General features: G+C 40.6%; 32 protein-coding genes, 1 tRNA gene, 6 rRNA genes, 1 other RNA gene and 1 other annotated feature (2 of these 41 cut by a window edge). Of the genes, 9 read left to right on the top strand and 31 right to left on the bottom strand.

Annotated features, from left to right (window positions below):
- A protein-coding gene (locus MHH95_RS04600; protein WP_340726590.1) for a DUF3888 domain-containing protein crosses the window boundary here: on the bottom strand, positions 1-110 show its 5' end (the start). It extends 688 nt beyond the left edge of the window; 110 of the gene's 798 nt are visible here — the first part of the coding sequence; the start codon lies at positions 108-110; the stop codon falls past the left edge of the window.
- Positions 111-297: 187 nt separating this feature from the next.
- On the opposite strand from MHH95_RS04600, the gene MHH95_RS04595 reads away from it, so the two are divergent.
- The gene (locus tag MHH95_RS04595; RefSeq protein WP_340726589.1) at positions 298-711 is read left to right on the top strand and encodes a DUF3888 domain-containing protein; all 414 of its coding nucleotides are present in this window, start codon (positions 298-300) and stop codon (positions 709-711) included.
- Between the two features lie 217 nt (positions 712-928).
- Here MHH95_RS04595 and rrf (MHH95_RS04590) read toward each other — a convergent pair.
- The 9 genes from rrf (MHH95_RS04590) to ffs all read right to left on the bottom strand — a co-directional run bounded on the left by rrf (MHH95_RS04590) (position 929) and on the right by ffs (position 9,859).
- Positions 929-1,044: ribosomal RNA gene (gene rrf, locus MHH95_RS04590) — 5S ribosomal RNA — on the bottom strand.
- Between the two features lie 82 nt (positions 1,045-1,126).
- A 23S ribosomal RNA gene (locus tag MHH95_RS04585) occupies positions 1,127-4,055 on the bottom strand.
- Between the two features lie 230 nt (positions 4,056-4,285).
- Positions 4,286-5,840, bottom strand: a 16S ribosomal RNA gene (locus MHH95_RS04580).
- Together the 16S, 23S and 5S rRNA genes form the textbook arrangement of a ribosomal RNA operon.
- Before the next feature lie 276 nt (positions 5,841-6,116).
- On the bottom strand, positions 6,117-6,386 hold the full coding sequence (locus tag MHH95_RS04575; RefSeq protein ID WP_191701841.1) for a pro-sigmaK processing inhibitor BofA family protein: 270 nt from the start codon (positions 6,384-6,386) through the stop codon (positions 6,117-6,119).
- A 64-nt stretch (positions 6,387-6,450) separates the two neighbouring features.
- Positions 6,451-6,666, bottom strand: a complete 216-nt coding sequence (locus MHH95_RS04570; RefSeq protein WP_191701842.1) for a YaaL family protein — start codon at positions 6,664-6,666, stop codon at positions 6,451-6,453.
- A 15-nt stretch (positions 6,667-6,681) separates the two neighbouring features.
- On the bottom strand, positions 6,682-7,278 hold the full coding sequence (recR, locus tag MHH95_RS04565; protein WP_191701843.1) for a recombination mediator RecR: 597 nt from the start codon (positions 7,276-7,278) through the stop codon (positions 6,682-6,684).
- Between the two features lie 68 nt (positions 7,279-7,346).
- Positions 7,347-7,661, bottom strand: coding sequence for a YbaB/EbfC family nucleoid-associated protein (locus MHH95_RS04560; RefSeq protein WP_191701844.1), 315 nt, complete (start codon positions 7,659-7,661; stop codon positions 7,347-7,349).
- Positions 7,662-7,687: 26 nt separating this feature from the next.
- On the bottom strand, positions 7,688-9,439 hold the full coding sequence (gene dnaX, locus MHH95_RS04555) for a DNA polymerase III subunit gamma/tau (RefSeq protein ID WP_340726588.1): 1,752 nt from the start codon (positions 9,437-9,439) through the stop codon (positions 7,688-7,690).
- Between the two features lie 152 nt (positions 9,440-9,591).
- Positions 9,592-9,859: signal recognition particle sRNA large type (gene ffs, locus MHH95_RS04550), an RNA gene on the bottom strand.
- A gap of 156 nt (positions 9,860-10,015) precedes the next feature.
- Here ffs and MHH95_RS04545 point away from each other — a divergent pair.
- The 4 genes from MHH95_RS04545 to MHH95_RS04530 all read left to right on the top strand — a co-directional run bounded on the left by MHH95_RS04545 (position 10,016) and on the right by MHH95_RS04530 (position 13,764).
- Positions 10,016-10,108 (top strand) — tRNA-Ser (locus tag MHH95_RS04545).
- Between the two features lie 192 nt (positions 10,109-10,300).
- Entirely contained in the window at positions 10,301-11,536 is a 1,236-nt protein-coding gene (locus MHH95_RS04540; RefSeq protein WP_340726587.1) for an ATP-binding protein, read from the top strand.
- On the top strand, positions 11,536-12,414 hold the full coding sequence (locus MHH95_RS04535; RefSeq protein ID WP_340726586.1) for a response regulator: 879 nt from the start codon (positions 11,536-11,538) through the stop codon (positions 12,412-12,414). The genes MHH95_RS04540 and MHH95_RS04535 overlap by 1 nt, the downstream gene beginning before the upstream one ends.
- Before the next feature lie 81 nt (positions 12,415-12,495).
- Positions 12,496-13,764, top strand: a complete 1,269-nt coding sequence (locus tag MHH95_RS04530; protein WP_340727305.1) for a cation:dicarboxylate symporter family transporter — start codon at positions 12,496-12,498, stop codon at positions 13,762-13,764.
- 46 nt (positions 13,765-13,810) lie between these two features.
- Here MHH95_RS04530 and MHH95_RS04525 read toward each other — a convergent pair whose 3' ends face one another.
- Positions 13,811-14,431, bottom strand: a complete 621-nt coding sequence (locus MHH95_RS04525; RefSeq protein WP_340726585.1) for an RraA family protein — start codon at positions 14,429-14,431, stop codon at positions 13,811-13,813.
- A 155-nt stretch (positions 14,432-14,586) separates the two neighbouring features.
- Here MHH95_RS04525 and MHH95_RS04520 point away from each other — a divergent pair, with 155 nt between their 5' ends.
- Positions 14,587-14,964, top strand: a complete 378-nt coding sequence (locus tag MHH95_RS04520; RefSeq protein ID WP_340726584.1) for a sodium:proton antiporter — start codon at positions 14,587-14,589, stop codon at positions 14,962-14,964.
- 45 nt (positions 14,965-15,009) lie between these two features.
- Here the strand turns inward: MHH95_RS04520 and MHH95_RS04515 are convergent, their stop codons facing one another.
- The 3 genes from MHH95_RS04515 to MHH95_RS04505 form a co-directional block, all read right to left on the bottom strand.
- The gene (locus MHH95_RS04515; RefSeq protein WP_191701850.1) at positions 15,010-15,678 is read right to left on the bottom strand and encodes a deoxynucleoside kinase; all 669 of its coding nucleotides are present in this window, start codon (positions 15,676-15,678) and stop codon (positions 15,010-15,012) included.
- Positions 15,675-16,313 carry a deoxynucleoside kinase gene (locus MHH95_RS04510; protein WP_340726583.1) on the bottom strand — a complete coding sequence of 213 codons (639 nt, stop codon included), beginning with the start codon at positions 16,311-16,313 and terminating at the stop codon, positions 15,675-15,677. Before MHH95_RS04510 ends, MHH95_RS04515 begins: the two co-directional genes overlap by 4 nt.
- A gap of 124 nt (positions 16,314-16,437) precedes the next feature.
- Positions 16,438-17,232 carry a hypothetical protein gene (locus tag MHH95_RS04505; RefSeq protein WP_340726582.1) on the bottom strand — a complete coding sequence of 265 codons (795 nt, stop codon included), beginning with the start codon at positions 17,230-17,232 and terminating at the stop codon, positions 16,438-16,440.
- Between the two features lie 103 nt (positions 17,233-17,335).
- Between MHH95_RS04505 and tadA the strand changes: the two genes are divergently transcribed.
- The gene (gene tadA, locus MHH95_RS04500) at positions 17,336-17,839 is read left to right on the top strand and encodes a tRNA adenosine(34) deaminase TadA (protein WP_340726581.1); all 504 of its coding nucleotides are present in this window, start codon (positions 17,336-17,338) and stop codon (positions 17,837-17,839) included.
- An 8-nt stretch (positions 17,840-17,847) separates the two neighbouring features.
- A complete protein-coding gene (locus tag MHH95_RS04495) occupies positions 17,848-18,546 on the top strand; it encodes a YwaF family protein (RefSeq protein ID WP_340726580.1) in 699 nt (232 codons plus the stop codon).
- Between the two features lie 30 nt (positions 18,547-18,576).
- Here the strand turns inward: MHH95_RS04495 and MHH95_RS04490 are convergent, their stop codons facing one another.
- From MHH95_RS04490 to serS, 9 genes are all read right to left on the bottom strand, one after another.
- The gene (locus tag MHH95_RS04490) at positions 18,577-19,704 is read right to left on the bottom strand and encodes a zinc-dependent alcohol dehydrogenase family protein (protein ID WP_340726579.1); all 1,128 of its coding nucleotides are present in this window, start codon (positions 19,702-19,704) and stop codon (positions 18,577-18,579) included.
- A gap of 13 nt (positions 19,705-19,717) precedes the next feature.
- Complete coding sequence (locus MHH95_RS04485; RefSeq protein ID WP_340726578.1) at positions 19,718-21,148, bottom strand: aldehyde dehydrogenase family protein; 1,431 nt, start codon at positions 21,146-21,148, stop codon at positions 19,718-19,720.
- A 60-nt stretch (positions 21,149-21,208) separates the two neighbouring features.
- Positions 21,209-22,042 carry an AhlS family quorum-quenching N-acyl homoserine lactonase gene (gene ahlS / locus MHH95_RS04480; RefSeq protein WP_340726577.1) on the bottom strand — a complete coding sequence of 278 codons (834 nt, stop codon included), beginning with the start codon at positions 22,040-22,042 and terminating at the stop codon, positions 21,209-21,211.
- Between the two features lie 216 nt (positions 22,043-22,258).
- The gene (locus tag MHH95_RS04475; protein ID WP_340726576.1) at positions 22,259-23,623 is read right to left on the bottom strand and encodes an MmgE/PrpD family protein; all 1,365 of its coding nucleotides are present in this window, start codon (positions 23,621-23,623) and stop codon (positions 22,259-22,261) included.
- Positions 23,610-24,734, bottom strand: a complete 1,125-nt coding sequence (locus MHH95_RS04470) for a CaiB/BaiF CoA transferase family protein (RefSeq protein ID WP_340727304.1) — start codon at positions 24,732-24,734, stop codon at positions 23,610-23,612. The genes MHH95_RS04475 and MHH95_RS04470 overlap by 14 nt, the downstream gene beginning before the upstream one ends.
- 30 nt (positions 24,735-24,764) lie before the next feature.
- Entirely contained in the window at positions 24,765-25,616 is an 852-nt protein-coding gene (locus MHH95_RS04465) for a hydroxymethylglutaryl-CoA lyase (protein WP_340726575.1), read from the bottom strand.
- Between the two features lie 10 nt (positions 25,617-25,626).
- Positions 25,627-26,793 carry an acyl-CoA dehydrogenase family protein gene (locus MHH95_RS04460; protein ID WP_340726574.1) on the bottom strand — a complete coding sequence of 389 codons (1,167 nt, stop codon included), beginning with the start codon at positions 26,791-26,793 and terminating at the stop codon, positions 25,627-25,629.
- Between the two features lie 11 nt (positions 26,794-26,804).
- A complete protein-coding gene (locus tag MHH95_RS04455; RefSeq protein WP_340726573.1) occupies positions 26,805-27,581 on the bottom strand; it encodes an enoyl-CoA hydratase/isomerase family protein in 777 nt (258 codons plus the stop codon).
- A gap of 362 nt (positions 27,582-27,943) precedes the next feature.
- Positions 27,944-29,236, bottom strand: a complete 1,293-nt coding sequence (gene serS / locus MHH95_RS04450) for a serine--tRNA ligase (RefSeq protein ID WP_340726572.1) — start codon at positions 29,234-29,236, stop codon at positions 27,944-27,946.
- A 95-nt stretch (positions 29,237-29,331) separates the two neighbouring features.
- Positions 29,332-29,551 (bottom strand) — a binding site (T-box leader).
- Between the two features lie 156 nt (positions 29,552-29,707).
- Between serS and pdxR the strand changes: the two genes are divergently transcribed.
- Positions 29,708-31,114, top strand: coding sequence for a MocR-like pyridoxine biosynthesis transcription factor PdxR (gene pdxR / locus MHH95_RS04445; RefSeq protein ID WP_340726571.1), 1,407 nt, complete (start codon positions 29,708-29,710; stop codon positions 31,112-31,114).
- A 40-nt stretch (positions 31,115-31,154) separates the two neighbouring features.
- Here pdxR and asnB read toward each other — a convergent pair whose 3' ends face one another.
- From asnB to gyrA, 8 genes are all read right to left on the bottom strand, one after another.
- On the bottom strand, positions 31,155-32,981 hold the full coding sequence (gene asnB, locus MHH95_RS04440; protein WP_340726570.1) for an asparagine synthase (glutamine-hydrolyzing): 1,827 nt from the start codon (positions 32,979-32,981) through the stop codon (positions 31,155-31,157).
- 129 nt (positions 32,982-33,110) lie between these two features.
- Complete coding sequence (locus tag MHH95_RS04435) at positions 33,111-34,451, bottom strand: D-alanyl-D-alanine carboxypeptidase family protein (protein ID WP_340726569.1); 1,341 nt, start codon at positions 34,449-34,451, stop codon at positions 33,111-33,113.
- A gap of 132 nt (positions 34,452-34,583) precedes the next feature.
- A complete protein-coding gene (gene guaB / locus MHH95_RS04430; protein WP_340726568.1) occupies positions 34,584-36,050 on the bottom strand; it encodes an IMP dehydrogenase in 1,467 nt (488 codons plus the stop codon).
- 360 nt (positions 36,051-36,410) lie between these two features.
- Positions 36,411-36,526: ribosomal RNA gene (gene rrf / locus MHH95_RS04425) — 5S ribosomal RNA — on the bottom strand.
- Positions 36,527-36,608: 82 nt separating this feature from the next.
- Positions 36,609-39,537: ribosomal RNA gene (locus MHH95_RS04420) — 23S ribosomal RNA — on the bottom strand.
- Between the two features lie 230 nt (positions 39,538-39,767).
- A 16S ribosomal RNA gene (locus tag MHH95_RS04415) occupies positions 39,768-41,322 on the bottom strand.
- Between the two features lie 447 nt (positions 41,323-41,769).
- Positions 41,770-42,864, bottom strand: a complete 1,095-nt coding sequence (locus MHH95_RS04410) for an HD-GYP domain-containing protein (protein WP_340726567.1) — start codon at positions 42,862-42,864, stop codon at positions 41,770-41,772.
- Positions 42,865-43,054: 190 nt separating this feature from the next.
- Positions 43,055-43,444 carry the end of a DNA gyrase subunit A gene (gyrA, locus tag MHH95_RS04405; RefSeq protein WP_340726566.1) on the bottom strand. 2,112 nt of this gene lie beyond the right edge of the window, so 390 of the gene's 2,502 nt are visible here — the last part of the coding sequence; the start codon falls outside the window, past its right edge; the stop codon is at positions 43,055-43,057.

Genomic DNA, 43,444 nt, shown 5'->3' with positions numbered 1-43,444 from the left:
TTTTCTGAGATTACTGTTAACTTCAAGGATTTTTCCGCAACCACCTGATCGTAATTAATGTGTAAACTAAGAAAAACAAAAGAAGATAAAATTACAAGCATATCCCGCATAGAACACTCCCTTAATATAGATTTAATTAATGAGTATTTTCCCCCGGAACCTTTAAATTATTCTTCCACTAAACTGTCCAGTAGTTGAAGAGACTTTAAAACCTTATGATATAAGCAGCACATACCTTATTCGAAAAAGGTGATAATACAATTAAATGATAAAGCTTTAAAGAGGTGTATTAAAAGAATGAAAAAGATGTTATCAGTTTTTATACTATTCCTGGCTCTTATTACTCCTTTTCAATCAACAACAGTTTCATCAAATAAACTAACTCATGATTCTGAAGAGCTTAAATTACAAGATATGCTTATGCTAATGCTTACTCCCTATATAGAAAAGGATTTGACTGAATATTATTATCCGGAGATTTCAAAGGCTTTTTCTCCTCATGTTACTCCATGGAAAATTGAATTAATTAAAACAAGAAGAAATCATTTTCGAGGCTTTCAAATGCAAATTACATTTGTTATTGAACCTACAGATGGCGGTCAGTATATTCCAGTAGGAAAGGATAGGATGACCTATGAAATATCTTCTGGACCTGAAGTTAAATTGATAAATCATACTCACCTAAAAACATATAAATATCCACCAGAATAAAAAAGTAAATTACCAGTTGTATTAAGTATAGTCTAAACCTTCCCGTTGTTTCGTCATTTCATAATACACCCAGACCTTCCATTTTTTATTTCCTCGGACAAAATTGAATGTAATAACATAAATCTTTTAAATACCCAACAACTACTTAAGTATCAATATTATAAAATAAATTTTTAAACAACAAAAAAACCACTGAAAATTCAGTGGTTTTGCGTGTGCGAAGCGACGTCCTACTCTCACAGGGGGAAGCCCCCAACTACCATCGGCGCTAAAGAGCTTAACTTCCGTGTTCGGTATGGGAACGGGTGTGACCTCTTTGCCATCATCACTTCACTATAGGGCTTCTTACGAAACCTGTAGAAAGAATCATTCTTTCAAAACTGGATAAACGTTTCATTGAGTTGTGCAATAAAATGTGGTTAAGTCCTCGACCGATTAGTATTCGTCAGCTACATGCGTCACCGCACTTCCACCTCGAACCTATCTACCTGATCGTCTTTCAGGGGTCTTACTTACTTGCGTAATGGGAAATCTCATCTTGAGGGGGGCTTCATGCTTAGATGCTTTCAGCACTTATCCCGTCCACACATAGCTACCCAGCGATGCCTTTGGCAAGACAACTGGTACACCAGCGGTGTGTCCATCCCGGTCCTCTCGTACTAAGGACAGCTCCTCTCAAATTTCCTACGCCCACGACGGATAGGGACCGAACTGTCTCACGACGTTCTGAACCCAGCTCGCGTACCGCTTTAATGGGCGAACAGCCCAACCCTTGGGACCGACTACAGCCCCAGGATGCGATGAGCCGACATCGAGGTGCCAAACCTCCCCGTCGATGTGGACTCTTGGGGGAGATAAGCCTGTTATCCCCGGGGTAGCTTTTATCCGTTGAGCGATGGCCCTTCCATGCGGAACCACCGGATCACTAAGCCCGTCTTTCGACCCTGCTCGACTTGTAGGTCTCGCAGTCAAGCTCCCTTATGCCTTTACACTCTTCGAATGATTTCCAACCATTCTGAGGGAACCTTTGGGCGCCTCCGTTACTCTTTAGGAGGCGACCGCCCCAGTCAAACTGTCCGCCTGACACTGTCTCCTACCCCGCTAAGGGGCATGGGTTAGAAGTTCAATACAACCAGGGTAGTATCCCACCGACGCCTCCTCCGAAGCTGGCGCTCCGGGATCTCTGGCTCCTACCTATCCTGTACAAGTTGTACCAAAATTCAATATCAGGCTACAGTAAAGCTCCACGGGGTCTTTCCGTCCTGTCGCGGGTAACCTGCATCTTCACAGGTACTATAATTTCACCGAGTCTCTCGTTGAGACAGTGCCCAGATCGTTACGCCTTTCGTGCGGGTCGGAACTTACCCGACAAGGAATTTCGCTACCTTAGGACCGTTATAGTTACGGCCGCCGTTTACTGGGGCTTCAATTCACAGCTTCGCTTGCGCTAACCGCTCCTCTTAACCTTCCAGCACCGGGCAGGCGTCAGCCCCTATACGTCACCTTACGGTTTTGCAGAGACCTGTGTTTTTGCTAAACAGTCGCCTGGGCCTATTCACTGCGGCTTCTCTAGGCTATGCACCCAAAGAAGCACCCCTTCTCCCGAAGTTACGGGGTCATTTTGCCGAGTTCCTTAACGAGAGTTCTCTCGCACACCTTAGGATTCTCTCCTCGACTACCTGTGTCGGTTTGCGGTACGGGCACCTCTCACCTCGATAGAGGCTTTTCTTGGCAGTGTGAAATCAGGAACTTCGCTCTAAAGAGCTCGTCATCACAGCTCAACGTTATAGTATGCGGATTTGCCTACATACACGCCTTACTGCTTGAACACGCGCAACCAACGGCGTGCTTACCCTATCCTACTGCGTCCCCCCATTTCTCAAACGGTGAGGAGGTGGTACAGGAATATCAACCTGTTGTCCATCGCCTACGCCTATCGGCCTCGGCTTAGGTCCCGACTAACCCTGAGCGGACGAGCCTTCCTCAGGAAACCTTAGTCATACGGTGCATGGGATTCTCACCCATGTTTCGCTACTCATACCGGCATTCTCACTTCTAATCGCTCCACCAGTCCTTCCGGTCTGACTTCAACGCTATTAGAACGCTCTCCTACCACGCATACTCAAAGTATGCATCCACAGCTTCGGTGAATCGTTTAGCCCCGATACATTTTCGGCGCAGCGTCACTCGACCAGTGAGCTATTACGCACTCTTTAAATGATGGCTGCTTCTAAGCCAACATCCTGGTTGTCTAAGCAACGCCACATCCTTTTCCACTTAACGATTACTTGGGGACCTTAGCTGGTGGTCTGGGCTGTTTCCCTCTTGACTACGGATCTTATCACTCGCAGTCTGACTCCCGTGTATAAATATCCGGCATTCGGAGTTTGTCTGAATTCGGTAAAGCGAGATGCCCCCCTAGTCCAAACAGTGCTCTACCTCCGGTATTCTCAATCACGAGGCTAGCCCTAAAGCTATTTCGGAGAGAACCAGCTATCTCCAGGTTCGATTGGAATTTCTCCGCTACCCACACCTCATCCCCGCACTTTTCAACGTGCGTGGGTTCGGGCCTCCAGTGAGTGTTACCTCACCTTCACCCTGGACATGGGTAGATCACCTGGTTTCGGGTCTACGACCACGTACTAATTCGCCCTATTCAGACTCGCTTTCGCTGCGGCTCCGTCTTCTCAACTTAACCTCGCACGTAATCGTAACTCGCCGGTTCATTCTACAAAAGGCACGCTATCACCCATTAACGGGCTCTAACTACTTGTAGGCACACGGTTTCAGGATCTATTTCACTCCCCTTCCGGGGTGCTTTTCACCTTTCCCTCACGGTACTGGTTCACTATCGGTCACTAGGTAGTATTTAGCCTTGGGAGATGGTCCTCCCGGATTCCGACGGAATTTCACGTGTTCCGCCGTACTCAGGATACACTCTGGAGGGAATGAACTTTTGACTACAGGGCTTTTACCTTGTTTCGCGGACCTTTCCAAGTCGCTTCGTCTAACTCATTCTTTTGTAACTCCGTATAGAGTGTCCTACAACCCCAAAGAGCAAGCTCTTTGGTTTGGGCTCTTCCCGTTTCGCTCGCCGCTACTCAGGGAATCGAATTTTCTTTCTGTTCCTGCAGGTACTTAGATGTTTCAGTTCCCTGCGTCTGTCCTCATCACGCTATGTATTCACGTGTAGATACTATCCGATTAAAGATAGTGGGTTCCCCCATTCGGAAATCCCCGGATCAAAGCTTACTTACAGCTCCCCGAGGCATATCGGTGTTAGTGCCGTCCTTCATCGACTCCTAGTGCCAAGGCATCCACCGTGCGCCCTTATTAACTTAACCAAAAGTTAACACTTGGATAAAATCCAAGATTTAAGTTTACACGTCAATTGCTTGACTTGTTACATTTCTATAAAATAGAAATTTGTTTTATTGCTTTCAATGTCGTTTTATCCAGTTTTCAAAGAACGAAGTTTTGAAGTATCTCATTCAATTAAGAATGAACCTTCAAAACTGAACAGCAAACGTTAATGTTTCATTCTCCATGAGAATGATTCCGAAATAATCCTTAGAAAGGAGGTGATCCAGCCGCACCTTCCGATACGGCTACCTTGTTACGACTTCACCCCAATCATCTATCCCACCTTCGGCGGCTGGCTCCATAAAGGTTACCTCACCGACTTCGGGTGTTACAAACTCTCGTGGTGTGACGGGCGGTGTGTACAAGGCCCGGGAACGTATTCACCGCGGCATGCTGATCCGCGATTACTAGCGATTCCGGCTTCATGTAGGCGAGTTGCAGCCTACAATCCGAACTGAGAACGATTTTATCGGATTAGCTCCCCCTCGCGGGTTGGCAACCGTTTGTATCGTCCATTGTAGCACGTGTGTAGCCCAGGTCATAAGGGGCATGATGATTTGACGTCATCCCCACCTTCCTCCGGTTTATCACCGGCAGTCTCCTTAGAGTGCCCAACTGAATGATGGCAACTAAGAATAAGGGTTGCGCTCGTTGCGGGACTTAACCCAACATCTCACGACACGAGCTGACGACAACCATGCACCACCTGTCACCGTTGCCCCCGAAGGGGAAACTATGTCTCCATAGTGGTCACCGGGATGTCAAGACCTGGTAAGGTTCTTCGCGTTGCTTCGAATTAAACCACATGCTCCACCGCTTGTGCGGGCCCCCGTCAATTCCTTTGAGTTTCAGTCTTGCGACCGTACTCCCCAGGCGGAGTGCTTAATGCGTTAGCTGCAGCACTGAGGGGCGGAAACCCCCCAACACTTAGCACTCATCGTTTACGGCGTGGACTACCAGGGTATCTAATCCTGTTTGCTCCCCACGCTTTCGCGCCTCAGTGTCAGTTACAGACCAGACAGTCGCCTTCGCCACTGGTGTTCCTCCAAATCTCTACGCATTTCACCGCTACACTTGGAATTCCACTATCCTCTTCTGCACTCAAGTTCCCCAGTTTCCAATGACCCTCCCCGGTTGAGCCGGGGGCTTTCACATCAGACTTAAGGAACCACCTGCGCGCGCTTTACGCCCAATAATTCCGGACAACGCTTGCCACCTACGTATTACCGCGGCTGCTGGCACGTAGTTAGCCGTGGCTTTCTAACAAGGTACCGTCAAGGTAGCGCCAGTTACTACGCTACTTGTTCTTCCCTTGCAACAGAGTTTTACGAACCGAAATCCTTCTTCACTCACGCGGCGTTGCTCCATCAGACTTTCGTCCATTGTGGAAGATTCCCTACTGCTGCCTCCCGTAGGAGTCTGGGCCGTGTCTCAGTCCCAGTGTGGCCGATCACCCTCTCAGGTCGGCTACGCATCGTTGCCTTGGTGAGCCGTTACCTCACCAACTAGCTAATGCGCCGCGGGTCCATCTTATAGTGACAGCCGAAACCGTCTTTCAACTTTCAAACATGTGTTTAAAAGTGTTATTCGGTATTAGCCCCGGTTTCCCGGAGTTATCCCAATCTATAAGGTAGGTTACCCACGTGTTACTCACCCGTCCGCCGCTAAATCAGAGAGAAGCAAGCTTCTCTCATCATCCGCTCGACTTGCATGTATTAGGCACGCCGCCAGCGTTCGTCCTGAGCCAGGATCAAACTCTCCATAAAAGTAGTTTGAAAGCTCATTTGCTTTGCTAGCGATTCAACTTAATTAAAAGTTGAAATCTATTGTTTGCTTCATTTAAGAAGCTTGTTTCATTAACGTTGCTTGTTCAGTTTTCAAGGTTCATTGCGCTATCTGTTATGACAACTTTTATATCATACCATTCATTCAATTGCTTTGTCAACAACTTTTTTGAATGTTTTTTTATAATGTGTTGTCGTCGTTGCGACTTATAATAATATATCACGATATTATTAAGTTAGCAATACTTTTTATTAATTTTATTTCATTAATATTAATAAACTAACACACATCACCCCAGGGAGACCTAAAACTGCAATCATCAGTACAGAGAAAAAATTAATCGGAACGTGAAAAAGAACACCGCTGGCCCCCATTATTAAATTACCTATAAATAAGACAACGATAACAGCCGCTATTTTAAACCAAAACCATGCAAAGTACTCCCATACTTTCCCGCGGCTCTCTTTGTTTAAGAAAAAAAGAAATAAGACAACAAAACAGATCATAGCTATAACTATGTATCGCATAGCACCATCCTTTTTTCATTTAGTGGTAACATATGCATCTGCTTCGATTCTTATTTCTAAAAGATTATTTAATTAATACACGACGTACACGTGCTTCTTTATATAAATAGTAATGGATGCTTTCAGCTTTTTTTCGTTCAGCAATTACATCTAGATTATAGTCGTCCGTTAATCCTTCAATTACTTTTGCATTTTGCAAAGTTCCCTTTGTCTCTTTAATAGAAGAAACTAACTTTTCATCGAATTCTTTTTTGAGCTTCCCTTTACGTGAAAATAACATCGTGCTTCCCCCTGCTTATAACTCTCGTCTTCCTTCTAATGCTTTCGATAATGTAACTTCATCAGCGTATTCCAAGTCCCCACCAACAGGTAAGCCATGTGCAATACGAGTTGTTCGAAGTCCGGATGGTTTAACGAGACGGGAGATATACATCGCTGTCGCTTCACCTTCAATAGTAGGATTAGTCGCTAAAATTAATTCTTGTACACGTTCATCGTGCAAACGCGCTAATAGCGAAGCCACATTAATATCCTCTGGTCCAATACCGTCCATTGGTGAAATCGCTCCATGCAGTACATGATAAAGCCCTTGATAGTCACGCATTTTTTCCATAGCAATAACATCTTTTGGATCTTGCACGACACAAATGGTAGAAATATCTCGTTGTTTATCTGAACAAATATGACAAGGATCTATATCTGTTATATGACCGCATTGTGAGCAATATAGTAAATTACGTTTTGCATCAATCAGTGCTTTAGCGAATGTTGATACTGTATCTTCTTTCATCGTTAAAACGTGAAATGCTAAACGGGCAGCAGTTTTAGGTCCAATCCCTGGTAATTTCATAAAGCTGTCGATTAGCCTGGATATCGGCTCTGGATAATGCATTCTATTCCCTCCTATAAAAAGGCACATCCCAAAGCTTGAGATGTGCTCTTATTTCTACATGTTTCAAATTAGAAAGGAAGGTTCATCCCTTGTGTGAATTTGCCCATTGTAGAATTTGTTGTTTCTTCTACTTTTTTAAGTGCTTCGTTCGTAGCGATAATAATTAAATCTTGTAACATTTCGATATCTTCTGGATCAACTACAGATTCATCTAAATTTACCTCCAACACTTGGCGCTGACCGTTCATTACAACTTTGACCATACCGCCACCAGCAGTACCTTCAAATAACTCTGCATTTAAAGCCTCTTGTGCTTCCATCATTTCTTTTTGCATTTTTTGCATTTTTTTCATCATACCTTGCATATTACCCATACCACGCATATTAATTTCCTCCTTTAAATGTTCAATTATTCTTCGATAACCTCAACAAAGTCTTTTCCAAATTGCTTTTCAGCTTCCGTTACAAGTGGATCTTGTGTTTCCATCATTTGAACTTCATCCATAGAAGAAGGCTCATCCGATAAATCGGTTGTGGCATCACCATCAGTCATTCCGGAATTTTTCTGATTTAACCCATTTTCCTGAATGAAACTTTCCCGAAGACGAACCCAAGCTGATTCCGGAATACATAATAGTTCATAATGTACCCCTACTTCAGACGCTATCCTTTGTGTAAACAATGAAACAAGAGCACTGTTGTCTGCTACCATTTGACAATGTATATCATACTTGAATTTTATCACAAAAGCACTTGCATTTGCGGCAACTGGCTCTGCATCTGCCAATAAAGCAGCATGTGACTTTTGTAAGCTTGATAAACTGATCGCCCAAGCCGATTTCACTTTTTGTAAATCTGTTTTTGTTGCTGTTTTTAAGACTTCTTGAATACGACCTGTTGGGGCATTGTATTGATTACCTTGTGGACGTACACGTTGACGAGGTTGCTCATTTTGTTGAACGGGCGCTCCTCCACCTCCACTTTGAAGTTGCTGTGTCAGTTGACCTAAACGATTTTCAAGTGAAGCCACTTTCCCTTCGATTGCAGGGTCTACTGCCGTTGCCCCTTGTGGTGATGCTTTATACTGCGCCATTTTTAGAAGTGCTGTTTCTAAATAAATTTTCGTGTGATGTGAAAAACGCATCTCTTGTTGCGTTTTCGCTAGAATATCGATAAAGCCATATAGTGTACTTGCATCAAAGTGCTCAGCTAAAGCTAAAAATTTATCTTCAGGTGCAATAAACTCCAATAGTTCCTCTAATGTACCGTCTGTTTTCAAAAGCAGTAAGTCCCGGAAAAATGTAATGAAGTCTTCAGCCAAACGTAACGGCTCTTTTCCATCTGCAATTAAATTTTCCACACTGCTTAGTACTTGTGCAACTTCCTTTTGTAAAAGTGAGTTGGCAATATCATAAAATGCATCTTGGCTAACAGAACCTGTTACAAGGAGTACATCTTCCAACTGAACATGCTCATTACTGAATGATACGACTTGATCAAGTAAACTTAGTGCATCACGCATACCACCAGCTGCAGCTTGTGCAATTGCTTTTAACGCTTGCTCATCGTATCCCATACCGATGTCTTCCAACACAACCTTCATACGCTCTACTATATCTATAGAAGAAAGTCGCTTAAAATCAAAACGCTGACAACGGGAAATAATCGTCGCTGGTAATTTATGCGGCTCTGTCGTAGCCAATATAAACACTGCATGCTCAGGTGGTTCCTCAAGTGTTTTTAGTAAAGCGTTAAATGCACTTGTGGAAAGCATATGCACCTCATCAATAATATACACTTTAAAGCGTGCATTCGCTGGGGCAAAGCGTACCTTTTCTATAATATCGCGCATTTCTTCCACTCTAGAGTTAGAAGCTGCATCGAATTCAATAGCATCCGTATGTGATCCTTCAGTAATACTTACACAGGTCGCACACTCATTACATGGCTCACTTGCTGGAGCATTTTCACAGTTTAAAGCTTTTGCAAAAATTTTCGCAGTACTTGTCTTACCTGTCCCGCGTGGACCAGAAAATAAATAGGCATGTGTCGTTTTGCTTGCAAGGAGAGCATTTTGAAGGGTCCTCTTCACATGTGTTTGCCCAGACATTTCACGAAATGACTGTGGTCTATAAACACGATAAAATGCTTGATACGTCAACCTTTCCCTCTCCTTTCGTAATAAAAATCTATAAATTTAGTATAGCACAAAGTAATAGGAAACTCTTTTGAAATCAAACGAATATACTTCATACAAATAAAAAAACGCACCCATCAAATTTTGATGAGTGCGTTTGAGTTGGTAAGTTAATACCGTGCACCTTTCTTCGACTGCCGCACATAAGCGTTACTCTTGTCGTTAGCTCGGGTTAGGCTACCCCGCGGCACATAAGTGATTCCACTTAATGCTGCTTCCTTCCGGACCTGACATGGTTCATGGGTACTTATTGCGCAGGACCCAACCGTCAACACTACGTGCAAAAGGCAGACCAAACAATACGGACAGCCTCAGAAAAGGAATTCAATCTTGCTAGAGCGGATTGCAAGTTACAGGGCACCGCTACCTCCCCATCTAGCACGGCAAGTATTAGTATACTAAGCAAGCAATAAAAATGCAATGATATGTCCCAATTAATTTTTACCATTTTAAAAAAATATCGTTTTTTTGCATAAATTTTATTGACGTGAAATTTATTTCGTGATAAATTAATCTTTGTCGAAAAGACAGCTTATATTTGGAGGTATACCCAAGTCCGGCTGAAGGGATCGGTCTTGAAAACCGACAGGCGGGTAACACCGCGCGGGGGTTCGAATCCCTCTACCTCCTCCATATTTTTAACATTATTCCGCTACAGCTATTGTGCGGTTTTTTTTATATAAAAAATCATTTAAGTACTATTTCTATCTGTTAGAAATAGTACTTTTTGTATTTATTTTTGCTTTTCAGGTACAATTAACTCTTAAAACAGGCTTTTAAAGGCGGTATATTACTTTGGAATCGACTCTACCTCGAATAAAATCAATGAATTTATTTCTCTTTATACTGCTTGTAGCGTGTTTAACGGCTATAGGTAGCGAAATAAAGTTTATTCCCTTTGAAGACGGACCATTTCGTTTTGGATTAGGGAGTATTATTTTTTTCTTTGTATTATTAACTCGACCATTGCCAATTTTATCAACAGGTCTTTTAACTGGAATAGTTGTTATTATTAGCCGATCGATATTGGACTTTTTAATTTACGGCCAAGATCTTGCTGTTCAACTACTTGAACATATACCGGCAGGATTTTTTTATATTACCTTTGCGCTATGCTTTAAACTAATTGCATTGGATGAAATAAAAAAACAACCGTTTATTCTTGGTTTATTAGGCGCATTATTTGAGGTTGTTTCCAATATGGTCGAGTATATTTTAACGGAAATACTCCTTGCCTCTGATCAAGAAACGTTAGTTATTTCTTTCTTACTGTTTAGCGTAGTTGGATTATTACGTAGTTTTTTCGTTGTCGGTATCTATAGCATTATTACTATGTCGGAACAGAAAAAGCAGTTAAAGCAACTGATGACCATTCATTCCGATTTATATGTTGAAGCACTCTATTTACAAAAGACAATGAATCAAATTGAACAACTTACCGCAAATAGTTATCAGCTTTATAAAAAGCTAAAAACAACCGAAGAAAAGCATGCGTTAGAAGCTTTATATATTGCCCAAGAAATTCATGAGGTTAAAAAGGATCATGAGCGCATTTATGCAGGTCTTTCAAAAATTACAAATCAAAATTATCCATCCAAATTCTTATTAACGGATATTTTAGCTTTTATTGTAGAAGCTAATGAAAGCTACGCAAAATATTTAAATAAATCTATTTCGTTTACACTAATATGTCCAGAAGATTTTGTAACAAAAAAGCATATTGCCCTTTTTGCTATTTTAAATAATTTAGTGGCAAATGCCGTAGAAGCAATTGAAAAAAGCGGGTTTGTTACGGTAAGTGTTACGGTCGAAAAAGAAACGACAACTTTTATCGTAGAAGACAATGGCATTGGCATCGAAGAATCACTTATTCCTGTTATATTCGATCCAGGCTATACATCGAAATTCAATGAACAAGGACAAGGCTCCACAGGAATTGGTCTGTCTCATACAAAAACAATTGTCGAAAACCTAGAAGGAAAAATTCACATAACGAGTGACACTTCAACTTGCTTTATTGTACAAATTCCTTCTAAAAATATTCAAAAGGAGATTTTCTAATGCGTTATTTTATAGTAGATGACGACCGGGCAAGTCGGGCGATGCTTAGTAATATTATCAACGACTGTGAACTTGGGACTGTCATCGGAGAGGCAAAAAACGGTCTTGATGCAATTCCTCAAATTTTAATGATGCAACCGGAATTCGTATTAATCGATCTATTAATGCCTAAGTTGGATGGTATTGAAACAATTGAACGCCTTTTGCAAAATGGATTTAAAGGCCACTTTATTATGATTTCGCAAGTGGTCAATAAAGAAATGGTGGCAGATGGCTATTCAAAAGGGATTGAATTTTTCATCCATAAACCTATTAACAAAGTTGAAGTGCAAATGGTCTTAAAACGGACGACAGAGCAATATTTATTGAAAAATTCTCTTGAAGTTATCCGCCAATCTTTAACAAATTTTAATATTACAGAAGTGACTCATACTAAAAAAACAACACGCGAACATATACAGTCCATCTTAAATGATATGGGGATTGTCGCTGAAGTTGGCAGTGAGGATATTATTAAAATAATTGAACAACTGTTAATTGAAAAGCATAAAATCGCTCCCCTCCCTCCGTTAAAAGAGGTCTATGAACGTGTAGCAATGCTGACGAAAAATACACCCGATGACATTTTAAAAGAGAGTAAAGCGATAGAACAGCGTGTGCGTCGAACGATATTAGCTGCCATGATTAACTTAGCCAATATGGGAATTGTCGACTATACAAACTCTGAATTTGAATACTATACTCCCCGCTATTTCGATTTAACCGATATCCGGTATTTGATGAAGCAAATTGAAAATAATGACCAACGAAAGGCAAAGGTAAATATCAAAAAATTCATTCAAGTATTATATTCTGAAATTATTAGTAAAGTTGATTAGTCGGATTTTGTCGGATTTTGTAGGTATGCAATAAAATTAATTTTAGGCTAGTCCTGAATCTAAATTTTTAGGGGGAACTATATTTTGAAAAAGCTAAAAATTAGTTTAGCTGCTCAAATTTTAATCGGTCTTGTACTTGGTGTTATCGTTGGGGCAGTATTCTTTGGTGACGAAAATGTACAATCATATTTACAGCCACTTGGCGATATATTCTTAAACTTAATTAAGATGATCGTGGTACCGATTATTATTTCGACACTAATCGTTGGTGTTGCCGGAACTGGTGACATGAAGCAATTAGGTCGTCTTGGCGGTAAAACACTTATTTATTTTGAAGTTATTACAACAGTAGCCATTGTTGTTGGTTTATTAGCAGCAAATCTATTCCAACCAGGTGCTGGAATTGATATGAATGAGTTGCAGCAAACAGATATTTCTTCTTATGTAGAAACATCAGAACAAGAAGAAGCAAAAGGAACTTTCCAAATCATTGTTGATATTGTACCAAAAAATATCATCAACGCTATGGCTGAAGGCGATATGCTTGCAATTATCTTCTTCTCTGTAATTTTCGGTTTAGGTGTAGCAGCCATTGGAGAACGAGGGAAACCTGTACTCGCATTCTTCCAAGGTACAGCAGACGCCATGTTCTGGGTAACAAACTTAGTAATGAAATTCGCACCAGTTGGGGTATTTGCACTTATCGGTGTAACCGTTTCCAAATTCGGTGTAGAATCCCTTATTCCGTTAGGTAAATTAGCCATTTTAGTATATGCAGCAATGATTTTCTTTGTAATTGTTGTATTGGGTATTACAGCCCGTATTTTCGGTATTAATATTTTTAAATTGATTCGCATGATTAAAGATGAGTTATTACTGGCATTCTCTACATCTTCATCAGAGACAGTATTACCTCGCATTATGTTAAAAACAGAAAAGATGGGTGCACCAAAGGATATCGTATCATTCGTTATTCCAACAGGTTACTCATTCAACTTAGACGGCTCGACACTTTACCAGGCAATTGCAGCACTTTTCATTGCTCAAATGTACGGTATCGAACTTTCAATAGTAGAACAAATTACATTAATGTTTGTATTAATGGTAACATCTAAAGGGATTGCCGGTGTTCCTGGGGTATCATTCGTAGTACTTCTTGCAACATTAGGATCTGTAGGTATTCCACTTGAAGGTTTAGCATTCATCGCAGGTATTGACCGTATTCTTGATATGGCTCGTACAGCTGTAAACGTAGTAGGTAACACATTAGCTGCACTTGTTATGGCAAAATGGGAAAAACGTTTCGACGAGAAGCAATTTGCCGAGTATCAAGCTGCAAACTTAAAATAAAGATATGAAAACGCCGTAGTGAGATACAACACACTACGGCGTTTTTTTATTTTACAACTTTCGATAAGTAAGCTCGTATGGATGCTTCGCCATTATGTAAAGCTTCATGTTCCCGCGCTTCATCCTTTGCCACTTTTGCTTCTGCAGCTTCTATTATCTGATGGATATCTTTTTGTGGAATGACAATTACCCCATCAATATCACCAACGATATAATCACCATTTTGAACGGCCACTCCACCTACTGATACAGGTCCCCCAACCGTACCACCGCCATGTTTATTACCTGCTGCTACTGTTGTTCCTAATGCAAATACAGGAAAATTAATAGCTCGTGCAGCTGCTAAATCCCGTATGACCCCGTCGACTACAAATCCCTGTACTCCGACGCCTTGTGCAAGCTGCATGACGAAATCACCTGCAACTGCACGATTTGTATTACCCTTTGCATCGATAACTAAAATATCTCCCTTTTCTGCTTGACTAATCGCTTCCAAAACAGCCCCGTTTTCCCCGTCCGGTAATCGTACCGTTAGTGCACGTCCCGCAATTTTAAAATGATCGGCCAGCGGTTTAATTGATGCTGCAACATTCGTATGCCCCCCTGTTGCATCGGAAATTGCCGTCGTTGGTAAAACAACTAATCGTTCTACTATTCTTAAAGTCATATTTCCATCCCCTTTTCGCTATAATGTTACAAATCATAAAATTCATAAACACTTTTAGCATAAACGAAATAACTTTTTTTTTACAATATTTTTTATACTCGTTACAAATTTATACAGATTGGGAATACTGATACTACTTAAAAGGAGGATTAATCATGAACAATCGACTCATTGAAGTTGTAACAAATGATGTTGGTGAAACTGTTTATAAAATGAAGACTTTTGATATACATGTTACAGCTAAGTTAACAGGGGGAATTGCGCCGACAATTACTTATCTTCATGGAGATAAGGATGTTACGGATGATATACGTGCCATTCGCTTTCATTTCGAAAATCCGGCTTCCTATATTGAAAATTACGCCTCTTTTCAAAAAATACTTTTTGAAAAAGAACAACGTGCAGTTAATGAATTGTATGAAATGATTAATATAAAACCTAAAAATATGTCGACCGGTAAGCAGATTTTATGGAGCTCTTTCGTATTTTTTCTTGTTATGATTCCCATCTTTATTATTCTTTTAATAAAATAAAGAAAGACCGATTTCCGTCATGATACAGAAATCAGTCTTTTTTCATTATTTTCTTAGATGGCTTGTTTGCTCTAGCATATAACCAATACGTGCTACAACGTCTTCTACTTGATCAGGATTTTTCATTAAATCGTAGTCATTTATATCAATGCGCAATACAGGGCACGCATTGAAGTTATTAATCCAGTCTTCATAGCGTCCATGCATTTCCTGCCAGTAAGTATGAGGCGTTTGCTGCTCCATCTCACGTCCACGTTCCTGGATACGACCAATGACATCGTCAATCGGTCCCTCTAAATAGACAAGCAAATCCGGATGCGGGAAATAAGGTGTCATGACCATGGCATCAAAAAGGTTTGTATATGTCTCATAATCTGTTGGTGACATTGTGCCTTTGTCATAATGCATCTTTGCAAAAATACCTGTATCTTCATAAATAGAACGGTCTTGAATAAAGCCACCGCCATATTCAAATATACGTTTCTGTTCTTTAAAACGCTCAGCTAAAAAGTATATTTGTAAATGGAAGCTCCATTTTTCAAAGTCATCATAAAATTTATCTAAATAAGGGTTTGTATCGACCTTTTCATATGATGTGCGGAAATTTAAGCTCTGTGATAATGCATTTGTCATTGTCGATTTCCCGACACCAACTGTTCCTGCAATTGTAATGACCGCATTCGCAGGAATATTGTACTTCTCTCTTAAGTTCATTTCTGATGCAAACTCCTTTGTTGTAACTTTTCCTCTACTACTCGTAGTACATACTGTAAATCTTCTTCGTTCTTTACAAAATCAAGCTCATCCCCATTAAGCGAGATAACAGGAATCTCTGGATGCATCTTTTCAAAATGCCCAATAAACTCATGATAATCACTTGAAAGTTGTTCCATATATTCACGTGTGATATTCTTTTCTACTTCACGACCGCGCATCGCAATTCGTTTCATTAAAGTATCCAAGCTTGCATGTAAATAAATGACCATGTTTGGCTTTGGCATATCTGCCGTTAAAATTTTATAAATAGATTCGTACTTTTCATATTCTGACGCCTTTAAAGTACGTTTCGCAAAAATTAAATTTTTAAAAATATGATAATCAGCCACTACCGGACCTTGCGCTTCAATAATCTCATGAATATCAGATAATTGCTTATAACGATTGCACAGGAAAAACATTTCGGTCTGGAAGCTCCATTCATTAATATCTTCATAAAACTTACCTAGAAATGGATTTTCATCTACAATCTCTTTTAATAAATGATAATCAAACGTTTGTGATACGGCCTTAGATAATGAGGTCTTCCCAACACCAATCGGACCTTCTACTGTTATAAATGGCACAGACATTAGAAGTGCTCCTTCTCTTTTTATAGTCAATGCTTTTCATTTTATCACAATGACTAATAGACAACAAAACAAACTATTTTATTTTACTGAAATCATGAAAAAAGCTGTTCCAAACATGAATCATTCAATCGAATTGAGCAAGTGCCTGTTCTTGTTGTTCATATACTTTATTACATTTTTGTTCATAGTCTACTTCAATCTTTTCACATTCAGTGTTCACCATCTCTTCAAGTGAATGTTCCTTTTCTATGAAATCCCGTTCTAAAGTATCTTGCTGTTGGTCGATTTTTTCATTTAAATCCTGTAATTTCTCAAACAATTGATTCTCGAGCTGGTTTTGTGATGCTATCTCGCTATCCAGGAGCTTTTCAATAGCTTCATCACGCTTTTGCTCAATTAATTCACACTTCTCCTCATGTTTCTCTTCCAGGATACTAAATTGCTGCTCATATATTTCACTTATGTCGAAAAGCGCAGAATGTAAATCACCCAACCTCTGTTCAAAGTCGGTTATGAGACGCCTACTTTTCTCCACTTGTTGATGCTGATAGTTTTTAAATACTGCAAGTTCTTCCGCTTGCATTTGCTCCAGCAACTCTACCTTATTTTGTTTGTAGCCTTTAACTTCTTCACTATAGTCACTTTCATATTTTTCTAAGATAATTTGTTTTCTATTTTCAAATAGTAATTTTATTTTGTCCACTGCAAGAGCACAATTTTGTTTAAGGTCATTTTCTTCATTTTGCTTCCGTTGTTCCAGTGCGATTAATTGCTCTTCATACTGCCATTGTAAAGTCGTATAGATTTGCAATTTATTTTTCTCAACGGTTTCTAATTGTGCCGTGTACTTTTCATATAAATGCTCCAACTGCTTTTCAAAATAACTGTTCACTTCTTCTATTGTTTGAAATGAATTCATAATAATACTCCTTCAAGCTTTTCCTTCATCATAGCACGATTAATTCTATAGTCGCCTAAGCATTTCAACTCATGCTAAACTGAATATAAGGAGTGATAGATAAATGCGCGAACATAACGATCGCTATTACATGCAAGAGGCATTAGAAGAAGCAAAAAAGGCAGCTGCCCTTGGCGAAGTCCCAATCGGTGCTGTCATTGTATATAAAAATGAAATTATTGCACGGGCACATAATTTACGGGAAACAACACAAAACGCTCTAACACACGCAGAAAGCATGGCAATTCAAGAAGCCTGCAAAAAAATAGGCAGCTGGCGTTTAGAGGAAACAACACTGTATGTAACATTGGAACCTTGCCCCATGTGCGCAGGTGCTATTCTCCAATCACGCATACCTCGCATAGTTTATGGTGCACGTGATATTAAAGCAGGTTGTGTTGACTCGTTATATCGTTTATTAAATGATCAACGGTTTAATCATGAATGTGAGGTTACAGAAGGTATATTAGGAGATGAATGTGGCCAAATTTTAACGGACTTTTTCAAGGCTTTGCGCGAACGTAAAAAACAAGAGAAATTATTGCGTAAACAACAACAAGAAAAGTAGGTGGTACGGTGGGCGGATTTGTTATTTTTGATTCCATTCATGTAACATGGCTTATTTTTATTAGTTTGTTTTTAATTATTTCAATATATGGTTATCATTATATTTCTAGTAAACAGCAACAGCTCTATCAAAAATCAATTTTTTGGCTGTTGCTGTTTTTGGAAATAACGAAGCAAATTTACTTAATTGTTACGAAACAATATTCCTATTGGAGCCCGCCACTCCATTTATGTGGGCTCGGTATTTTTATTACTGGTTGGCATGCTTACTTTTCAAACCGAACATCAGCTACACTACTTTATACACTTACTTTACCAGGGGCTGCAATTGCTCTATTATTCCCTGGTTGGACAGCAGATCCGGTTGGAGGATTTTTACACATCCACAGCTTTGTGTTTCATGCCTTACTCGTAGCCTTTATTTGTCCATTAATCAGAGAGCATCAGCTACATACTACATTCCGGGATATTTGGCGCTCGGTGTTGCTCTTACTCATTACGGTACCAGCTATTTATTATTACAATGCACGATTTCAAACGAATTTTATGTTTTTAAATCGACCAGTAAAAGGAACACCCCTCCAGTGGCTTTATGATGCATTTGGCGCTTCCGGTTACTTATTGAGTTTAGCCGGGGTTATCTTTAGTATTTGGATTGTACTTTATGTACTTCTGAACATACAAAAACGACGAAACGTTTCCTTATAATTGTTTCGTCGTTTTATATCTCCACATCGATTAATCCATTTTAATAATGATTCGGGAATTATCCCCTGTAGCTAATAAATCAAAGCCCTCATTAATTTCATCCAAAGGAATAATATTGGATAACAATTGGTCCACTGGTAGTTTACCGGATTTCATCATATGCAAATAATGCGGAATATCTCTCATTGGAACACAACTCCCTACATAAGAACCTTTTATAGTTTTCTCTTCTGCTGTGAGTGTCACATAGGGAAACGAAAATTGGTGCTCTGGGTGAGGTAATCCTGTTGTCGTTGTTGTGCCCCCGCGCTTTGTAATTGCATAAGCTACTTCCATTGCTGGAACTACTCCCGCTGTTTCAAAGGCATAGTCAACACCGCCATTTGTATAAGCTTTCACTTGTTCCACCACATCTGCATCTTGTGAGTTAAAGACTGCTGTTGCTCCTAATTCCTTTGCTTGCTCCAGTTTCTTTTCATTAATATCAATTGCAATGATTTCACGCGCGCCTGCTGTAATTGCCCCGAGCAATGCGCTTAAACCAATTCCACCTAAACCGACAACTGCCACTGTTGTCCCTAGTTGAACTTTTGCTGTATTGACAACAGCTCCTACACCGGTAATAACGGCACAACCAAAAAGCGCTAACTTTTCAAATGGCAAATCTTCGTCTACTTTCACAAGCGAATTTTGCGAAACGACTGCATACTCAGAAAAGGCAGAAACGCCAACGTGATGACCAATGTTTTCATCGCCTGCATGGAGGCGTACTCCGCCACCAATTAACGTACCATCTCCGTTAGCTTTTGCACCTGGTTCACATAAGGCTGGACGTCCTTCCGCGCACGGAACACAACGCCCACAACTCGGCACAAATACACAAATTACTTTGTCACCTTGCTTGAAATTCACAACACCTGGACCTACCTCTTTAACAATACCGGCTGCTTCATGACCTAATGCCATTGGTAAAGGGCGTGGACGGCTCCCATTAATTACAGACAAATCCGAATGACAAAGACTTGCCGCTTTAATCTGGATTAATACTTCGCCTTCCTGGGGGGCATCCAATTCAATTTCTTCTATATGGATTGGTTTACTTTTCGCATACGGCTTTGTTACACCTGATGAACGTAAAACAGCAGAGCGAATTTTCATCATGAGGTCCTCCTTAAATAAGCTTAATTCCAATAAATTTCAAATCGGACATCCCTTCAATTGCATAGCGAATTCCTTCTTTGCCTATACCGCTCTCTTTTATCCCTCCATATGGCATATGATCAAAACGTCGTACGGAAGATTCATTAATCCATACGCCCCCCATCTCCAACTCCTCAGCAAACTTCAATGCACGGTTAATATCAGAAGTAAACACACCCGCTTGTAAGCCATACTCTGAATCATTAGCAGCGACCAATACTTCCTTCTCTTCAGTAAACGGTATTAATGCAACCATTGGAGCAAATACTTCCATACAAACAACTTGCATCGAGTTTGTTACATTTTCCAAAATCGTTGGTTCCAGTACAGTCCCGTCTCTTTTTCCTCCAGTACGAATTGTTGCCCCTTGCGATACCGCTTCTTCTATCCAGCTTGCTGCGCGAATTGCTGCTTCTTCCGTAATCATTGGACCTAACTGTGTTTGTTCTTCCGCAGGGTCTCCAATAATAAGCGCTTCAACTTTTTGCTGTAGTAATTGAGCAAACTCCTCATACACGGCTTGCTCTACATAAATACGCTGTGCAGAAACACACGCCTGGCCGGCAAATGTAAAACCTGCCATTGTAATAGTGGAGGCAGCGTACTCTAAATTTGCATCTGCAAAAATAATATTCGGTGCATTTGAACCTAACTCTAGAGTTACCGGCTTTTTCCCTGCTAGTTCTTGGATATGCCAGCCTACTTTCCCGCTCCCTGTAAAGGTTACCTTTTTCACTAAAGGATGCTTCACTAAGGGTTCTACTAATTCTGTGCCAGGGCCTTGAAGTATATTTAACGCGCCTGTAGGTAATCCAGCATCCTGCAGTAATTCATAAAGCAAAATAGAGGACAGCGGCGTTTTTTCTGCTGGTTTCAACACCACAGTATTACCAACAGCAATAGCAGGAGCTATTTTATGCAAGGCTAGATTTAATGGGAAATTAAACGGTGTAATTGCTGCAATTACACCTAAAGGTATACGCTTGGCAATACCAATTTGGTGCTCGCCTCCTATCGCACTGTCCATTGGTATTTGATCACCTGCTAAGCGCTTTGCCTCTTCACTCGCAAATAGCAGTACTTGAACTGCCCGTGTCACTTCCCCGCGTGCTTCATTAATTGGTTTTCCAGCTTCTATAGAAATAGTTTTTGCGAATTGTTCGCTGCGTTCCTCTAGCAGTATGGAAGCCTTCCGTAAAATCCGGCTGCGCTCATGGGCGGGCATTTTACGCATCGTAGTTTCAAATGTTTGCTGTGCTACCTCGATTGCTTCATTTACATCTTCAATTGAGGCACAGGCAATTGTGGCAATGCGCTCCCCGTTATAAGGATTGAAAACATCCATTGTTTTTTCTTCTTGAATACGGTGCTCTCCATTTAGTACAGATCCTATTTTTTGCATGTTCTTCCCTCCGTTATGACAGTGACACCCTAAGTATGTCTACTTAGGGTGGAGAATTGATTATTCGTAGTAACCTTCCGTCGATTTGATGAACGTTTTAAACTGATTCGAGTCATGTCCAAACCAAATTTCAGAATCATTGCGCGTTGCAAATTCTCTTATTCTTTCAACGGTAGAATTGTAGCCAACAGAATCATACAAAATACCTGGTGGCTTTACTGGTGGGCCATAGCTCTCTGCTGTGTATAAGGCATCAGATGCAAGCAAAACATTTCCATGTCCCGGAAGTTCGATGTGTAAGCCCAACATGCCATATGCGTGACCCGGACCAAAGTTTATAATTTTAATGCCATCTACAAGAGGCACTTCCTTTTCATGAGGCTTAATTGTACGCCAGCGCAGTTCCTTTTGAATCCATGCCATGACATCACCCCAAATATATGCGCCCATATTTCTTGTCATCGCAAATGTTTTCATTACGTTCGACAGCTCTGTATCATGAACGATAATTTCTGCATTTGTAAATAACTCCAGACATCCTGCATGATCTAAATGCAGATGTGAGGCAATAACATATTTAATATCTTCCGGACGGACTTTTAATTGTTCTAATCGATTAATTAAATAGCATTCTTCACTTTGGAATGCAGGGAATAGTTGCTGGATTCCCTCTGGCCAACGCCCGTCATTCCCCATTCCGTCCGGATTACAGCCTGTATCAAATAAAATTTTTCCTTCTGGATGGTCAATCAATACGGCATAAACCGGAAACTCAACAAACTCAGCAGGTGGATTTGGATTATTAATGCTAGCTGGATTATGCATGGCAATCATATAATTTTTATCCATTTTCATTGTCCCTGTATCAAGCACATATACCTTTTTATTACACATCATAGTACCCTCCAGTATGGTTTTATATTTAAAAGACCTTTGCAATTGGTAGCATGGTAAGCAGCCCCCCGTCACCACCTTTCAATGATTCTTTTTTAGTTCGGAATAATTATGGCGCGTGTAACGGTACGTTTTATTGATTCATCCAACGCTTTTTTTTCAAAGTTAAAGGCTTTTGATCACTCACCCTTCATTTATCTGAAAATTGCACAGCTGTTAAACGATTGAAATGTGTTTGATAGGATGTATTGTACGGATGATCTGCTGAACTTGGAGAGTTTCTAAATGTAGTAGTTGATTTATGATTTTTTCCTTGTGGGTTTCTTCCAGTGGTACTAAACTATTGAATTTTTCAATGAAATCTTGCTCGGTTAATGGATTTTCAGGGTCTCCTTTTGGAAATTGGCTTTGCATGACATCACTTGTGCCATCTAGCCAGTGAATTTGAATTTTCGCACCCCACTCATGAGGATATTGACTATGAATGTCTTCATCTACAGACACGACCATCTTTTCCATCAGGCTGCGAATTAACGGATTCTTCAAAGAATCGGCATTAAAGGCATCAAAACCGCCTTTACCAGTCAATAATGCTAAAGCGACACAAAATTGCATACTGAACTTCGCGGCATAAATAGTTTGGGGATTCTTAGCATCGGTAATATCAAGCGCCACTTGATAGGCACCTACTTCAATTGATTGTATAGAGTCGATTCCGTTATTTTTTACCTTTTCATACAGTTCAATCGCTAAGTCCATTGCGGCATGTGTATGGCGACATGATGCATGGACTTTAAAAGCATTTTCAGTAATTTTGTATTGCTCCCCTAATTTATCCGTCATTCGCGTTATATCGTACTCGTCGCTCATTGCTTCAAAAAATCCTCTGCGTCCCTCAAGAATGGCTGTTGCTCCTGTGAAACCTTGCTGTGCTAACAATGCACTTAAAATGCCATTCATTGCTGCCTTACCAGGATGTAATTGCTTACTCATTGCACCATCCTCGATAAATTCCCATAACCCTGCAGCTTGTGTACCGGCTGAACCAAATGCTTGGACAATTTGTGCTTTTGATAAATCCAATAATTTAGCCACAGCTGCTGCCGCGCCAAAAGTACCGCAAGTCGCTGTGTTATGGAAATAGTAGTAATGGGAAGGAGTAACCGTTTCTCCTATACGAAATGCCACTTCATAGCCTACAACAATTGCCTCAATTAACCGTTTTCCTGATAAATTCTGCCACTCGGCAATGGCAATTGCTGCGGGCATAATGACGGTTGCAGCATGTACAATGGACGCTTTATGAATATCATCCAGTTCAATAACGTGGCTCGCCCCACCATTGATGAAAGCAGCATTTGTTATGCTCGTTTTCAATCCTGATACTGCCGTTGCCTGTTTTTCTCCACCAATTATTAATGCCACTTGTTCCATCATTTGAACCGGATCCGCTTCTTTGCCTTTCAATAAAGATGAATAATAGTCGACTATACATAATTTCGTAAAGTGTACAACCTCCTCTGGTATATCCTCAAAACGAACATTCACAATGTATTGTGCCAACTGCTCACTTATTGTCATGTATGCTGCCCCTCCCTAAAATTTCCTTATTGTGCTCCCCTAGCATTGGCGCAGGTACAGTTGGTGTTAAGTCACAGTTTGAAAATGTTAGAGGAATACGTGTTGCATACATTTCCTTATCACGTAAATGTGGCAGACGTATGATAAGTTTATTCTCTATTTGCTGCGGGTCTATAAGGACATCTTGCATCGTTTTCACCTGAGCTACAGGAACTCCTCCATTTTCAAGTGCCTGAATGAGTACATCGCTTTTTTCCGCTTGTGTTATTTTTTCTATTTGTTCCATCAGTAAGGAGCGATTTTTGACGCGCTCTTCATTTGTACAGTAACGAGGATCTTCAACCCATTCATGCCTATTCAATACTTCACATAGTTTTTCAAATAATTTATTGTTTGAGATACCAATCATTATTGCCCCATCTGATGTTCGAAACGCTCCATAGGGTGCAAATGCGCCATGATTAGAGCCTAATTTTTCAGGATTTTCACCCGTTAATTTGGTTGAAAGCAAATGATAGTTCGCCCAAAATACACCGGTTTCATACAATGATGTTGAAACAAAGCTCCCCTCATTTGTATGACTACGTTGCAAAATGGCAGATACAATACCAAGTGCCCCCCACATGGCACTTCCTTGGTCAATTAATGAAACGGGTACCCTTGCTAACTCTTCACTCCCTGTAATACTCATGATGCCTGTTTCAGCCTGCATAATGGCATCATAGCCTGGATACATTTTTTTAGGGCCATGTTGTCCATAGGCAGTCAGTGAACAATAAACAAGTTGAGGATTCACTTCCTTCAATGCTTTATAATCAATCCCCAATTTCTGCGCTATACCAAGCCGGTAATTTTCAACAAAAACGTCGGCTGTTTTAATCAAATCCAGTAATCTTTCGAAATCAGAATTATCCTTTAAATTAAGGGTAATGGATTTCTTCTGTCTATTAATATTTAAAAAGTAAACGCCATCTTCCTGAAATTTAGGCTCCATTTTACGGGCTTCATCGCCACTCAACTTTTCGATTTTGATTACTTCTGCCCCTAAATCGGCCAAAATCATTGTTAATGTTGGCCCTGAAATATTAGTAGTCATATCGATGACACGTATGCCTTGTAATGGTTTCAGATTCAGCCCTCCTTAAACTAAATTACTAGCAAAAGCGCCGACGTCCTTCAATTTTTCAGACTGAATATTTGTCTTAATTCCCATTGCTTCAAACAGCTCTACCACCTTCTCTGTCGCTACATTTCCTGTTGCTCCAGGCGAAAATGGACAGCCGCCAAGCCCCGCGATCGAACTATCAAACTTTTCGATTCCCGCATTTAATGCGGCCATGATATTGGCATAGGCAAAGCCGTTAGTATCATGGAAATGAGCCACGAACGTTGTGTCCGGAAAGTCTCTTCTCAATGCGCTAAATCGCTCATACACAATGCGCGGATTTGCCTGTCCATTCGTATCTCCAATCGAAATTTCATCAGCCCCATCACTCACAAATTGTGAAACGACTCGCTTTACTTGCTCATAGGAGATAGCCCCTTCATACGGACAGCTAAAACACATCGACACATAGCCTCGGATAAACTTCTGCTGAGCCTTTGCATGCCGGAACATTTCGCTACATTCTGCTAAAGACTCTTCAATGGAACGCTTAATATTTTTTTGATTGAATGTCTCGCTTGCCCCAACAAATACTGCAATCTGTGGTACACCTGCTTCGATTGCACGCTCCAGCGCTTTCATATTTGGTGTTAAAGCAAGATAATTCATCCCTAACTCATTGCAAAATGATGTAATTTCCTGTGCATCGGCCATTTGCGGCACTATTTTTGGGTGGACAAAGGAGGCCGTTTCGATTCGCTGAAAACCAGCTTCATATAATTGCTTGATTAGTTGTTTCTTTTCCTCTGTTGGAACAAAGCGTGCTTCATTTTGTAGACCATCGCGAGGACCTACTTCAATAATTTCTACTTTATTTGGAAAGTGCATGATGTTCACCTCAATAAGATTTTGGAAGTTTTAAAATATGTTCTCCTACGTAAGATAAAATTAAATTTGTTGAAATTGGGGCTACTTGATATAATCGTGTCTCTTTAAATTTACGCTCAATATCATACTCTGCTGCAAAGCCAAAGCCTCCGTATGTTTGAATCGCTACATTAGCTGCCTCCCAGGATGCATCTGCTGCCAGTAACTTCGCCATGTTGGCCTCTGCCCCGCAAACTTGCTGCTGATCATAAAGTTCTGCTGCTTTTATGCGCATCAAATCTGCAGCTTCAATATGGATGTGCGCTTGTGCAATCGGGAATTGAATCCCTTGGTTTTGTCCAATCGGACGATCAAAAACGACACGTTCTTTTGCGTAATTCGTTGCCCGTTCAATAAACCAACGGCCATCACCAATACATTCAGCTGCAATTAAAATTCGTTCAGCATTCATCCCGTCCAAAATATAACGGAACCCTTTTCCTTCTTCGCCAATCAAGTTCTCTACCGGCACTTTTAAATTATCAATAAATAATTCTGTCGTTGCATGGTTCATCATCGTCTTGATGGGACGGATTTCCAAGCCATTGCCAACTGCTTCATTTAAATCCACAATCAGCACGGACAATCCATCACTCTTTTTAACACATTGATCTTTTGGGGTTGTACGCACCAACAAAATCATTAAATCTGAATGTTCTGCACGTGAAATGAATACCTTTTGACCGTTCACAATATAATGGTCGCCATCACGTTTCGCAAACGTTTTTAAATTTGTTGTATCCGTACCTGTATTTGGTTCTGTCACGCCAAATGCTTGTAAACGGAGCGTACCATCCGCAATCTTTGGTAAATATTTCTCCTTTTGTGCCGGCGAACCATGCCGCAAAATTGTACCCATCGTATACATTTGGGCATGGCAAGCACCCGCATTCCCGCCTGAGCGGTTAATTTCTTCTAAAATCACTGACGCTTCCAATATTCCTAAACCTGAACCACCATATTGTTCAGGTATTAGAGCCCCTAAAAAACCTGCCTGTGTAATAGCTTCCACAAATTCTGTCGGATAACCGTCAATTTCATCTAACTTCCGCCAATACGCACCATCAAAACGTTTACAAACTGCTCTAACAGCTTCCCGAAGTTCCTCTAGAAATACGAGATTCTCTGTTTGCATCATATAGTATCCTCCTACCTTCCGATAAAATTAGGTTTCCTTTTCTCATTAAAGGCTAAGATACCTTCTATTCGATCCTCTGAAGCAATGACCTCATTGTATGTTTCAATTTCGATTCGAAATGCTTCAGATGCTTCTAATGAACTGATCTCTGCTATTTTCTTTACTCCTTGAATTCCTAATGGGGCGTTAGATGCAATCGTTTCGGCCAATTGCAGTGCAGTTTGCAGCACATCTGAGGATTCAACCACTGCATTAAATAAACCTGCCTGCTGAGCTTCCTCTACTGGAACAATTCGGCCTGTAAATAGCCATTCCTTTGCAATATGAAGCGGTACACGTTTTGGTAATAATCGCGCACCCCCTCCGCCAGGCATTATTCCTCGAGTAACCTCAGTCAATCCTACTTTAGTGTTTCTGCCGGCGATTATTAAATCCGTATTTAAGACGAGCTCAAATCCCCCCGCAAGTGCATAGCCGTTTATTGCAGCTATTGTAGGTTGCTTACAATTGGCTACAGCCTGAAACATTTGCTCAAATAAATGATGCTGTTCTGTCCATTGTGAATCGCTCATCCCCTTACGTTCTTTTAAATCTGCGCCTGAACAAAAGGCATCTACAGTAGAAGAAGTTAAAATAACGACACGTACTAGCTGCTCATTCAGAGACTGAAATACATTGAGCAGCTCCTTAGCCATCTCCGTATTAAAGGCATGGCGCATTTCAGGTCGGTTTAACGTGACAATCGCAATTTTCTCTTCATATTCATATGAAACTTTAATGTATTCCATTCGTTCACTCATCCTCCTGTGAGATTACTTGATTCATTTAAGGCTTTATAATTTTTGTTGGAACTGAGGTGTTATTAAAAAAGAGAGTATTAGGCAAGATAATATTGGAATTATTGAAGTGAAAATAACTGTGTATATATAGAGGGTTTTATGAAAATTGATTTTGATGTAACTGCTGAAAATAATGTTATGAGTCAGTAAACTCTATTATTCTTTGAACATTGCATTGAGTATACTATTTTCTCGAATATAACAAAATATTCTGCCTTTGTAAAACTAATTACTAAATAATATATTTGTTTGCAAATGAAAAAAGTGTGCTGAATTTATTAGATTCAACACACTTTCAAATTAAAATTTAATTATTTCGCCGTAATCATTTCTAGGCCACCCATATATGGACGTAAAACGTCGGGAACGACTACAGAACCATCTTCTTGTTGGTAATTTTCCAGAATTGCTGCTACTGTACGGCCAATTGCTAGACCTGAACCGTTTAACGTGTGAACGAATTCCGGTTTTGCGCCTGCTTCACGACGGAAACGAATATTGGCACGACGTGCTTGGAAATCTTCAAAGTTTGAACATGAAGAAATTTCGCGGTACATGTTTTGTGCCGGAATCCATACTTCTAAATCGTACTTCTTCGCAGCTGTGAAACCTAAATCTGCTGTACACATTTTTAATTTGCGGTATGGCAAACCTAAAAGTTGTAATACCTTTTCAGCATGACCAGTTAAAATTTCCAATTGCTCATAAGATTCTTCCGGTTTCACAAAGCGTACTAACTCAACTTTATTGAATTGATGCTGACGGATCAATCCACGTGTATCACGACCCGCAGATCCTGCTTCTGAACGGAAGTTAGCGCTGTATGCTGAAAATGCTTGTGGCAGCATTTCTGCTGATAAAATTTCATCACGGTAGTAGTTTGTTACCGGCACTTCAGCAGTTGGAATCAGGTAATAATCCATCTCATCTTCTTCACGAACTAATTTAAATACATCTTCTTCAAACTTCGGTAATTGACCTGTGCCCGTTAATGAATCGCGGTTAACGATTTGCGGTGGCAACATTTCCGTATAGCCATGTTGATCTGAATGAAGATCCATCATAAAGTTTAGTAAAGCGCGCTCTAAACGTGCACCCAACCCTTTATAAAATAAGAAACGGCTTCCTGTAACTTTTGCTCCGCGCTCAAAATCCACGATATCTAGCTCTTTCGCAATATCCCAGTGTGCCTTTGTTTCAAAGTCAAATGTTGGTACAGTGCCCCAAGTGTATTCCTCTACATTGTCATCCTCTTCTGTTCCAACTGGTACTGACTCATGCGGGATATTCGGCAAACGCATCATCATATCTTTAAACTCTTCTTCAATGCCATTTAACTCAGCATCTAAAGCTTTAATCTCATCGCCTACTTCACGCATACGAGCAATCACTTCTGTTGCATCTTCCTTGTTGCGCTTCATAACAGAAATTTGCTCAGATACTTTATTGCGCTCAGCCTTTAATACTTCTGTTTTGGAAATTAGCTCACGACGCTTTGTATCTAGGTTTTCAAAGTTGTCCAGATTCCCTAAATCTTCGTTACGTGTAAGAAGCATACGTTTTACTTCTTCAAAATTGTCTCGGACACGCTTAATGTCTAACATAATTTTTCCTCCTAAAGTTTATGAATGATGATCCCGAGCACTTTAACGCATTAATGTATTAGTAAAGTGAATACAAAAAAGCCCTCAATCCCTATGAAAGGGACGAGAGCTACCCGCGTTGCCACCCTAATTGAATAGATCTAAAATCTATTCCTCTTAACAATTAACGACTCTGGTAAGCCGGCTTCTACCTACTTGTTAGTTTTCGGAAAAAGCATCTCAAGGACGGATTCACAAGTGCTTTTATCAGCTTTCACCACCCGCTGACTCTCTAAAAAAAACTTGCTTGCTACTACTTCCTATCATCGAATTCATTTATAAATTTAACCATACTGTACTATAAACAGTACATCAATGCAAGTTTTCCCTAAAACATTCAGAAATAATTGCCGATGTGCTATACTTTTCTGACATTATTGAAATTAATATATTTTTATTTTTCTTAAAGGTCACAAAAGGAGGTACTTTAATATGCTTTTCTTTCAACTAAAAAAAGAACATTCTATTCCACTCTACGAACAGCTATATATCGGTATAAAAGATGCGATTACAAATAACCAACTGGTTGTAGGAACTCGCCTACCTTCTAAACGGGAACTGGCGGAATTTTTCAATATTAGCCAAACAACTGTTGAACTGGCCTATGCTCAACTGTTAGCGGAAGGATATATTATGTCAAAATCTCGCATTGGCTATTTTGTAGAAGAAATTGATTCATTGCCTTATCGTAAAAATTCCGTAATGGATGTTAACTTTAAGAATGTAGCTCAGCAAACTGAGTATAAAATTGACTTTTCCTCTGCAAAAATTGACGAGGATGCATTCCCGTTTACAACATGGCGAAAATATGCCAAAGATGTTCTAGATAAGCCATTCAAACATTTACTGCAAACTGGCGAACGTCAAGGTGAGCTGGCATTACGAATCGAAATTTCAAACTATCTTCATCAGTCCCGGGGGATAGCGTGCCAGCCGGAACAAATCGTAATTGGCTCCGGAACCGAACAGCTCCTGCCCATGATTTTAAAAATATTAGACGATGATTTCCTACTAGCCTTTGAAAATCCAGGCTATTCACCAATACCAAGGCATCAACTAAGTCAGCTCGCTATTCCAATTTCCGTTGATTCAGACGGAATTGTTGTGGAACAATTGCAGAAAACGAACGCAAATGTTGTTTATGTTACTCCATCTCACCAATTCCCGACTGGGGCAGTACTGTCTGCCAACCGGCGCACTCAGCTATTGAATTGGGCAGCTAAAGCACCTAATCGTTTTATAATTGAGGATGATTACGATAGTGAGTTTCGTTATATTGGAAAGCCGATTCCGGCATTACGGGGAATGGATCAAAACGATCGCGTTATTTATTTGAGTACTTTTACGAAATCCCTTATGCCATCATTACGCGTTGCCTATTTCGTATTACCCCCATCACTTATTAAACGCTATCAAGAGCATTTTAATTACTATTCTTCCACTGTTCCTCGGTTTGAACAGCATATTTTAGCAAAGTTTATGGAAGACGGGCATTTTGCAAAACACTTAAATCGTATGCGGAAAATTTATCGTAAGAAGCACGATAAATGTATTGAGATTTTTTCAAATTATTATCCACAAATATCTATATCTGGAGATGCAGCAGGTACGAATATATTAATAGCCTTTCTTCATGATCAATCTGAATTGGCGCTTCAACAAATTGCCTTACAGCATCATATTAATATTTTGCCTCTTTCCAACTATTATCTAACAGAGCAATCATACTCTAAACGGACATTTTTACTAGGTTTTGGAAATTTACAAACCCATGAAATAGAACATCAAATTCATGATCTAATGGCCATTTGGAATATCTCCAGAATATCAGTAAACTAAACCCAACCTTTGAGACGTTCTAAATTAAGAACGTCTTTCTTTATGTTGAAATAATATCAATTCGGTAATGTTCTACCCAATCATGCACTTGAATTAAGTAGGCAATTAATTGTGGACCGGCCATTAACTGACCAAACCATGGAATCTGAAATGACTGACCATTTGTAGCGAGGAGACGCTTTAATTGATCATGCTCGAACAACTCATATAATACTGAATCCTTCTGTTGCAAAATTTGCTGTAAACGTTGATGCACAAGTTCAGTATATTTTGGATGATATGTTTTTGGGTATGGATTTTTTTTACGCTCCACTACTTCTTTCGGTAAAAGAGAGGAGAAAGCCTCCCGTAAAATCCCCTTTTCTTTGCCACCACTGTTTTTCATTTCCCATGGAATATTCCATACGTATTCTATAATCGTATGATCAGCAAACGGAACACGCACCTCCATACTCGCTCCCATTGTCATTCGATCATTTCTTTCCAACAAGGTTTGCATAAAGAATAAATTATTTAAATAAAATAATTGCTGGCGTTCTTTTTCCTCTTTACTACCTATAAATTGAGGCATATTCTTGATTGCTTCTTCATAAGTATTTTGCATAAACTGAGGCAACTGTAGCCGTTTTTGCCATTCTGGTTTAAATAGCTGTTCCCGCTCATTTGTTGATCTTAACCATGGAAACAGACTTTCTGATTTTTCACCATAAAACCATGGATACCCACCAAATACTTCATCTGCACACTCGCCTGATAAAGCTACCGTATGTTCATTTTTCATCTCTTTACAGAACAAATAAAGCGAACTATCAATATCGGCCATACTCGGCATATCTTTCAATATCATGGCATGCTGTAAGCTTTCAACCAAATCTTGCTGGGTAAGAGTAACTTGCTTATGATTGGTTTGAAATGCTTGTTGCATCTTCCCAATCCAAAATTCATCCTGAGATGTTTGAAATGAGTTCTGCTGAAAGTGTTGGTCATTTTCTTCATACGCTACAGAATATGTCGATAATGTTTTATTTTCTTTAGCAAGTTGTTCAGCTGCTACTGCCGTTATAATACTTGAATCTAGCCCTCCCGAAAGCATTGTACTAATAGGTACATCACTTATTAGTTGGCGTTCAATTGCCTTCGTTACAAGTTCCCGTACTTTATCTATTGTTTCTTCCTCTGAATGTTCATGTTGTTTACTTACTATATCCCAATATTTCCAGCTCTTTTTGCCCTCTTTACGAACAGTCATGGCATATGCCGGTTTTATTTCTTTAATTCCTTTAAATATGGCATTACCGACTATTCGAGAAGGTCCTAAACTAAATAACGCCGCCAGCCCTTCTATATCGACTTGCGGCTTTACTGCAGGGTGTGCCAAGATTCCTTTAATTTCAGAGCTAAATAATATGCCATCTTCATATTCATAGTAAAATAATGGCTTAACTCCTAAACGGTCACGACATAAGAATAAAGATTGCTCCTCTGCATCCCATATAGCAAAACCATATATCCCATTCAAATAGTCCACACATCCCTCTTTCCATTCACAATACGCAATTAAAATAACTTCCGTATCGGATGTGGTATGGAATGTATAGCCTCGTTTAATGAGCTGTTCACGAATTTCATTGGCATTATAAACTTCTCCATTGTAAACAATCGTAAAATTCCCTCTAGTCATTGGTTGGTCACCTGTGACTAAGTCAATAATTGCGAGCCTTTTATGTCCTAGTAAGGCATGCTTGCTCACAAAATACCCCTCACTATCCGGACCACGATGTAAAAGCGTTCTCGTCATCTTCTTTATAAGTAATTCATTATCTACCAGATTTTTCGAGTAATCAATCCAGCCTGAAATCCCACACATAATTATCCCTCCATAACAACAATGTATGTATGGCATGCTCTATCTACAAATTGTCCCATTCGAAAATTCTGTTTTTGTATAAAAAAAAGCCTTTCTATAAGATTTTTCTTATAAAAAGGCATCACATATTTATTTAATTAATCCATTCGCAAAACCAAATACACCGCTCCATAAATTAGCAAAGAAGCTTCCAATACCCTGGAAGAACAGTGCTACTTTTCCTGCACGTTCTACAGCATCCGTTGTTACCACTTCTGCTACAATTTTAGAGCCGTCAATATAGCCATAATCCATTCCTTGTGAAATATTAACCACAGCTTGACCTACTACTTGGTTCTTCTCAACACCAGCTTCCAGTTCTTCTGTTGTTAACATTAGTGTCGGAACATATAAATCTTTTTCAGACGTTTTTACCATCACTGAAACAGGTTCTTTTACCGCTATATTTACAGCTTCTTCTTTCCCTTTTGTTACAGGAAGTGATTTCTTTCCTTCAAATGTATAATTTGCTGGAACAAGTTCTACTTTTGAAAATTGACCAAATCCATAATCAAATAGCTTCCTTGTTGCATCAAAACGCGCCTTATAAGAGCCTACACCTTTTGAATCTACAGCCTTCATTACTACTGCAATTAAACGTGTATCCCCACGTTTTGCTGTACCCGTAAACGTATGACCCGCAAAATCAGTAGTACCAGTTTTTAAACCGTCTACTCCTTCATATGCATAGACAAGACCTGGAAGCATGAAATTCCAGTTTGACATGTTAATTGCATCCGAAGTTCCTTCACGGAAGACTTTTTTCGGGATTTTTGCTGTTTCTAGCATATCAGGATGATCCTTCAGCAAATGATACGCTAACTTTGCCACAGAACGGGCTGGCATCACATTTTCATCATTTTCCCCTGTACCTTCTGGGTGCATCCCCAATAAATCAGAGTTATTTAACCCCGTAGAGTTTACAAATTTATAATTTTCCAAACCAAGTTCTTCTGCTTTTTTATTCATAAGCTTTAAAAATTCTTTTTCTGTCCCTGCAATTGTTTCAGCAATTGCAATTGTTGCTGCATTGGCAGAATAAATAGCCATCGCTTCATATAATTCTTTAATTGAATACGTACCATCCGCACGCAAAGGTACATTACTTAATAAACGGTTTTGAGAAACTTTATATGTATACTCTGTTACATTATATTGTTGATCCCAAGTAATCGATCCTTCTTTAATTGCATCTAGTAATAAGTATTCCGTCATCATTTTCGTCATACTTGCAATACCTAATGCAGTTTCTGCATTTTGCTCATATAAAATCTTACCAGTATCTGCATCAATTAATATCGCTGCATCTACCGTTAATCCTAAATCCGTCTCTGCATTTGTTGGAGCAGGTACGGCCATCGCCAACATACTGAATATTAACACTGGAATTAAGACGAAGCTTAATACCATTTGCTTACTTACTATCTTCACAAAGCTACCTCCAAAATTTTTATTCTCTAACGCCATTTTATCATACATAAGTAGTCTAATGTGTGCTCTTCTTAATAAAAAAACGCTACTATCTCAATTTGACGATAGTAGCGTTTAAAAGTTGCCTAGTACTTATTGTAAAGAATAGTTTGGTGATTCTTTTGTAATTTGTACATCATGTGGGTGTGACTCACGTAAGCCTGCACCTGACATTTTAATGAATTGTGATTTTTCTCGTAAATCTGCTAAATCCGGAGCACCACAGTAACCCATTCCAGCACGTACACCACCAACTAACTGGTGAATTGTATCTGCTAGAGGCCCTTTATAAGGTAGACGTCCTTCAATTCCCTCAGGAACTAACTTCTTCGCATCTTCTTGGAAGTAACGGTCTTTTGAACCTTTTTCCATTGCACCAAGTGAACCCATACCGCGATATACTTTAAAGCGACGTCCTTGGAAAATTTCTGTTTCTCCCGGAGATTCAGAAGTCCCCGCCAATAATGAACCTAACATGACAGTATGACCACCTGCAGCTAAAGCTTTTACGATATCTCCTGAATACTTAATACCACCATCAGCAATAATCGTTTTACCAACTTCACGTGCTACTGAAGCAGCATCATAAATAGCTGTAATTTGAGGTACACCAACGCCTGCCACAACACGAGTAGTACAAATAGAACCAGGACCAATTCCCACTTTTACAACATCTGCTCCTGCCTCAAATAAAGCACGTGTACCTTCAGCTGTTGCTACATTACCTGCAATGATGTCTAAATTCGGATATGCGGCACGGATATCTTTAATAGTATTTAATACACCTTGTGAATGACCGTGTGCTGTATCAATTACTACAATATCAACCTGTGCTTCCACTAGCTTAGCAATGCGTACCATTGTATCTTTAGAAACACCTACTGCGGCACCTACAACTAAACGTCCATGGCTGTCTTTAGCTGCATTAGGGAATTCAATCACCTTTTCGATATCTTTAATCGTAATTAAACCTGTAAGTTTTCCATCTTCATCTACAATAGGTAACTTTTCGATTTTATATTGTTGAAGAATTTCTTCGGCCTCTGCTAAAGTTGTCCCAACAGCTGCCGTAATTAAATCCTCTTTTGTCATAACATCATCAATTTTTAATGAATAATCAGAGATAAAACGTAGGTCACGGTTTGTAATAATCCCAACTAACTTTTGATCTTCCATGTTGTTCACAATAGGAACACCTGAAATGCGGTATTTGCCCATTAAATGTTCTGCATCGAATACTTGGTGCTCAGGTGTTAAGAAAAAGGGATTAGTAATAACACCATTTTCAGAGCGTTTTACTTTTTCTACTTCTTCTGCTTGCTTTTCAATACTCATGTTCTTATGAATAATACCAAGTCCACCTTGACGAGCCATTGCAATTGCCATTTTTGCTTCTGTTACAGTATCCATACCGGCAGAAATCATTGGAATGTTTAACTTAATATTATTAGTAAGATTTACAGATAAATTAACATCCTTTGGTAATACTTCTGAGTGTGCTGGCACTAATAATACATCATCAAATGTTAAACCTTCTTTAGCAAATTTTGTTTCCCACATTTTTAAGTATGCCTCCTATTTAGAAAAGAATATTATTGTAAGGTTATCAACGTCGACCACGACTGTCAAGATTACAAGAAAAATAAAATAATTCGGAATATTACCTCAGTTGATTATTTTAATAATTTTTACCGTTTTATTATAATTTTATTTTTACTTCTGCTTTATCTTTTCCTTTAATAAACTTTTTATAATATAATTCTTTACTTCAAATATTAGCTATAACGACCTTTATAAGGGTCTATTTATTTGTAATATACCTTTATTTAGTAAAAAGAATTTTAGACTTCTGAAAAGTGAGATCTTTATTGAATATTTTTATACAAAAAAACCACTGAAAAATTCAGTGGTTTTAAAAGTGCGAAGCGACGTCCTACTCTCACAGGGGGAAGCCCCCAACTACCATCGGCGCTAAAGAGCTTAACTTCCGTGTTCGGTATGGGAACGGGTGTGACCTCTTTGCCATCATCACTTCACTATAGGGCTTCTTACGAAACCTGTAGAAAGAATCATTCTTTCAAAACTGGATAAACGTTTCATTGAGTTGTGCAATAAAATGTGGTTAAGTCCTCGACCGATTAGTATTCGTCAGCTACATGCGTCACCGCACTTCCACCTCGAACCTATCTACCTGATCGTCTTTCAGGGGTCTTACTTACTTGCGTAATGGGAAATCTCATCTTGAGGGGGGCTTCATGCTTAGATGCTTTCAGCACTTATCCCGTCCACACATAGCTACCCAGCGATGCCTTTGGCAAGACAACTGGTACACCAGCGGTGTGTCCATCCCGGTCCTCTCGTACTAAGGACAGCTCCTCTCAAATTTCCTACGCCCACGACGGATAGGGACCGAACTGTCTCACGACGTTCTGAACCCAGCTCGCGTACCGCTTTAATGGGCGAACAGCCCAACCCTTGGGACCGACTACAGCCCCAGGATGCGATGAGCCGACATCGAGGTGCCAAACCTCCCCGTCGATGTGGACTCTTGGGGGAGATAAGCCTGTTATCCCCGGGGTAGCTTTTATCCGTTGAGCGATGGCCCTTCCATGCGGAACCACCGGATCACTAAGCCCGTCTTTCGACCCTGCTCGACTTGTAGGTCTCGCAGTCAAGCTCCCTTATGCCTTTACACTCTTCGAATGATTTCCAACCATTCTGAGGGAACCTTTGGGCGCCTCCGTTACTCTTTAGGAGGCGACCGCCCCAGTCAAACTGTCCGCCTGACACTGTCTCCTACCCCGCTAAGGGGCATGGGTTAGAAGTTCAATACAACCAGGGTAGTATCCCACCGACGCCTCCTCCGAAGCTGGCGCTCCGGGATCTCTGGCTCCTACCTATCCTGTACAAGTTGTACCAAAATTCAATATCAGGCTACAGTAAAGCTCCACGGGGTCTTTCCGTCCTGTCGCGGGTAACCTGCATCTTCACAGGTACTATAATTTCACCGAGTCTCTCGTTGAGACAGTGCCCAGATCGTTACGCCTTTCGTGCGGGTCGGAACTTACCCGACAAGGAATTTCGCTACCTTAGGACCGTTATAGTTACGGCCGCCGTTTACTGGGGCTTCAATTCACAGCTTCGCTTGCGCTAACCGCTCCTCTTAACCTTCCAGCACCGGGCAGGCGTCAGCCCCTATACGTCACCTTACGGTTTTGCAGAGACCTGTGTTTTTGCTAAACAGTCGCCTGGGCCTATTCACTGCGGCTTCTCTAGGCTATGCACCCAAAGAAGCACCCCTTCTCCCGAAGTTACGGGGTCATTTTGCCGAGTTCCTTAACGAGAGTTCTCTCGCACACCTTAGGATTCTCTCCTCGACTACCTGTGTCGGTTTGCGGTACGGGCACCTCTCACCTCGATAGAGGCTTTTCTTGGCAGTGTGAAATCAGGAACTTCGCTCATAAGAGCTCGTCATCACAGCTCAACGTTAAAGTATGCGGATTTGCCTACATACACGCCTTACTGCTTGAACACGCGCAACCAACGGCGTGCTTACCCTATCCTACTGCGTCCCCCCATTTCTCAAACGGTGAGGAGGTGGTACAGGAATATCAACCTGTTGTCCATCGCCTACGCCTATCGGCCTCGGCTTAGGTCCCGACTAACCCTGAGCGGACGAGCCTTCCTCAGGAAACCTTAGTCATACGGTGCATGGGATTCTCACCCATGTTTCGCTACTCATACCGGCATTCTCACTTCTAATCGCTCCACCAGTCCTTCCGGTCTGACTTCAACGCTATTAGAACGCTCTCCTACCACGCATACTCAAAGTATGCATCCACAGCTTCGGTGAATCGTTTAGCCCCGATACATTTTCGGCGCAGCGTCACTCGACCAGTGAGCTATTACGCACTCTTTAAATGATGGCTGCTTCTAAGCCAACATCCTGGTTGTCTAAGCAACGCCACATCCTTTTCCACTTAACGATTACTTGGGGACCTTAGCTGGTGGTCTGGGCTGTTTCCCTCTTGACTACGGATCTTATCACTCGCAGTCTGACTCCCGTGTATAAATATCCGGCATTCGGAGTTTGTCTGAATTCGGTAAAGCGAGATGCCCCCCTAGTCCAAACAGTGCTCTACCTCCGGTATTCTCAATCACGAGGCTAGCCCTAAAGCTATTTCGGAGAGAACCAGCTATCTCCAGGTTCGATTGGAATTTCTCCGCTACCCACACCTCATCCCCGCACTTTTCAACGTGCGTGGGTTCGGGCCTCCAGTGAGTGTTACCTCACCTTCACCCTGGACATGGGTAGATCACCTGGTTTCGGGTCTACGACCACGTACTAATTCGCCCTATTCAGACTCGCTTTCGCTGCGGCTCCGTCTTCTCAACTTAACCTCGCACGTAATCGTAACTCGCCGGTTCATTCTACAAAAGGCACGCTATCACCCATTAACGGGCTCTAACTACTTGTAGGCACACGGTTTCAGGATCTATTTCACTCCCCTTCCGGGGTGCTTTTCACCTTTCCCTCACGGTACTGGTTCACTATCGGTCACTAGGTAGTATTTAGCCTTGGGAGATGGTCCTCCCGGATTCCGACGGAATTTCACGTGTTCCGCCGTACTCAGGATACACTCTGGAGGGAATGAACTTTTGACTACAGGGCTTTTACCTTGTTTCGCGGACCTTTCCAAGTCGCTTCGTCTAACTCATTCTTTTGTAACTCCGTATAGAGTGTCCTACAACCCCAAAGAGCAAGCTCTTTGGTTTGGGCTCTTCCCGTTTCGCTCGCCGCTACTCAGGGAATCGAATTTTCTTTCTGTTCCTGCAGGTACTTAGATGTTTCAGTTCCCTGCGTCTGTCCTCATCACGCTATGTATTCACGTGTAGATACTATCCGATTAAAGATAGTGGGTTCCCCCATTCGGAAATCCCCGGATCAAAGCTTACTTACAGCTCCCCGAGGCATATCGGTGTTAGTGCCGTCCTTCATCGACTCCTAGTGCCAAGGCATCCACCGTGCGCCCTTATTAACTTAACCAAAAGTTAACACTTGGATAAAATCCAAGATTTAAGTTTACACGTCAATTGCTTGACTTGTTACATTTCTATAAAATAGAAATTTGTTTTATTGCTTTCAATGTCGTTTTATCCAGTTTTCAAAGAACGAAGTTTTGAAGTATCTCATTCAATTAAGAATGAACCTTCAAAACTGAACAGCAAACGTTAATGTTTCATTCTCCATGAGAATGATTCCGAAATAATCCTTAGAAAGGAGGTGATCCAGCCGCACCTTCCGATACGGCTACCTTGTTACGACTTCACCCCAATCATCTATCCCACCTTCGGCGGCTGGCTCCATAAAGGTTACCTCACCGACTTCGGGTGTTACAAACTCTCGTGGTGTGACGGGCGGTGTGTACAAGGCCCGGGAACGTATTCACCGCGGCATGCTGATCCGCGATTACTAGCGATTCCGGCTTCATGTAGGCGAGTTGCAGCCTACAATCCGAACTGAGAACGATTTTATCGGATTAGCTCCCCCTCGCGGGTTGGCAACCGTTTGTATCGTCCATTGTAGCACGTGTGTAGCCCAGGTCATAAGGGGCATGATGATTTGACGTCATCCCCACCTTCCTCCGGTTTATCACCGGCAGTCTCCTTAGAGTGCCCAACTGAATGATGGCAACTAAGAATAAGGGTTGCGCTCGTTGCGGGACTTAACCCAACATCTCACGACACGAGCTGACGACAACCATGCACCACCTGTCACCGTTGCCCCCGAAGGGGAAACTATGTCTCCATAGTGGTCACCGGGATGTCAAGACCTGGTAAGGTTCTTCGCGTTGCTTCGAATTAAACCACATGCTCCACCGCTTGTGCGGGCCCCCGTCAATTCCTTTGAGTTTCAGTCTTGCGACCGTACTCCCCAGGCGGAGTGCTTAATGCGTTAGCTGCAGCACTGAGGGGCGGAAACCCCCCAACACTTAGCACTCATCGTTTACGGCGTGGACTACCAGGGTATCTAATCCTGTTTGCTCCCCACGCTTTCGCGCCTCAGTGTCAGTTACAGACCAGACAGTCGCCTTCGCCACTGGTGTTCCTCCAAATCTCTACGCATTTCACCGCTACACTTGGAATTCCACTATCCTCTTCTGCACTCAAGTTCCCCAGTTTCCAATGACCCTCCCCGGTTGAGCCGGGGGCTTTCACATCAGACTTAAGGAACCACCTGCGCGCGCTTTACGCCCAATAATTCCGGACAACGCTTGCCACCTACGTATTACCGCGGCTGCTGGCACGTAGTTAGCCGTGGCTTTCTAACAAGGTACCGTCAAGGTAGCGCCAGTTACTACGCTACTTGTTCTTCCCTTGCAACAGAGTTTTACGAACCGAAATCCTTCTTCACTCACGCGGCGTTGCTCCATCAGACTTTCGTCCATTGTGGAAGATTCCCTACTGCTGCCTCCCGTAGGAGTCTGGGCCGTGTCTCAGTCCCAGTGTGGCCGATCACCCTCTCAGGTCGGCTACGCATCGTTGCCTTGGTGAGCCGTTACCTCACCAACTAGCTAATGCGCCGCGGGTCCATCTTATAGTGACAGCCGAAACCGTCTTTCAACTTTCAAACATGTGTTTAAAAGTATTATTCGGTATTAGCCCCGGTTTCCCGGAGTTATCCCAATCTATAAGGTAGGTTACCCACGTGTTACTCACCCGTCCGCCGCTAAATCAGAGAGAAGCAAGCTTCTCTCATCATCCGCTCGACTTGCATGTATTAGGCACGCCGCCAGCGTTCGTCCTGAGCCAGGATCAAACTCTCCATAAAAGTAGTTTGAAAGCTCATTTGCTTTGCTAGCGATTCAACTTAATTAAAAGTTAAAATCTATTGTTTGCTTCATTTAAGAAGCTTGTTTCATTAACGTTGCTTGTTCAGTTTTCAAGGTTCATTGTGTTGTTCAAGTGACAACTTTTATATCATAACATTTCTCTAAGTTGCTTGTCAACAACTTTTTGAAATTTTTTTGAAAAAGTGATAACTCGTTTAACAGCTTTTATAATTCTATACTATCTTCCCTCTTAAGTCAACACTTTAATAAATTTTTATAATTTATATTGTTTCCTCTTAAGGACTCTTAATATAATATCATTGTAAAATCCTAGCGTCAATAGTTTATTTGAAAAAAAGTTGTATTTGTTTTTAATATCTTATTTCATATAAAAAGAGCTGTTATCCATTCTATGGATAACAGCTCTCTTCAGAAATAATCTTAATCTAATAATCCTTTGTAATGACACGTGAAATATAGAAGCTTCTATTAGTAGCAAGATCCAGCAACTCTCCCGTACGAGTTAATTTTACTAGCGGGCGTGTAGGAGAATATTTATTGATAAACATTACTTCTCCTAACTCTAAATTAGATAATTCAATTTTTGTGCCAATTGGTAAATCAACGACGATATCAATTAATGCCTGCACAACTTTAATATCAAACTTTCCAAACTCTTCTTCTTTAATCATTTCAATTACCTTAAAAGGAGATTGTTTTGAACGATATACCCGCTCGCTAGTCATCGCATGGAAAACATCTGCCACTGCAATAATTTGTGCAAACGTGGAAATGGAGCCATTACGAATTCCATTCGGATAGCCGCTACCATCTAGTCGCTCGTGATGCTGGAAGATGGCTTCTTTCATTACCTCTTTCATAGCAGGATTATTCTTTACTAACATAAAACTATAAAAAGAGTGTTTTCGTACTTCTTCAAATTCAGAAGATGTTAACGCATTTTTCTTGTCCCGTATACGCGCTGGAATGCGTGACATTCCGCTATCCGCTAACATCCCAGCAATGGCTAGTTGGATAGTATCGCCACGTTCAAAGCCCATTTTTTTTGCTATAGCCGTTGCAATCAATCCCGTAGCAATACAATGATGGTATAAGTAGTCCTTTGGAATTGAGTAGTTATTTATGTTGTATATGTACGAACGGTCTTCTAATACTTTTTCTATTAGTGGAATCATAAAGCCCCGAACTTTTGTAAGATCAATTTTCCCACCAGCTGCCCAATTTAAGAATTCTTTTTTCAATTGGACAATGCCATCATTATAATAGTTTTCAAAACTTATATACTTCGGTAGTGGCACAGTTAAAGGATTCTTTTCAGAATTCGTCTCAATTGACTTGATTTCTTCTATATCGTTATAAATTAAAACTGTTTTTAAATTAAAGAGCTCAATTACACGCAGATGCTCAGATTTCACTTTTGTATCTTTATAGATGATTGGATATTGTGTATTGGCAAATATATCTTCTGCAATTACCTTACCTAATCGTAATTCTTCGGCTCTCATAACTATTGCTTCCAACTTCACAACCCCTTCAGTTCATTAGTATAGGTATTTAGGTTTAATTGAAATTTTTAGATTAGATAATCTAGAATTATAATTATCCCTTACAAATCTTTACTATTACACAGTTTATTATAACGATTGGAGAAAAAATTACAAATAAAAAAAGTAATCTAGATAGTAAAAACCTACTAGATTACTTTTCGATTTACTCTTCTGTTCCAGAAGTTGATTCGCCTTCTAAATCTGATTCTAATTCTAATTCGTCTTCATCAGTATCATCGTCTTTTTTCACACGTGCTACTGTTGCAACAATTTCTTCATCAGCTAGACGAATTAAACGAACACCTTGCGTGCTTCGTCCAATAACAGAAATATCTTTAACATCCATGCGGATTAACATACCGTTAATTGTAATTAACATAATGTCTTCTGAACCATCAACTGCTTTTACCGCACACATCTTACCGTTCTTATCAGTAATTTGCATCGTCTTCAGACCTAAACCACCACGGCTTTGTAAACGGTACTCTGATTCAGGCGTACGTTTACCGTAACCTTTTTCAGTAACAACTAATATTTCCTGACCCGGTTCAAT

The organism is Solibacillus sp. FSL K6-4121 (genome assembly GCF_038002585.1).
Classification (GTDB): domain Bacteria; phylum Bacillota; class Bacilli; order Bacillales_A; family Planococcaceae; genus Solibacillus; species Solibacillus faecavium.
The sequence above is the reverse complement of the archived record's forward strand: the minus strand, read 5'-3'. Positions and strand labels throughout refer to the sequence as shown.

Coding starts and splice junctions, on each gene's coding strand:
- MHH95_RS04560 (WP_191701844.1), bottom strand. CDS start 7,661: ATGCGTGGTATGGGTAATATGCAAGGTATGATGAAAAAAATGCAAAAA.
- MHH95_RS04455 (WP_340726573.1), bottom strand. CDS start 27,581: ATGGAATACATTAAAGTTTCATATGAATATGAAGAGAAAATTGCGATT.
- MHH95_RS04485 (WP_340726578.1), bottom strand. CDS start 21,148: ATGCAAAAAATAGGATCTGTACTAAATGGAGAGCACCGTATTCAAGAA.
- MHH95_RS04525 (WP_340726585.1), bottom strand. CDS start 14,431: ATGACTTTAAGAATAGTAGAACGATTAGTTGTTTTACCAACGACGGCA.
- MHH95_RS04465 (WP_340726575.1), bottom strand. CDS start 25,616: ATGCACTTTCCAAATAAAGTAGAAATTATTGAAGTAGGTCCTCGCGAT.
- tadA (WP_340726581.1), top strand. CDS start 17,336: ATGCGCGAACATAACGATCGCTATTACATGCAAGAGGCATTAGAAGAA.
- serS (WP_340726572.1), bottom strand. CDS start 29,236: ATGTTAGACATTAAGCGTGTCCGAGACAATTTTGAAGAAGTAAAACGT.
- asnB (WP_340726570.1), bottom strand. CDS start 32,981: ATGTGTGGGATTTCAGGCTGGATTGATTACTCGAAAAATCTGGTAGAT.
- ahlS (WP_340726577.1), bottom strand. CDS start 22,042: ATGTGTAATAAAAAGGTATATGTGCTTGATACAGGGACAATGAAAATG.
- MHH95_RS04540 (WP_340726587.1), top strand. CDS start 10,301: ATGAATTTATTTCTCTTTATACTGCTTGTAGCGTGTTTAACGGCTATA.
- MHH95_RS04520 (WP_340726584.1), top strand. CDS start 14,587: ATGAACAATCGACTCATTGAAGTTGTAACAAATGATGTTGGTGAAACT.
- MHH95_RS04595 (WP_340726589.1), top strand. CDS start 298: ATGAAAAAGATGTTATCAGTTTTTATACTATTCCTGGCTCTTATTACT.
- guaB (WP_340726568.1), bottom strand. CDS start 36,050: ATGTGGGAAACAAAATTTGCTAAAGAAGGTTTAACATTTGATGATGTA.
- MHH95_RS04575 (WP_191701841.1), bottom strand. CDS start 6,386: ATGCGATACATAGTTATAGCTATGATCTGTTTTGTTGTCTTATTTCTT.
- MHH95_RS04510 (WP_340726583.1), bottom strand. CDS start 16,313: ATGTCTGTGCCATTTATAACAGTAGAAGGTCCGATTGGTGTTGGGAAG.
- recR (WP_191701843.1), bottom strand. CDS start 7,278: ATGCATTATCCAGAGCCGATATCCAGGCTAATCGACAGCTTTATGAAA.
- MHH95_RS04505 (WP_340726582.1), bottom strand. CDS start 17,232: ATGAATTCATTTCAAACAATAGAAGAAGTGAACAGTTATTTTGAAAAG.
- MHH95_RS04460 (WP_340726574.1), bottom strand. CDS start 26,793: ATGATGCAAACAGAGAATCTCGTATTTCTAGAGGAACTTCGGGAAGCT.
- MHH95_RS04490 (WP_340726579.1), bottom strand. CDS start 19,704: ATGAAAATTCGCTCTGCTGTTTTACGTTCATCAGGTGTAACAAAGCCG.
- MHH95_RS04535 (WP_340726586.1), top strand. CDS start 11,536: ATGCGTTATTTTATAGTAGATGACGACCGGGCAAGTCGGGCGATGCTT.
- MHH95_RS04475 (WP_340726576.1), bottom strand. CDS start 23,623: ATGACAATAAGTGAGCAGTTGGCACAATACATTGTGAATGTTCGTTTT.
- MHH95_RS04515 (WP_191701850.1), bottom strand. CDS start 15,678: ATGAACTTAAGAGAGAAGTACAATATTCCTGCGAATGCGGTCATTACA.
- MHH95_RS04570 (WP_191701842.1), bottom strand. CDS start 6,666: ATGTTATTTTCACGTAAAGGGAAGCTCAAAAAAGAATTCGATGAAAAG.
- pdxR (WP_340726571.1), top strand. CDS start 29,708: ATGCTTTTCTTTCAACTAAAAAAAGAACATTCTATTCCACTCTACGAA.